This window comes from Streptococcus sp. CF8_Ac1-9, assembly GCF_024295565.1.
GTDB lineage: Bacteria > Bacillota > Bacilli > Lactobacillales > Streptococcaceae > Streptococcus > Streptococcus parasanguinis_X.
On the sequence record NZ_JANCOY010000007.1, the window covers coordinates 1 to 57,671 of the forward strand.

51 protein-coding genes and 1 other annotated feature (1 of these 52 running past the window's edge) are annotated in these 57,671 nt (G+C 43.4%); of the genes, 8 read left to right on the plus strand and 43 right to left on the minus strand.

What is annotated here, in order from left to right; genetic code table 11:
* A partial coding sequence (locus tag NML76_RS09300) for an LPXTG cell wall anchor domain-containing protein (protein WP_254733355.1) occupies positions 1-392 on the plus strand: 392 nt, incomplete at its 5' end.
* Positions 393-653: 261 nt separating this feature from the next.
* Here the strand turns inward: NML76_RS09300 and NML76_RS09305 are convergent.
* The 10 genes from NML76_RS09305 to miaA all read right to left on the minus strand — a co-directional run bounded on the left by NML76_RS09305 (position 654) and on the right by miaA (position 10,313).
* Positions 654-1,433, minus strand: coding sequence for a hypothetical protein (locus NML76_RS09305; RefSeq protein ID WP_254733357.1), 780 nt, complete (start codon positions 1,431-1,433; stop codon positions 654-656).
* Positions 1,434-1,467: 34 nt separating this feature from the next.
* Positions 1,468-2,859: a hypothetical protein gene (locus NML76_RS09310; RefSeq protein ID WP_118228013.1), complete on the minus strand. Its 1,392-nt coding sequence runs from the start codon at positions 2,857-2,859 to the stop codon at positions 1,468-1,470.
* A 189-nt stretch (positions 2,860-3,048) separates the two neighbouring features.
* Complete coding sequence (locus tag NML76_RS09315; RefSeq protein WP_223324893.1) at positions 3,049-4,515, minus strand: hypothetical protein; 1,467 nt, start codon at positions 4,513-4,515, stop codon at positions 3,049-3,051.
* Positions 4,516-4,755: 240 nt separating this feature from the next.
* On the minus strand, positions 4,756-5,160 hold the full coding sequence (locus NML76_RS09320) for a GNAT family N-acetyltransferase (protein WP_118228011.1): 405 nt from the start codon (positions 5,158-5,160) through the stop codon (positions 4,756-4,758).
* Position 5,161: 1 nt separating this feature from the next.
* Positions 5,162-5,872, minus strand: coding sequence for a class I SAM-dependent methyltransferase (locus NML76_RS09325; protein WP_118228010.1), 711 nt, complete (start codon positions 5,870-5,872; stop codon positions 5,162-5,164).
* Between the two features lie 10 nt (positions 5,873-5,882).
* On the minus strand, positions 5,883-6,638 hold the full coding sequence (locus NML76_RS09330) for an SDR family oxidoreductase (RefSeq protein WP_118228009.1): 756 nt from the start codon (positions 6,636-6,638) through the stop codon (positions 5,883-5,885).
* Between the two features lies 1 nt (position 6,639).
* The gene (rnz, locus tag NML76_RS09335) at positions 6,640-7,569 is read right to left on the minus strand and encodes a ribonuclease Z (RefSeq protein ID WP_003011107.1); all 930 of its coding nucleotides are present in this window, start codon (positions 7,567-7,569) and stop codon (positions 6,640-6,642) included.
* 3 nt (positions 7,570-7,572) lie between these two features.
* Complete coding sequence (locus tag NML76_RS09340; RefSeq protein WP_118228008.1) at positions 7,573-8,202, minus strand: cystathionine beta-lyase; 630 nt, start codon at positions 8,200-8,202, stop codon at positions 7,573-7,575.
* Positions 8,186-9,433, minus strand: a complete 1,248-nt coding sequence (hflX, locus tag NML76_RS09345) for a GTPase HflX (protein ID WP_031576943.1) — start codon at positions 9,431-9,433, stop codon at positions 8,186-8,188. The genes NML76_RS09340 and hflX overlap by 17 nt, the downstream gene beginning before the upstream one ends.
* Entirely contained in the window at positions 9,426-10,313 is an 888-nt protein-coding gene (gene miaA / locus NML76_RS09350) for a tRNA (adenosine(37)-N6)-dimethylallyltransferase MiaA (protein ID WP_254733359.1), read from the minus strand. The genes hflX and miaA overlap by 8 nt, the downstream gene beginning before the upstream one ends.
* Before the next feature lie 83 nt (positions 10,314-10,396).
* Between miaA and NML76_RS09355 the strand changes: the two genes are divergently transcribed.
* Positions 10,397-10,567, plus strand: coding sequence for a DUF3042 family protein (locus NML76_RS09355; RefSeq protein WP_003002781.1), 171 nt, complete (start codon positions 10,397-10,399; stop codon positions 10,565-10,567).
* Positions 10,568-10,855: 288 nt separating this feature from the next.
* Here the strand turns inward: NML76_RS09355 and NML76_RS09360 are convergent, their stop codons facing one another.
* From NML76_RS09360 to rexB, 3 genes are read right to left on the minus strand one after another with little or no spacing between them, the layout of a single operon-like run.
* Positions 10,856-11,173: a DUF4298 domain-containing protein gene (locus NML76_RS09360; protein WP_118228006.1), complete on the minus strand. Its 318-nt coding sequence runs from the start codon at positions 11,171-11,173 to the stop codon at positions 10,856-10,858.
* 3 nt (positions 11,174-11,176) lie between these two features.
* Positions 11,177-14,842, minus strand: coding sequence for a helicase-exonuclease AddAB subunit AddA (addA, locus tag NML76_RS09365; RefSeq protein WP_118228005.1), 3,666 nt, complete (start codon positions 14,840-14,842; stop codon positions 11,177-11,179).
* On the minus strand, positions 14,839-18,105 hold the full coding sequence (rexB, locus tag NML76_RS09370) for an ATP-dependent nuclease subunit B (protein ID WP_254733361.1): 3,267 nt from the start codon (positions 18,103-18,105) through the stop codon (positions 14,839-14,841). Before rexB ends, addA begins: the two co-directional genes overlap by 4 nt.
* A gap of 159 nt (positions 18,106-18,264) precedes the next feature.
* Here rexB and NML76_RS09375 point away from each other — a divergent pair, with 159 nt between their 5' ends.
* Positions 18,265-18,747, plus strand: coding sequence for a glutathione peroxidase (locus tag NML76_RS09375; RefSeq protein WP_003007921.1), 483 nt, complete (start codon positions 18,265-18,267; stop codon positions 18,745-18,747).
* Between the two features lie 38 nt (positions 18,748-18,785).
* On the opposite strand, the gene NML76_RS09380 is transcribed toward NML76_RS09375, so the two are convergent.
* The 16 genes from NML76_RS09380 to trpX all read right to left on the minus strand — a co-directional run bounded on the left by NML76_RS09380 (position 18,786) and on the right by trpX (position 35,940).
* Entirely contained in the window at positions 18,786-20,654 is a 1,869-nt protein-coding gene (locus NML76_RS09380) for an ABC transporter ATP-binding protein (protein WP_061590967.1), read from the minus strand.
* Positions 20,644-22,389, minus strand: coding sequence for an ABC transporter ATP-binding protein (locus tag NML76_RS09385; protein WP_254733362.1), 1,746 nt, complete (start codon positions 22,387-22,389; stop codon positions 20,644-20,646). The genes NML76_RS09380 and NML76_RS09385 overlap by 11 nt, the downstream gene beginning before the upstream one ends.
* Positions 22,390-22,774: 385 nt before the next feature.
* Positions 22,775-23,920, minus strand: a complete 1,146-nt coding sequence (locus NML76_RS09390; RefSeq protein ID WP_254733364.1) for an FtsX-like permease family protein — start codon at positions 23,918-23,920, stop codon at positions 22,775-22,777.
* Between the two features lie 3 nt (positions 23,921-23,923).
* Positions 23,924-24,604: an ABC transporter ATP-binding protein gene (locus NML76_RS09395; RefSeq protein ID WP_254733365.1), complete on the minus strand. Its 681-nt coding sequence runs from the start codon at positions 24,602-24,604 to the stop codon at positions 23,924-23,926.
* The gene (locus tag NML76_RS09400) at positions 24,601-25,176 is read right to left on the minus strand and encodes a TetR/AcrR family transcriptional regulator (protein WP_254733366.1); all 576 of its coding nucleotides are present in this window, start codon (positions 25,174-25,176) and stop codon (positions 24,601-24,603) included. Before NML76_RS09400 ends, NML76_RS09395 begins: the two co-directional genes overlap by 4 nt.
* Positions 25,177-25,324: 148 nt before the next feature.
* Positions 25,325-26,248 (minus strand): aldo/keto reductase family oxidoreductase, encoded by a 924-nt coding sequence (locus NML76_RS09405; RefSeq protein WP_254733367.1) that lies wholly within the window; start codon positions 26,246-26,248, stop codon positions 25,325-25,327.
* A 96-nt stretch (positions 26,249-26,344) separates the two neighbouring features.
* Positions 26,345-27,559 carry an ABC transporter permease gene (locus tag NML76_RS09410; protein ID WP_254733369.1) on the minus strand — a complete coding sequence of 405 codons (1,215 nt, stop codon included), beginning with the start codon at positions 27,557-27,559 and terminating at the stop codon, positions 26,345-26,347.
* Complete coding sequence (locus NML76_RS09415; RefSeq protein WP_129824085.1) at positions 27,556-28,449, minus strand: ABC transporter ATP-binding protein; 894 nt, start codon at positions 28,447-28,449, stop codon at positions 27,556-27,558. Before NML76_RS09415 ends, NML76_RS09410 begins: the two co-directional genes overlap by 4 nt.
* Positions 28,450-28,460: 11 nt before the next feature.
* Complete coding sequence (locus NML76_RS09420) at positions 28,461-29,258, minus strand: DUF3169 family protein (protein WP_129824084.1); 798 nt, start codon at positions 29,256-29,258, stop codon at positions 28,461-28,463.
* A gap of 2 nt (positions 29,259-29,260) precedes the next feature.
* A complete protein-coding gene (locus NML76_RS09425; protein ID WP_003002675.1) occupies positions 29,261-29,470 on the minus strand; it encodes a helix-turn-helix transcriptional regulator in 210 nt (69 codons plus the stop codon).
* Positions 29,471-29,483: 13 nt separating this feature from the next.
* Positions 29,484-29,792, minus strand: a complete 309-nt coding sequence (locus NML76_RS09430; protein WP_037607978.1) for a hypothetical protein — start codon at positions 29,790-29,792, stop codon at positions 29,484-29,486.
* A gap of 235 nt (positions 29,793-30,027) precedes the next feature.
* Entirely contained in the window at positions 30,028-32,433 is a 2,406-nt protein-coding gene (gene pheT, locus NML76_RS09435; protein WP_254733371.1) for a phenylalanine--tRNA ligase subunit beta, read from the minus strand.
* Between the two features lie 67 nt (positions 32,434-32,500).
* Positions 32,501-33,031 (minus strand): N-acetyltransferase, encoded by a 531-nt coding sequence (locus NML76_RS09440; protein WP_024055668.1) that lies wholly within the window; start codon positions 33,029-33,031, stop codon positions 32,501-32,503.
* 2 nt (positions 33,032-33,033) lie between these two features.
* Positions 33,034-34,080, minus strand: coding sequence for a phenylalanine--tRNA ligase subunit alpha (pheS, locus tag NML76_RS09445; RefSeq protein WP_155167551.1), 1,047 nt, complete (start codon positions 34,078-34,080; stop codon positions 33,034-33,036).
* A 315-nt stretch (positions 34,081-34,395) separates the two neighbouring features.
* A complete protein-coding gene (locus NML76_RS09450) occupies positions 34,396-34,815 on the minus strand; it encodes a chromosome partitioning protein ParB (RefSeq protein ID WP_049482289.1) in 420 nt (139 codons plus the stop codon).
* Between the two features lie 123 nt (positions 34,816-34,938).
* Positions 34,939-35,940 (minus strand): tryptophan ABC transporter substrate-binding protein, encoded by a 1,002-nt coding sequence (gene trpX / locus NML76_RS09455; protein ID WP_254733372.1) that lies wholly within the window; start codon positions 35,938-35,940, stop codon positions 34,939-34,941.
* A gap of 134 nt (positions 35,941-36,074) precedes the next feature.
* Positions 36,075-36,306 (minus strand) — a binding site (T-box leader).
* A 150-nt stretch (positions 36,307-36,456) separates the two neighbouring features.
* Here trpX and NML76_RS09460 point away from each other — a divergent pair.
* Positions 36,457-38,118 carry an NFACT family protein gene (locus tag NML76_RS09460; RefSeq protein WP_254733374.1) on the plus strand — a complete coding sequence of 554 codons (1,662 nt, stop codon included), beginning with the start codon at positions 36,457-36,459 and terminating at the stop codon, positions 38,116-38,118.
* A gap of 192 nt (positions 38,119-38,310) precedes the next feature.
* On the opposite strand, the gene budA is transcribed toward NML76_RS09460, so the two are convergent.
* The 3 genes from budA to NML76_RS09475 all read right to left on the minus strand — a co-directional run bounded on the left by budA (position 38,311) and on the right by NML76_RS09475 (position 41,494).
* A complete protein-coding gene (gene budA, locus NML76_RS09465) occupies positions 38,311-39,027 on the minus strand; it encodes an acetolactate decarboxylase (protein WP_003007973.1) in 717 nt (238 codons plus the stop codon).
* Between the two features lie 72 nt (positions 39,028-39,099).
* The gene (locus NML76_RS09470; RefSeq protein WP_049475339.1) at positions 39,100-40,329 is read right to left on the minus strand and encodes a tetratricopeptide repeat protein; all 1,230 of its coding nucleotides are present in this window, start codon (positions 40,327-40,329) and stop codon (positions 39,100-39,102) included.
* Positions 40,319-41,494 carry an AI-2E family transporter gene (locus NML76_RS09475; protein WP_049475340.1) on the minus strand — a complete coding sequence of 392 codons (1,176 nt, stop codon included), beginning with the start codon at positions 41,492-41,494 and terminating at the stop codon, positions 40,319-40,321. Before NML76_RS09475 ends, NML76_RS09470 begins: the two co-directional genes overlap by 11 nt.
* Before the next feature lie 168 nt (positions 41,495-41,662).
* Between NML76_RS09475 and NML76_RS09480 the strand changes: the two genes are divergently transcribed.
* Positions 41,663-42,673, plus strand: a complete 1,011-nt coding sequence (locus NML76_RS09480) for a lactonase family protein (protein ID WP_254733376.1) — start codon at positions 41,663-41,665, stop codon at positions 42,671-42,673.
* A 95-nt stretch (positions 42,674-42,768) separates the two neighbouring features.
* Positions 42,769-42,954 carry a hypothetical protein gene (locus NML76_RS09485; protein ID WP_003002861.1) on the plus strand — a complete coding sequence of 62 codons (186 nt, stop codon included), beginning with the start codon at positions 42,769-42,771 and terminating at the stop codon, positions 42,952-42,954.
* Between the two features lie 103 nt (positions 42,955-43,057).
* On the opposite strand, the gene eno is transcribed toward NML76_RS09485, so the two are convergent.
* Positions 43,058-44,362, minus strand: coding sequence for a surface-displayed alpha-enolase (gene eno, locus NML76_RS09490; protein WP_021153554.1), 1,305 nt, complete (start codon positions 44,360-44,362; stop codon positions 43,058-43,060).
* A 211-nt stretch (positions 44,363-44,573) separates the two neighbouring features.
* On the opposite strand from eno, the gene NML76_RS09495 reads away from it, so the two are divergent.
* Positions 44,574-45,026 carry a DUF1694 domain-containing protein gene (locus NML76_RS09495; protein ID WP_254733378.1) on the plus strand — a complete coding sequence of 151 codons (453 nt, stop codon included), beginning with the start codon at positions 44,574-44,576 and terminating at the stop codon, positions 45,024-45,026.
* A gap of 42 nt (positions 45,027-45,068) precedes the next feature.
* Here NML76_RS09495 and NML76_RS09500 read toward each other — a convergent pair whose 3' ends face one another.
* From NML76_RS09500 to NML76_RS09540, 9 genes are all read right to left on the minus strand, one after another.
* Positions 45,069-46,184 (minus strand): glycerate kinase, encoded by a 1,116-nt coding sequence (locus tag NML76_RS09500; RefSeq protein ID WP_254733380.1) that lies wholly within the window; start codon positions 46,182-46,184, stop codon positions 45,069-45,071.
* Positions 46,169-46,837 carry a phosphoserine phosphatase SerB gene (gene serB, locus NML76_RS09505; RefSeq protein ID WP_254733382.1) on the minus strand — a complete coding sequence of 223 codons (669 nt, stop codon included), beginning with the start codon at positions 46,835-46,837 and terminating at the stop codon, positions 46,169-46,171. The genes NML76_RS09500 and serB overlap by 16 nt, the downstream gene beginning before the upstream one ends.
* A gap of 112 nt (positions 46,838-46,949) precedes the next feature.
* Positions 46,950-48,674: a septation ring formation regulator EzrA gene (gene ezrA / locus NML76_RS09510; RefSeq protein WP_223141727.1), complete on the minus strand. Its 1,725-nt coding sequence runs from the start codon at positions 48,672-48,674 to the stop codon at positions 46,950-46,952.
* 86 nt (positions 48,675-48,760) lie between these two features.
* Positions 48,761-50,710 carry a DNA topoisomerase (ATP-hydrolyzing) subunit B gene (gene gyrB / locus NML76_RS09515; RefSeq protein WP_195189481.1) on the minus strand — a complete coding sequence of 650 codons (1,950 nt, stop codon included), beginning with the start codon at positions 50,708-50,710 and terminating at the stop codon, positions 48,761-48,763.
* 12 nt (positions 50,711-50,722) lie between these two features.
* Positions 50,723-51,286, minus strand: a complete 564-nt coding sequence (locus tag NML76_RS09520; protein WP_195189480.1) for an HAD-IA family hydrolase — start codon at positions 51,284-51,286, stop codon at positions 50,723-50,725.
* Positions 51,287-51,451: 165 nt separating this feature from the next.
* Entirely contained in the window at positions 51,452-52,003 is a 552-nt protein-coding gene (locus NML76_RS09525) for a DJ-1 family glyoxalase III (RefSeq protein ID WP_024055774.1), read from the minus strand.
* Between the two features lie 19 nt (positions 52,004-52,022).
* Complete coding sequence (locus NML76_RS09530; RefSeq protein ID WP_118396707.1) at positions 52,023-53,252, minus strand: FtsW/RodA/SpoVE family cell cycle protein; 1,230 nt, start codon at positions 53,250-53,252, stop codon at positions 52,023-52,025.
* A 33-nt stretch (positions 53,253-53,285) separates the two neighbouring features.
* On the minus strand, positions 53,286-54,266 hold the full coding sequence (locus NML76_RS09535) for a YeiH family protein (protein ID WP_254733384.1): 981 nt from the start codon (positions 54,264-54,266) through the stop codon (positions 53,286-53,288).
* A gap of 4 nt (positions 54,267-54,270) precedes the next feature.
* Positions 54,271-56,781, minus strand: coding sequence for a bifunctional DnaQ family exonuclease/ATP-dependent helicase (locus tag NML76_RS09540; RefSeq protein ID WP_302851200.1), 2,511 nt, complete (start codon positions 56,779-56,781; stop codon positions 54,271-54,273).
* A 61-nt stretch (positions 56,782-56,842) separates the two neighbouring features.
* On the opposite strand from NML76_RS09540, the gene NML76_RS09545 reads away from it, so the two are divergent.
* Positions 56,843-57,484, plus strand: a complete 642-nt coding sequence (locus NML76_RS09545; protein ID WP_129824063.1) for an MBL fold metallo-hydrolase — start codon at positions 56,843-56,845, stop codon at positions 57,482-57,484.
* 69 nt (positions 57,485-57,553) lie between these two features.
* Here NML76_RS09545 and ftsX read toward each other — a convergent pair whose 3' ends face one another.
* A protein-coding gene (gene ftsX / locus NML76_RS09550) for a permease-like cell division protein FtsX (RefSeq protein ID WP_042759907.1) crosses the window boundary here: on the minus strand, positions 57,554-57,671 show its 3' portion. 809 nt of this gene lie beyond the right edge of the window; the window shows 118 of its 927 coding nt (coding positions 810-927); its start codon lies beyond the right edge, outside the window; its stop codon occupies positions 57,554-57,556.

Here is a 57,671-nt window from a genome sequence, read left to right on the forward strand (position 1 = left end):
CTACAACTACGGTAACAACTACTGATGAACCTTCGACTACTTCAACTACAACTGATGAGCCTAAGACCACAGTAACGACTACCGATGAACCTAAGACTTCGGAAGCGACTACAACACCAGAAGAGCCAGAAAACCATAATAGTAGTGAAGAAGATACAACAACTACGACTACAACTGTAGAACCTAAGACTTCTTCAACTACAACAGAAAATCCAAATAAACCTAGTCATTCTGGTACCACAACGACACCAAATGCGCCAGGTTCAAATGGTGGACGTCGCAAACCGCTTCTTCCAAATACAGGGGAAGTTGTTGCATCTGGACTTGTCTTCTCTGGAATTCTTGTCTTAGCAGGTGCTGTTGGAATCAAACGGAAATTGACTGATAACTAATCGTATCATTAGGAACAGTCTTTACTTCTATCAACCCCCTAACGAAGGAACTTCTACTCTCATTCATAGAAGTTGAAACAAATAGAGAGAACCGAAAGGTTCTCTTTTTTTATCTGTTCTTCCTATAAATAGACTTCAGAGCTAATTTCCTTGTAAAATCTCAATCAAATATAAAGAAGCCAGACGTTAAGTCCTGGCTCCCTATAAAATACTGAATAATTAGATTGACCAACGTTCTAATCGGATACGTAGGATCTTTCTTTAGTTTTGGCCTTCTACTCTCTCTTTTTGATCTTCATAAAAAACAACTTTCCCATCTTTAACTTTAAATGAGTAACTGATAGAATCTGCGTAACTGCCTTTGGAATAGTAGAAATCATAGGCACCATCCGGTAGTTTGCTAGCATCTAATTTTTTGGCTGCTGCTTTTAAGTCTTTTTCCTTAACGGATACACCATCCTCTATATAAATAGTCATACGGATTAACTCTTGATCGATTAAGGTCTGAAAAGGGATTTGATAGTAACCAGCAAAGTCCTTTTTCCCTTCTTTGAGATTTTGACTTGCGATACTATCTAGAATTTGCTCCTTCTCATCACGGTTGGAGTTAGATAAAAAACCAAAGAAACTAATAGGAAGACCTAGAGATTGCTTCTTTATTTCAGTCTCTAGTTTTTCCTCGATATTTTTAATAGATTTCTGTTTTAAAAACGCTTCCTTGTATGATGGAAGAAAACTACTATATGACCCCGACCAGTCATCTTTAAAAGTTACGTCCTCATCTTCCAATTGTACCGTTTGATCATCGTAGGTCTTCTCAGAGTATGCGTAGCTCACATGATACTGTGGGTATTCTAGGGCAGTCCAGGATAACTTAGTGATGGTAACTTTGCCATGAAGATCATTTTCTTTAAAAACTTCTGTAACAACTTCCTTAGCCTTTTTATAATCACTCGGTTTCATGATCTTGCAACTGGAAAGAAACAGGCAACATAGAATAAGTGGGATTCCTGCGAATAATTTGAAAAAATTGGGCTTCATAGCCTGACCTCCTTGCGAAATTCAACCTAATCGATTAATTTTTTATATCGTATGAGAACATTTTTTTAATATCTTCTTTCATCTTTTTATTAGGAATTTTCTCTAAATCCATATATTTGAAGAATTCTTCATCATTTTGAACGACATGAACCTTCCCATCTTTAGTATACCCAGCTGGTATGGTCAGATCACCGAAGGACTGACCAAAATCTCTAGAGACCACGTAGTTCTGTACTTCATATAAGCGTCTCAGCAATGAGAACTCTGTAGTATCCTGACTTTGATTTAATTCCTTTTTAAAATATTGGAAAAATTCTTTTTTATTATTCGCAAGATGCTCTTGCCCATCTTTTGAAAATTCTGCTGGTATCTTATGATACCGTAGGACATCATACCAGCCACCTGAACGCTGCTCTGGAACTTTATAAAGCAGTTCCAAAAATGAAATATCAAAGTTGAGATCTTCTGGTCCGAGAAAGTATAGGTAGGCATTCTCCCCTTTTGTATATTCTTCACCCCATTTTACAGTAGTTGGATTATTCCCTTTGCTTAAAATCGAATATACTTTCGGATAGAGTGTTTTCAATGGGATGTCCTTAGCCTCATCACTACGATCTGTAAATAACAAACGTGAATGTTGGAGCTGCAATCGTCCTCCTTCAAAATTGTATTCAAATGGATGCGACTCTTTATAACTTTCTAGACTTTCTTTTTGAACTTGTTTATAATCTTTGCCTGATGAGGTTTTCCAAGCGATCTTTCCACTTTTAACATTCATCAAGCCAGTTTGCAAATTATAGTCTGTTTCAACATGGATATCTCCAGGACCTACAATGTATTTGTCTTTCTTATCGACAAGAATATCAATCGGAATGTATGTTTCTCCATCATCTGTATCCAACAACATAGAAGAAACTGTAACAGATAAAGGGATATAATTTTTATTCATGTCTCGTACCAACTTAAAAACATCATATGTCTTCTTCACTAAGCGCTTGTCCTTGGTATCATAGACATCAATGAGCCAGTACTCTCCCTTTTGTGCTTTATTTGTAGTGAGGTAAGGAACTTGATTACCACGAATATAATATTGAAAATAGAGACGTGGGTCAGATTTTAATTTGTAACTTTCTTGTGCAATGTACCGTTCACTATTTCCACCATTTATAAACCATTCTACTTTAACTTTTGAATTATACGAATATGCTTCCAGCGCCTCATCCACTTCCTCTTTATTATCCCATTGAATGGCTACTGCTTTCCCACCTGCAATAAATTGGGAGTCAACTATGTTTGGACGAGGTTTCCAAGTTACAAATTGTGATATATCACGCTTATGAATTTCATATTGGATAAACCATCCACCTGCTAGAGTAACAAGTAATACAAATATCCAAAACTTAATTGATTTAAAAACCTTCTTCATTCTCTCTTTTCTACTTCCTGTCCGCATTTTATTACCTTATTTGTTTGTCAGTTTTCTTTAAAAGTCTTCCGACTTTTCCAACCACATATGAATAAATTTCTTTAATAATTTATTGACCGCTGAAGTTTCTTAGAATTTCTTAAACTCACTAGCTTTTAAAATAAGCTGATTAAAGATTTGGATTTTTATCTATTTTTGAACGACCCATTTTGCATCACCATAAACGATCGTAAATGGTCCATCCCCATCTGTTAAATAATTAATTTTATATTTACCCGACTCTCCTGCCTCAAGGACTGTTGGCTGTTTGTAATTTAAAGTATTATTCAACATATAAGCAGATTTGCCATGGCCATCATAGAGATCTACATTTGAATAATTCGGGCTACTTTCAATACGGAGAGGTGTTGTATTCGATAGGGTGAATTCGACGATCAATCGATGTTGTTTTTTCCTTGTATCGATACGGTCTTGATCATCCTGAACATCCAAATTTGGATCGTCTGTTACACTATTCAGTGTAACTTCTAAGCCATTTGCAAATACAACTGGCTCTCCAATTGCATATTTTTTGACTGGATTTTGTGGGTTAAAATCTTTTAGTTTTTCACTTTTCTTTCCTTCATCAGTAGCACTATCAGTATTGATGGGCCAAAAGATACTATTATCATTTCCATCTCCAGATTGATTAGCTTTCTGCATTTGTTGAGGAATTTGTAACAAGAGTGCCAAATTTTTAGTATCAATTTGGACTTGACCTTGGTTGGTCACCTCCATTTCGATCGTCATTTCCGTACTACCAATCATATTACCTGTTGAAAAACTCGCATTAAAATTTTCCTTAACTAAATGTTGTAAGATGGTAGAAAGCATTATATAAGAAAGATGGTCTCCTCGGTTGTCTTTTTCAGCATAGTTCTCGTGTAGTTCATCTAACCAAGCATACATGGTCTCATTTGGATTATTGGGATCAACACTCAATCTGTACCCTTTTCCTCTTGGTAATTGATTTGGACTATAGGCTGGTGTTTGAATTTTAAGGATTACCTTATTCCCCTTAACTGCATATCCCTTTAATTCGTAACTCTTTTCAGTAGGGAGAGCATTGGTCATTAATTTTAAATACATGGGACCATAGATTTTGAGGGGATATTTTTCTCCTAGGTACTCAAAATAAGTATTTGAATCAAAGGTCCTATTACTTTCTTCTATTTTAGGAACAATATAGTCCTTCCAGATCCGGTTATACATTTCTTCCTGACTCATTACTCCACTAGCCTTGACTACTGTGTCCATTTCATCTTGGTCAATATAAATCGCTTCAACTACTTGCAAAGCCTTTTGGACTTTTCCCTCTTCATCGAGAGGAGTTTCATTCTGTTGCAGACTATATATAGAAATACCATCGCTATCATCTGGCTTCATATATTGTGGAAGTTTTTCAAACGTTATGTATTTACTACCACTCTTAGCATTCCAATCAAATGATGCAGCTGGTCCTGTCTTATCAAAATGAATGTTTTTTCGATCGATTTTCTTCTGTACTTCTTTATTCGAAGAACCTTGTTTTTCTACAGTTCCTTGTTTGCAGGCACTCAAACATACTGGTATAAGTACCGAACATAAGACAAGGCCCCATTTTATTTTCTTCTTCATCCCATCTCCTCCTAATCTCTTCCTCATTTTACCATCAATCCCCCCTTTTGTCAGTCAAATAGATAAGAGGCTGGGACAAAAGTCCTAGCCTCTCAATTATTTTTGGATTGTCGATCAAGACGCAGTGGTTGAGTGGGCTCTACTACGCTGATTTCATCAGCTTTTACAGCCTTACTCAACTGTGCGGAGGTGGGACGACGAAATCGAATTCTAACGAATTACCGATTTCTGTCCCACTCTCTATTTCATATAAATCATCCCTGTACAGGCTTGCTCTGAAAGTTCGACAAAGCCGAGAGACTGGTAAAAGGCTAGATTTTTCTCGCTACGTTCAGTGGCAAGGAGCCGTTGATAGACATTTGGGAAGGTCGCTAAAGCCTCTGTTAATAGTTTCCTTCCGATACCTTGACGCTGGTAATCTGGTCGCACCAAGAGGTCCTGTACCAAAAGGACAGAGTGGCCATCTCCTACCAAGCGAATGTAGGCGACGAGCTCGTCCTCATCATAGACGGCCAACTGCCAGAGACTGGCTTTGACAGCTTCTTCTAGCATAGCTGGGTTGTTGGTATAATTGGTCCATCCGACCGAGCTGTAGAGTGCGAGTAGGTCTGTCATCGCTGGAATTTCTTTTTTATAATCTAACATCTTAACTCCTTTTTAACCTATAGTGCTGGAAGAAGGCGATATCCCGGTAAGGGGACTCTTGGCAAACGGACAGCTCCATCTTGAGCATAGACTCTCGCCAGCCTTCTTGGCCCTTGAAGCGATTGTCCTGCAAGGCATAAAAGACTCGGATCCCTTGGTAATCCTGAACTTCAAGGGCTAAGTCTTCTACTGCTGCACCGAGATCATAGGCCTGGGCCAAACCCATGGAGTGGGTTTCCAGGTCTTGACCTGCTAGGAGATCAAGGGCCTTTTGAGTATCATTTTCAAAGACGACTGTCTGCAGGACGCGGCCAACCTCATTGTGCTTAACGATAGAGAGCAGGCCTCCTGGTTTCAAGAGACGGGTGAATTCCTTGAGAACATCCTTGCGATCCTCCACATACTCCAAGACATTGTGGCAGAGAATGACATCAAAACTGGCATCTTCAAAGCTCTCTATCTGGTCCAGACTTCCGACGAATTGCTGGTAGGGATGGTCCTGGGTCCGCAAGGCTACCATTTCCTCATTAGGCTCCACAGCTAGGACTTGATTTTCTTTCGCTAGGTGATTGGCTACCAGGCCAAAGCCACTGCCGAAATCAAGGACTCGCTTACCTTTGATGTCTTTTAATTGTTCAAAAAGGATATCATAATAGATTTGTCCCCATGGTTGCCGGAGGTTTTCTAAATAAGCTTGAATATTCGCGGCCATCTTGCTCCTCCTATTTGAAATTGAACATCTTGCTGGCTAGCTTGTCCGAGATTCGTGGGAAAAGGGTATAGAGCTTGTGGGTCAGGTTCAAAAGCCAAGGAAGATTGAGCTCACGTTTTGGTTTTCCAAAGTTCTTCACAATCTTCTTGGCTACAAAGTCCGGTTCCAAAATGTAGCGATCCACAGCTTTCACATAGCTTCTGTCTGGGTCTGCCTGGTCAAAGAAAGTAGTCCGGATGGGGCCTGGATTGACCGTCGTCACATGGACACCAAAGGGCATGAGTTCCAAACGCAGGGCATTGGAGAAGCCAATAGCCGCAAACTTGGTCGCCGAATAAAGGCTGGATTTGGCTGTTGCAACGAGACCCGCCATGCTGACGATGTTGACGATGTGCCCCTTGCCTGCTGCCTTCATGTGCGCACCCATCAAGCGTGAAAGCTGCATGAGGGCAAAGGTATTGACTTCAAACATGGCATGAATTTGCTCATTGGTAATCTGGTCAAACTCTTCAAAGATCCCATAGCCTGCGTTGTTGACCAAGATATCGATCTGTCCATAGCGCTGATAGAGATCTTCTACCAAATCTTGGACGGCTGAGGAATCAGTGATATCGATCCCGATGCATTCAGCTTGAGGATGACTGGCATAGAGCTTTTCCAGTTTTTCTTGATTTCTACCTAGGAGAATCAGCCGGTCCTCAGGAAGGAGCTTGACCATTTCTTGGGCCAAACCTCCACTTGCTCCTGTTATGAGAATGGTTCGCATCTTAGATCTCCACTTCTTCCAAATCTTTGACGACATAGACATTTTCAAAAATGCTGGACGCATCCTTGCGCAATTGGCTGATGTCTTTTGATAAGAAGCGAGCACTAATATGGTTCAAAAGAAGGCGCTTGGCTCCAGCTTCACGCGCCACTTCTGCTGCCTGCATATTGGTCGAGTGACCGTGTTTCTTAGCAATCTTCTCATCACCCTTGCCATAGGTGGACTCATGGACCAAGACATCCGCATTGACTCCAAGGCGGACGCTGGCATCAGTCTTTCTGGTATCTCCGAGGATCGTGATAATCTTACCAGGCCGAGGGGCTGAAATATAATCCGCTGCAATGATCTTAGTCCCATCTTCCAGGGTGACATCTTGGCCATTTTTGACCTGACCAAAGAGTGGACCAAAAGGAACCCCTGCCGCCTTGAGCTTGTCTGCGTCCAGCGTCCCTTCGAGGTCTTTTTGCATGATTCGGTAACCCACGCAGAAAATGGTGTGGTCCAAGGCTTCCGCATAAACCGTGAATTTATCGGTTTCTAAAATCTTACCTAGAGAATGTTCATCGAATTCATGAAAATGGATGCGGTAAGGCAGGCGAGAGCCTGATACACGAAGACTAGTCATCACAAAGGATTTGATCCCTACTGGTCCATAGATATCCAGATCCGTCTGCTCTTCATTGGCCTGAAAGGCCCGACTAGAGAGGAAACCTGGCAAACCAAAAATATGGTCTCCGTGTAGGTGAGTGATAAAGATCTTGCTAACCTTTCGCGGACGAATGGTCGTTTCTAAAATTTGATTCTGTGTCGCTTCGCCACAATCAAAGAGCCAGACTTCATTGATCTCGTCCAGCAATTTGAGCGCTAGGCTCGATACATTACGGGCTTTTGAGGGTTGCCCAGCTCCCGTTCCTAAAAATTGAATGTCCATTGTCTACTTTCTATCTATATAAATCATGGCCGTCCGGTTCTCTGAACGGAAAGAAAGGTTGCCTGGGTAGGCTTGCGCTAGCTCAAGGAGCTCCTCTTGGTTATATCCTGACAGTTTCAAGCGTCCATCTTCCAAGGTCATCAAGTCAGTCAGGGCTGAGAGGGCTTCTGTTTTAGTGACCCCTTCTGGTTCAGCCTCTTGCAAGCAGATCTTACCATCTTTTTCAAAGACCAAACAATGTGGAAAGATCTCTGCGACTTCAAATAATATGGCAGGAGTGATATCTTCTGCTGGATGTTCAGCAAAGACACAGGCTAGCTCTTCATTTACGTAAGCCAAGCCATAAGACTTCCCTGATAAGTTGAGGCGGATAAAGGGCTTTCGTTCATCAAAGCTTTGCTGAACTGTGAATAAGTCAAATGCCCGGCTCAGGTCCAAGAAATAATCCATGGCCTCCTTGGGGCTCTTCTTTTGATAGAGCTCAGCAAAATAGGCGTTGATCACACTTGGGGGAGGCGTAATCACACGGAGACGCAATTCCTCAGGGATCGTGCTTAAAAGATTGGTCAGATAGACCCGATCGAGGCTGGTATAGCCTCCATATTTTATTGCTAAATCAACGTAATCCGTCATAAAATTCTTCCAACTTCCACTTATTTTTCTCTGCGATATAGCCTTGAATGACCTCGACGTCTTCTTCAAATTCTCGCTGGTCAATGATCGCTACTGTTTCTAGATCATGAGTCCGATAAGATTTTGAAAAGGGAACGCGAATGGTAAAGGGAACAAAGAGCTCTCTCAGTTTTTCTAGAAGCAAAGCCTGGAGATCTTCACGGGCTGTCTCAGAGCGCGCTGAAATCAAGCTAAAAGGTGTCTGGGTTGGGGTAAAGTCTGCTACTTTATCTGCTTTGTTGTAAAGGGTCAAGCGAGGAATCTCCAGCATATCCAGGTCCTTCATGATCGAAAGCACGGTCTTTTCATGCTCTTCATGATTGGGGTCAGAAGCATCTATGACATGGACCAGGAGGTCTACATTCTTACTTTCTTCCAGGGTCGACTTAAAGCTCGAAACCAACTCTGTCGGCAAGTCCTGAATAAAGCCAACCGTATCGGTCAGGGTCACTTGCAGATTGCCTGTTAGGTGGATGCTCTTGGTTGTGGCATCCAAAGTCGCAAAGAGTTCATCGGCTTCATACTGGCTCTTACTGGTCAACTGATTCATAATAGTCGACTTTCCTGCATTGGTATAGCCGATCAGACCAATCTTAAAGACAGGTGATTCCAAACGTTTTTCACGAAGGGTTTCTCGGTTCTTTTCAACTGCCTTGAGCTGGCGCTCGATATCGGTGATTTGATTACGAACGCTCCGGCGGTTCAACTCCAACTGACTTTCCCCTGGTCCACGAGAACCAATTCCCCCAGCCTGACGGCTGAGCATGATTCCTTGACCAACAAGACGTGGCAAAAGGTATTTGAGCTGGGCCAAGTGCACCTGCAGCTTCCCTTCATGACTCCTAGCCCTCATGGCAAAGATATCTAAAATCAGCTGCATCCGGTCAATGACCTTGACCCCAAGGATTTCTTCTAAATTGACATTTTGACGGGGGGTTAGGCGGTTATTGACCACTACCGTCGTGATCTCATCTGCTTCGACCATTTGAGCGATTTCTTCGAGTTTTCCTGAGCCGACAAAGGTCTTAGTATCGTATTTCTCCCGCTTTTGTGTATAGGAGCCCCGGACATCCCCACCAGCTGTTTTAGCCAGGCTCGCCAACTCCTCCATAGACATGTCAAAATTGTCCATGCCTTGAAGTTCCACACCAACCAAAAGGATGCGTTCTTGTTTCTTTTCTGTTTCAATCATGCTGTAAAAACTCCTTTACATCTGCAAGAACCTGCTCCTTGAAGTGGGGGTCAGAAATGACGTAAAATTTTACTTCCATCCGATTTCGAAACCAGGTCAGTTGCCGTTTAGCAAAACGCCGCGTATTGCGCTTGAGGATCTCACTGGCTTCTTCAAGGCTCTGCTCTCCCTTAAAGTAAGGAAAGAGTTCCTTGTAACCAATCCCTTTAGCTGCCTGAACCTCCAGATGGTCATCATAGAGCCACCGAGCTTCATCCAGCAAGCCTTCCTCTAGCATGCGATCTACTCGGCGATTGATGCGCTCATAGATCAAGGATCGATCATCATCTAGACAGATGAGATAGGGTTCATAATCGGTCTCTTCGTTTGCGAGGTCCTGCCCAAAATGCCCAATTTCAAGAGCCCGCATGGCCCGACGGCGATTGATCTGAGGAATCACAAGTCCTTGCTCCGCTACCCTTTGGTACAAGTCTTCATCCGACAACAAATCCAATTGAGCGCGATAGGCCAGAATCTCTTCATGAGGAACTTCACCACCTAGATGATAACCTTCGAGCAAACTTTGGATGTAAAGGCCCGTCCCACCTGCAATGATAGGAAGCTTGCCTCGAGCTGTGATCTCTTCAATCGCAGTCTTAGCTTCTCTTACAAAATCAAAAGCTGAGTAAGACTCGGTCACCTCCCGCACATCGATCAAATGATGGGGAGCTGCAGCTTGCTCTTCTGGTGTCGCCTTAGCTGTTCCTATATCTAGCTTACGATAGACTTGTTGACTATCGCCACTGATAATTTCACCATTGAGGGCTTGCGCTAAATCGATCGCAAGAGCTGTTTTTCCAACAGCAGTCGGTCCCACAATCACAATTATCTTGGTTTTCATCGTTTTTCCTTGCAAAATTCACGTTTTTTCGTTACCATATATTATAACATAAATATTTAAAGTTCAGAAAAGGAGAAATTCTCATGGCTAAAGGATTTGGTAAAGGTTTTGTTACTGGTGTTGCTGGTACAGTTGCTGCTGTCGCAGGTGCAGTTTACACATTCAAGAAGAAAGTAATCGAACCAGAAGAACAAAAAGCAGCTTTCATCGAAGAAAACCGCAAAAAAGCAGCACGTCGCCGTGTCTCACACTAATCATTCAAAAAGCTCCGGGAAACCGGAGCTTTTTTTGTATCTGTTAGTTGCTTTTACATTTTAATAAGTCAGTTGAAATATCCAATGAATTAGTCAAGTAATCCCACAATTCACTATGTCATCATTTGTATATTTTTCTTTCCGCAGTGACAAAAGTACCTGAAACAGGAGCTGTTTCAGGTACTCGGAATTATTGAGACCCTAGGCTCAATAATTAGCTATGGAACTTCGTAGAAGTTCGCTAGCGTCCGCCGTCACCTAAGGAAAGATAAAATATAAATAATGATTTCACCGTTCTTTGATCATCTTTGTTGCGATCTCCAAGAGCTCCACTCCCATCTGAAAGTGCTCGTCTAACAAATCATAGACGGCATCTTCGGACAGGACACCACAAGGAAGATCTGCTGGAAAGTCAGCTTGATTGGACAAGTCCAAATCATCAAAATAGGCCTGACTACTATAATAATCGCGCAGTTGGATATAGTTTTCTTGATGCTCTCTTAGCTGATCCACTGCTTTTTTGGTTTCTTCCAAAGTTTTGGCATAGTCATTCAAATAATCTTCCATTCTTTGGATCCGTTCGATGTTTTTCTGTGCAATTGCCATGATTTACTCCACTTTCACCACTTCTAGATGGGGGCTACCTAGAAGCACGAGGTATTTTTCTACTTGCTCTTTGCCATAAGAACGACGAAGAGCTTCTGCATAGAGATCGAGCTGATCCCGGTAGCGTTCGACCAATTGGCTAGGAACCTTGTAGTGATCCGTCTTGTAATCAAAAAGTAGGATCCGGTCTTCTAGCACCAAGTAACCATCCAGGATCCCCCGCACGACAAAGTCCTCTCCACTAGCTGGATCTTTCTTCAGCATGGCAAAGGGAGCTTCGCGACGGACTCGAGAGGCTTCTTTTTGAAGCAAGGACCCCAAAGGTGTCTCATAAAAAGCAAGGATGGCCTCTAGCTTGATGCGGGCTTTGACCGTTGGCTCTGCTTGAACTTGCTCCAAGGCTTGATGCAGCGTATCCAGCGTGATTTCTTCTCCAAGAGGCACGCGCTGCATGAGTTCATGGACAGCACTACCGACCTGGGCTCCTGTCACGGCTTTTTCTTGACCAAAAGTTGGCAGCTCAAAGTCAGGCGCAACTAGCTTTGCATCCATGATTTGGACGCCATTGGCATCCATGACCGGCTCGTAGAATTTCTTGATCTGACTAGGAGTACGGACACTTGGCAAATGAATGGCTGGAGCATAGAGCTGATTGAGGCGATCAACATTTTCCAAGATATCCAAGGCCCGACGAATATCCTCTGACTGACGGATATCCTTGAGCTGATCGAAGCGGGAATCCTTCTCCTTCTCTAGTGGCTCCAGCTGGTCTGGTGTCAGGTCTTCGTCTGTCACAAAACGCGTGTCATAGGCCAGAGTATTCTTAGCAAACACATCTTGAATAGCAAAGAGCCAGTCCTGATAAGAGGTCCATGCTTTTCGTTTCTCCGGATCCAGCTTGCCATTGCGACTGGTCCCCCAATCGGTATCACGCAATTTGTCCTCACGGCCTTTTCCAACCAGATAGAGCTTGAGCTCGGCCCGTGTCATGGCGACATAAAGAAGACGCATCTGCTCTGAAATCGTGGCCAATTTTGTTTCTTCCACGTTCCGTTGGTAGCAAGGCGTTTCGATCTGCAGGCGAATGGTTTCTGGAGCAGCAGGATTCTCTGTCTCAACCGGCAGGTTCGCAAGATATTTAAAGCCAATCCCTTTTTGACGACTGAGAATGATTGGCCCCGATTGATCCTTACGGTTAAAAGCCTTGTCCATATTGAGGATAAAGACATACTTGAATTCCAGCCCCTTACTCTTATGGACGGTCATGAGCTGGACGGCATCTTTTGGTGCTGCAAGAGGGACGCTGGCCAAATCGTGTTCATTTTCGATCACCTTGTCGATCATGGCAATGAAGCGCGACAAGCCCTTAAAGCTGGCCTTCTCATAATCATTGGCCCGAAGCGTCAAGGCATAGAGATTGGCCTGGCGCTGGGCCCCATTTGGAAGGGCGCCGACATAGTCATAGTAATAGCGATCCTCATAGATTTTCCACAGCAAATCATAGAGCGAATGGGTCTTGGCAGCAGCTCTCCAAGTAGATAAAACCTTGAGGAAGTTCTCGATTTTAGCTGAGAGCTTGGCATCAATCAGATTTGCATGCTCTGCAGTCTTTTCAAGGGCTAACTGGACCTTGTGGTAGAAGGCCATTTGCTTTTGCTCTGGAAGCGTCTGTAAGGAAATCCGTGCCAACTCATCTTCATCAAAGTCAAACATGGGGGATTTCATGAGAGCAACCAAGGGATAATCATGCAAGGGATTGTTAATGGTCCGCAAGGTATCCAACATGACCATCACTTCCAGTGACTCAAGATAATGCGCCTGTCCGCTATCTGCCACAATCGGAATATGGTATTGGTCAAAAGCCTCCAGAATCGCATCATTTCGCGTTCGAGTCGCCGTTAAGAGGGTGATCTCTTTAAAGGGTACTTTTTCCACCCGATGGAGGCGTAAAATTTCTTTGATGACTAGGAGAATTTCTCCCTTGGAAATCGTCTCGACTCCAAGGGGAGCTTCCTCGTCTTCGGTCTTTTCTTCCTGGTCTTGGCTGCCATCATAGAGCAAAAATTCGGCCCGATGTTGTGGCAAGGCCATCCGCTGCTTGTCGCTTCCTGCGACCAGATAGTGGGTTTGATTGTAGTCAATCTCTCCTACCTCTTCGTCCATCAAATGGCGAAAGACATCATTGGTCGCGTCCAATACCTCCACATGACTACGGAAATTTTCCTTGAGGAGGATCAACCGCACTTTCGCCCCTTCTTCTTGGTAGGCTTTAAATTTATCATTGAAAATCTGTGGATCTGCCTGACGGAAGCGATAAATGGATTGCTTGATATCTCCCACCATGAAGCGATTGTGGCCATTTGACAGCAAGTCCAACATCCGCTCTTGGGTGTGGTTGGTATCCTGGTACTCATCGACCATGACCTCATGATAACGCTCTTGAAAGGCTTGTCTCACCTCTGGGAATTGCTCTAAAATTTGAATCGCAAAATGACTGATATCCCCAAATTCATAAGCTTTTTCTTGGATTTTTCGCTCCAAGTAAGCGCGAGCAAAGTCTCTGATAAAGTCCCGCAGCAAGGAGAGCATGGGGCCTTCTTCTTGGTGGAAGGTTTGTTGAAATTCCAGCTGATAGAGCTGATTTTCCAAGTCTCTGAGGCGATTGATATGTATGGTTTTATCCTGGTTATAAGCCGTAACTAGGTCTTTTAGCTCTTCCTTCCGGGCTCTATTGGTCAAGGCTCCCCCATTTGAAGCCCGGCTAATCGCCACGACTGCCTTTAGGACAGAGGTCACTTGCTCTTTATTAACGCGCCCCGTCAGGCTTCCAATCTGATCGAGCACCTCTTCTACAGCTTCCAAATATTTGGCCTTACCAAATGCTTGGCCTTCATTGGACAAATGAAAGGCAAAAAAGCTTTCTGCCTCATAAAGGGCCTGCTGGATGCTCTCCATCAGATCGCCTTCCACCTGTTCAAAATCGGTCTCTTCATAACCTTTTAGGAAATGCTCCTCCAGCCATTTCTCCGGATCACTGGTCGACTGAAGAAAGTCATAGATCTGGTAGACCTGTTCTTTAAACAAGGTTAAATTTTTGCGCTGCCCCGTGAAATTCTTGACCATCTGGACAAAGGCCTCTTGATTTTCCCCCTGGTAATAGCGGTCAAAAACGGTTTGAAAGACTTCATTTTGTAAAAGGCGTTGCTCACTAGCATTTTGTAAAATGCGAAACTGAGGTGCCAACCCAAGCAAATAGCCATAGCGCGTTAGGACCTTTTGGGTAAAAGAGTCCATGGTTCCGATATCGCTGGTGGCGACATCTGCGATTTGACGGGCCAGGTGTTGCTTGAGCTCTGGATCATCACTCGCTTGCAGGGCTTTCCCAAGTTCACTTTCCAAACGCTCCTTGAGCTCTCCTGCTGCCTTGACCGTAAAGGTCGAGATAAAGAGCTCCTTAATCGAAATGCCACGCTGCATCTGATCCAGTATCCGCTGCACCATGACAAAGGTCTTTCCTGATCCAGCAGAGGCCGACACCAGGATATTGGTACCCGAACTATAGATGGCATCGATCTGTTCTGGTGTCCGCTTTTGCTCTTTGGTAGAGGCTGCCTCTTGGGCCTGAAGGGCCTTGATTTCTTCTCTTGTCAAAAATGCTTGTTTGATCATTTGTTCAAGACCTCCTTCATCTTCTCGATCCAAGCGGCTTTCACCTTTTCACCGCGTATTCCTTTTTGGTCTAGTTTGGTCAAGAACCGTGCCTGACCTAGGTGACGATCGGCTTCAAATCCTGTAATGGATTTAAACTGCTCCACAAATGGTGCGATATTGCGCCCATTTTCACTATAGGGATTGATGGCAAATTGCCCCTTGAGGATCCCTTCTGCTGCTGTTTTATAGAGATAAGCGTTGTACAAGAGGAGCAGGTCCAGTTCTTCCTTACTCAGCATCATGGCCTTGTTCTTATCATAAGCCTCGCCCAGATAAGGCGCCTGATCTGCCATAAAGAGCCCCTTGTACTGTTGACTTTTCATGGTTTGATTGATGGCATCCTCTACTGTCTTGGTCTTTTTCAGATCCACTACGGGATCTCCCATTTCCAAATACATGGCTCCGAAAATTCCCTGCTCCTCTTGGTATTCCTTCAAATCCTGAATCGCAGAAAGATAGGTCGGCAATTGAGAATTTAGTCCATTAAAGAACTTGTCATAGTGGAACTGCGTCAGACTGGACTTGTAGTCCACGACTCCGAGGGCTCCCCGATCCCTCAATTGATCAATCCGGTCCACCTTGCCTCGTAGCTGCAGGAGACGGCCATCGGACAATGGATAAGAGGTATGGGCGCTTCCGCCAAAGAGGGTCTCCTCACCGATGGTCTCGATGCCATTTTGCTGGGCGAGGACCCGCCCTGTTGTTTTCGCGGTATCAAGAAGCAAGTTGCGAATAAACTCGGTCTCTCCATTTTCTCCATACAATTGCTGGAACTCTGCTTCTTGGCTGGTTTCTCGAATCGCCTCGTTTAAACGCCGATCAAACGCTTGATCGGAGCCATCTTTTAAGACTCGTTCAAAGATCCGGTGCAAGAAATTCCCATGACTGCGAGCGTCTGGCCGGATCGTTTCATCTTCTTGTAAGCCCAAGACATAGCGCAGATAAAAGGCATACTGGTGCTTGTAGTATTCATTCAAGGCAGAAGCGGATAAGGTCAAGGCTTTTCCCTCTGGATAGAGCGCTTGAAGCGTATCCGACTGAAGCTGACGGCTCTTTAATTCCGTTGAAATCTGAGGAATCTGGATGCCTTCAGCGGCTAATTTCTTGCGCAAGACCCGTACCGCCACACCCCAAAAGCTGGCTTCTTCAGGAGACAGCTCACTCGTAATTTCTTCTTGATGGAGTTCGATCACGCGCGCTAAAAGGGCTCGGTAGGTACCAATATCATCACTCGAGGCTTGGGCTTGTTTGGTCGTCCACTCGATGGCAATGGGCTCCTTGGCCAATTCTACAAGATAAGGAGAGACACTATCTTCCATTTCATTGACCAAGCTAGGGGCCGATAGGACCAGTTGGTTGGTGGCCGCATTGAGGAGAGAAACCGCCACAAAGCGATTCTTCTTGAGATTTTCGCTGGTCACCACCTGGAGCTCTGCTCCTTCTTGGGTGGCCTCATTCAGCTGCTGGCGCTCTTCTTCACTGAGTAGAGAGGTGTTCTGAGCAATCTTTGGAAAACGCTCCTGGGTCAGCCCGATCGCGTAGACATACGGCGCTGTCAAGGGTTCAATCAAGTCATAGGACTGAACCATCACCACATCGACCGTAGCAGGAATTGTCCGGTATTGAGACAATTGCATCCCCGATAAGAGGAGAGCTAGAAAGTCATCTACGGTCAGCTCTTGGTCCTCAAAGACCACATTCAACTCCTCTAAGACATGAAGGAAGGCCTTCCAGACCTGGTCATAGCGCTCCTGCTCCTCCAAGGCTAGATCCTTGATCAAAGCTTGGAGATTCTGAGAAAGTTGAGCCTCTTGCAGAAACTCTGTAAAGGCGGTTAAGAGATGGGTAACCTTTTGTTTGCGCTGTGAAAAGAAGAGGGCTAGAGGTTCGACGACGCGTTCCCGGAGAGTATTGAGCTTTTCCAAATTAAACTTGCCCTGACGATTGCTAGTAAAAGGCTTGTGAAATTTTGTAGCACCCTTTACTTCCGCAAAGCCAAGGTATTGCTCAAAAGCATCAACTTCTGCTTGCGTCAGATCACTATACAGACCCGTTTTTAACAAGTTGATGACATCTTCTGTCTGGTAATTGAACTGCTTGATCCGACCTAATGATTCAATGACCTGAATCAAGGGATGGTGGACCATAGCTTCACTTCGTCCCAAGTAAAAGGGAATCTGATACTGGTCAAAAATGGTCTTGAGTTGCAGTTGATAAGCTTCTACATCGCCTAACAAGACCCGAATATCCCGATAGCGTGCCCCATCATGAAGACGCTGACGGATCGATTTAGCGACAAATTCCAACTCTTCCTTTTGCGTATTGGTTTGCCAGAGTTGAACCGCTGTTCGGTCGTGCTCCTTGAGCTCATTTTCAACTTGTGAAAAATCGTAGCGCGCTTCTAGCATGCGGGTAATGCGACTAAAGGAGTCTTCAATCGCTTGCCCACAATACTGAGGCTGTACCTCAAAAGTCTTAGCCAGCTGAAGGAGAAAGTCAACACTAGCCTGGTAAAGATTGCCCTCTCTAAAGCTTGCTCGATAGGCTTTTTCACTGGCATAGACCCCGATGACAATCTCCACTCCTTTTCGATGAAGGAGACTAATCAAAGCCTCTTCTTCTGCAGAAAAACGCGTGAAGCCATCGACAACGATCGCCACATCCTGTAATTGCTCTTCCAGCTGCCCTTCTTCGACCTGATTGAGGAAAAAGGCCATCTTGGACTGGGATTCATACTGGTGCTGGACCAGCATCTCAGAGACCGCTTCAAAAATCGCCAAGAGGTCCTCTCTTTTTTCAGCTTCCTCGAGCAACTCCAAATCGGTAAAATCCATCTGGGCTGTCTGTAATTCATGATAGAGCTGGACCAGTTGCTGGATAAACTGAGGATCCTTACGCAGGGCCCCATAAACTTTGAGATCCTGCTCCTTCATCTGGGAAAGAGCTTTAAAAAATAGCATGCCGAGACCGATATCATCCAAGGGTTGCTCCTCAAAGACCTGGTTCAGGATGAAATAACGGGCCATTTGGGCAAAGCGCGTGACGGTAATGGCAAAAGAAGCCTGACCTTCTAAATAGGACAAAACCTTGGCTTCTTTTTCAAAGGAAAGAGAGTTGGGCGCAATGTAAAACACACGCTTGCCCTGTTCTACTAACCCTACGGCTTCTTGTGTCAGGACCTGGGTCAAGGGGGTCCGAACATCCGTATAGAGTAATTTCATCCGATCCGTTCTCCTTTTGGCATTTTCTTGAGAGCTTGTTATCTTCTTATTATATCATTTTCACAGGAGAGACTAAAGCAAGAAGTCATGCTCCTCTTGGCCCCATTTTAGGAGATTTGTGCTACAATAAAAGTTGAAGAGACAGAAAGGATACCACCTATGACCAGCATTTATGATTTTTCTTTAGAAAACCAACAAGGAGAGGAGATTCCCCTTTCTCACTACCAAGGTAAGGTCCTCATCGTGGTCAATACAGCAACAGGCTGTGGCTTGACCCCGCAATACCAAGGATTGCAAGATCTCTACCTGCGCTACCAGGAAAAGGGGCTGGAAATCCTAGACATTCCCTGCAACCAATTCATGGGGCAGGCACCAGGAACTGCAGATGAAATCAATAGCTTCTGTAGCCTCAACTACCAGACCACCTTCCCACGATTCGCTAAAGCCAAGGTTAATGGTAAAGAAGCCCTTCCTCTTTATGACTGGCTCAAAAACCAAGTAGCCGGGCCACTAGGCAAACGCATCGAATGGAACTTTGCAAAATTTGTCATCGACCGACAAGGCCAAGTCGCCCAACGCTTCTCCTCCAAAACAGAGCCAGCTGCCATGGAAGACTTGATCCAAGAATTACTTGAGAAATAAGCAAAAAGCCTGAGCCAACGCTCAAGCTTTTTTTATTATTAATCAATTTCAAGTCCACCGGTGTAGAGGCGGTAATAGGTGCCACGTTCTGCCATCAAGGAAGCATGGTTGCCTCGTTCGATGATACGTCCGTGGTCCATCACCATGATCACATCGGAATTGACAATTGTCGATAGACGGTGGGCAATGACAAAGACTGTCCGGCCTTCCATCAAGCGGTCCATCCCTTCTTGCACCATCTTCTCTGTCCGTGAGTCAATAGAAGACGTCGCTTCGTCCAGAATCAAAACAGGCGCATTGGCTAGGGCTGCACGGGCAATGGCGATCAATTGTCGTTGACCATTAGATAGGCCAGCCCCATCATCTGTCAAGACTGTCTCATAGCCCTGATCCAAGTGCTTGACAAAGGAATCCACATTAGCAATCCGAGCTGCTTCAAGGATTTCTTCCCGTGTTGCATCAGCACGGCCATAAGCGATGTTTTCCGCAATCGTACCAGTGAATAAGTGGGTATCTTGAAGAACGATTCCGAGGGAACGACGAAGAGAATCTTTCTCGATCAATTTAATATCGATCCCATCATAGGTGATCATTCCAGACTGAATATCATAGAAGCGGTTGATCAAGTTGGTGATGGTTGTTTTTCCTGCACCAGTCGCTCCGACAAAGGCCACTTTTTGCCCCTTATCCGCGTACAAGTTGATGCCATGAAGGATTTGTTTCTTCCCATCATAAGAGAAATCAACATCATCAAAGACCACATTTCCGACCATCTTCACAAGCTGGTAATCTCCATTTGGACGAGGGTGTTTCCAAGCCCATTTGTTGGTTTTCTGATCGGTTTCGACCATTTCTCCATCGACTAGTTCATAATTGACCAGCGTCACTTTTCCTTGGTCGACTTCTTCTTCTTCGTCCAAGAGATCAAAGACACGATCTCCACCAGCCAAGGCCATGAGGACAAAGTTCAATTGTTGAGAAACTTGGGCAATGGGACCTGTGAAGGAACGGTTCAATTGCAGAAAGGCCATGAGACCACCAATGGTTAAACCACCGACGCCGTTTAGCGCAAAGAGGCCCCCGATCAAGGCTGTCAGAACAAAGGAAACATTTCCCAAGTTCCCAAGAATCGGCATGAGGACATTGGCATAGCGGTTGGCTTGGTAAGAGGATTCAAAGAGTTGATCATTGATCCGATCAAAATCCTCAATGCTTTCTCTTTCATGCACAAAGGCCTTAACCACTTTTTGACCAGACATCATTTCTTCAATAAAGCCGTTCTCAATCCCCAAGTTCTTTTGTTGGGCCCCGAAGTAACGACCTGACTTGCCAGAAACATCCTTGATGATAAAGACCATGACGATGACCATGAAAAGAACAATCAAGAACAAGAGTGGACTAACCGTCAGCATAGTAATCGTTACCCCAAGGATGGTAATGGCTGAGGATAAGAGTTGCGGAATGGATTGTTCAATCGCTTGGCGAAGGGCATCAATATCATTGGTATAGATAGACATGATGTCCCCGTGTTGGTGGGTATCAAAGTAACGAACGGGCAGTTTTTGCATGCGAGCAAACAACTGATTTCGAAGACTTCTAAGTGAGTCTTGTGAAACAGTTGCCATAATCAAGGTAAAGCCATAGTTGGCAAGGACCCCGATCAAACAGATCAAACCAACCCGTGTCAAGAAGGACAAGAGCGGTCCAAAATCATGGCTATTGCTTGTCAGCATAGGCTCCACATAGACATCGACCAAGGACTGAATCGAAGCTGTCACATTAACCGTCGCAAGAGACGATAGAATGATTAAGATAAAGGAAACAATCAAGGATACCTTGTAGTTTTTCCAAAGGAAGTCGAGCAGGCGAAGGATAGAGCCTAGATTTGCTTTTTTCTTAGTTTTCATCTGCTTCTCCTTTCCCTTGTGTTTGCATTTCATATACTTCTTGGTAGATGGCATTGGTCGCAAGCAATTCCTCGTGACGACCGATGGCATCGATTTGGCCATCATTCATCACGATGATGCGATCTGCATCTTGAATAGAGGAAATCCGTTGACCAATGATGATTTTGGTAGTCTCTTTCAAGCTGGTTGCCAATCCTTGACGGATCAAACTATCTGTCTTGGTATCGACCGCCGAAGTCGAATCATCCAAGATCAAGATCTTCGGATTCATGAGAAGGGCACGCGCGATACAGAGACGCTGGCGTTGGCCACCTGAGACATTGGATCCCCCACGCTCAATCATAGTGTCATAGCCCTCTTTGAAATCTTGAATAAATTCATCGGCTTGCGCAATCTTACAAGCTGCGATGATCTCTTCATCCGTCGCATCCTTATTTCCCCAGCGCATATTTTCTTTAATCGTACCAGAGAAAAGGACATTGGTCTGAAGAACCATGGCCACTTGCTTACGAAGGGAATCCAGATCGTATTCTTTGACATCGTGGCCCGCTACTGTCACCCGACCAGACTCGACATCATAGAGACGAGGAATCAACTGAACCAAGCTTGATTTCCCTGATCCTGTTCCTCCCAAGATCCCAATCACTTCCCCTGAACGAATGGAAAGATTAATGCCTTGCAAGACATGGGTCTTATCCCCATTTTCATCGGTATAGGCAAAAGTCACATCCTCAAAGTTGATGGATCCATCTGCGACTTCTTTAATTCCATTTTCCGGAGAGACAATGGTCGCTTTGGTCGTCAAGACTTCATTGATCCGCTCGACTGAGGCCATGGAAATTGACAACATGACAAAAATCATCATAAACATCATCAGCGACATGAGAATGGTCATGGTGTAGCTAAACATGGAGGTCAAATTCCCAGTAGAGAGTTGACCACCAACGATCAGATGAGCCCCGATCCAAGAAATCAAAAGGAAAGAAGCATACATGGAAAGCATCATAGCTGGGCTACTCAAGACAACGACACGGATAGCCTTCATAAACATGTTATAAATCCGGCGTGAAGCTTTTTTGAATTTAACGGTTTCATCTGCTTCCTTAACGTAGGACTTCACCACTCGCATATTGGTGATGTTTTCTTGAATGCTGTTGTTGAGATTGTCATAAGCTTCAAATACTTCTGTGAAGAGCGGATACACAATCTTCATGATAATGCTTAAGACAGCTGCCAAAAAGATGGTCACATAGACAAAGATCATGGCCATTTCCGCATTGATCATGAAACAAGCCACGATGGCAAAGATCAAATTGAGCGGTGCCCGTACACAGATCCGGATCACCATTTGATAGGCATTTTGCACATTGGTCACGTCCGTCATCATCCGAGTGACTAACCCACCTGATGAGAACTGATCAATACTCTCAAATGAGAAGGTTTGAACCTTTTTGAAAATGGCCCGACGAAGGTTTTTGGCAAAACCAGCCGATGCATAGGCGCCATAACGGGCAGACTGCATCCCACAAAAGAGGGAGAGAAAGGCACAGACCAGCATGAGCCCACCGTAAAACAAAATATTGTTCATGTTTCTTTGTTGAACACCTTGGTCCAAAAGACTCGCCATGACAAAGGGAATCGAAATCTCAAACATGACTTCAAAGACCATGAACAAGGAAGCCAAAATCGAGGGCTTCTTGAATTCTTTGATCTCGGAAATTAAGGATCGAATCATTATTACCTCCAATGTTATTCATACTTTTTCCTGCGGTAGAAGCAAAGCTTCTTTCCATCGAAAATAGGTCAAAACACACAAAATTCCCTGAGGGAAAGACCCTAGGGATTACGCGTTTTTTATAGTTTTCATTGTAACCTAAATTGCAAAAAAATGCAAGATTTTCAGACAGCATCCGTTTTTCTGTTGATCTAGTACAAAAGAGGCTGGGACAAAAGTCCTAGCCTCTCAATTGTTTTTGGATTGTCGAGCAAGACGCAGTGGCTGAGTGGGCTATACTACGCTGATTTTATCAGCTTTTACAGCCCTACTCAACAGTGCGGAGGTGGGACGACGAAATCGAATTCTAACGAATTACCGATTTCTGTCCCACTCTCTCTTCTATTTATTCAGCTAAAAGCACTTCTTTGATGGTTTGCTTTTGGAGTTTTCTGTTGGATAGATAAAAGAGGCTTTCATAAACCACCGCAAAACCGATCAAAGTCCAGAAGCACACATTCCCATCAAAGTGATGCTCAATCTTTTCAGGAACCGTATCTTTGATCACACCGATCAAAATTTCCATGATACCGTATTGATAAGCCGTCCCAAGAACAAATCCTAGATAAGCCCAAAAACGATAGGGAGCGAGAATATGACTTTGGCATTCACGATCGGTGTAGCCAAAAGCCTTCATAAGAGCCAAGGTTTCGCGACTTTCAGAGACCACAATCCCCAATGACAAAAAGAGTATCGAGAAAGAAAGGATCAAGCCAATCATGATCATCATGGTTTGGATGATATCATCTGTGTAATCCCTGAGGCCAAAGGACAATTGAACCATGGCCGCAAAACACATAGAGCCAAAGACTACAAAAAACAGGATAGATTTTCTCCCCCAAATCAGTGACGAGGATAGCTCTTTTAGGAAGTCTTTCTCTTTCTTAGGAACCCTCTTTCTCCTTTGGACCTTGATTGGACTTGGGAACTTTTTCAATAAGCGAAGCGCTGGCGTTTGTAGTTGTCTTCTAGCATAACCAATCGCGAGAAGCATAAAGAAGGTCGTTGGCAGGATCACCAAAGCAAGCAAGAGTTGCCAGTGAAGGTGAATGGTAATTTCTGGCAAAATCCCCTTCTCATTACGGAAGTCGTAAAAATGTCCCATCATGAGAAATGAAGCGAAATAGCCAAGAAGCGCTCCAGCTCCAAAACTAAGTCCAAAGGCCCAAAATCGTTTCGCCAACTGGCCATTGCTGTAGCCCAAAGCCTTTAAAATTCCTAATTGTTCCTTGTGGTCATCGACAAATTGTTTGATATAAAAACACATGAGAAGGACCGATGTCAAGGACAAGACGACTCCACTGACCATGGCCACCATCCAGGAAAGCGAAACTTGGGCATTATAGTAGGTCTGAATCATCGGATTGGTTTTCGAAATCTCCAACTGCTCGATATCCAGGTAAAAATTCAAGAAGAGATTGGCCACAAAGACCGCACAGGCTCCAATAATACTGACGACAACTAATTTTCGAATATCTTTTACTGAAAACATGGCTTACCATCCAATCTCATAGGCAGTCTGAGGTTGATCATTGGTCACAACTTCGGTAATTTTGCCACTATTGACACGAATGATGGTTCTGGCCATATCCGCAATATTTTGGTTGTGCGTCACCATGATGAGGGTGAAGCCCAGCTTTTCCTTTAACTTCCAGATATAGTCCAGAATCTTGCGCCCTGTTTCTTCATCGAGAGCTCCCGTCGGCTCATCTAAGAAGAGAATCTCTGGCTTTTTGGCCAAGGCCCGAGCAATGGAGACTCTCTGCTGTTCCCCACCAGACAATTCACTCGGATACTTGTCTAGCTTATCGCCAAGCCCCAAATCCTCGATGATCTGTAAAAAACCATGATTGTTTGCTAGGTCAGCTCCCATTTTTACATTCTGTCTGACCGTCAGATTAGGCAATAAGTAATACTGCTGGAAAATAAAGGCTATCTTCTCACGTCTGAAGGCTGTCAATTGAGCATCCGTGAGTTGAGATAAGTCCCGTCCTTGAATGAGAATATGCCCCTCATCTACCTTTTCTAATCCGGATAATACGTTTAAGAGAGTGGACTTGCCCGATCCAGAAGGACCTAGAATCACCACATCATCCTGGTCTTGAATCTGCAAATCAATCCCTTTTAAAACCTTGGTTTGGCCATAGCTTTTGTGAACATTTTCTAGTTGAATCATTTCTTTCCTACCATTTCTTTGATGAGAGATTGACAAACTTCTGTCAATAATCCAATCACTTCTTCCATGCTGAACTGATAAATACCAGAAGCAACCATAGAGGCCATCCCGTGTGAGTAGATAAATAGATGCTGGTACAAGCGACTAGCCTCCTCTAACGTCAACGGATAGTCTGCAACAATCGAATCCAGAACCAATTGGTAACTATGATCCTTGATGGGAAGAAAATCTTGAAAGCGACGAATCGGATCTTTGCTAGGATTTTGGAAAAGCAATTGAAAGAGTTGTGGCTCTTTTGAGGCGAAAAGGATATAAGCAACCCCGACAGATCGAAAAGGTTTCTCATCTTCTAAGGCCTTGCGAATATACTCCACCACGACCATCTCCGCAGCACCAATAACCTCTGCTTGTAACTCAGCCATATTGGCAAATTGCCCAAAAATGACTCTCGGTGTGGCTCCCAGTTTCTCCGCTAATGCTCGAGCTGTCAAGCTAGCCATTCCCTCTTCTTTCACCAATTGTAAAGCTGTCCCAATCATAGTCTCTTTACTAAATTTAACCTTGGGTGGCATAAGACTCCTTTCGCGCAACGATTGTTACGCAACATATGTTGCATAAAGAATACCATAACAAAGTAAGACTTGTCAAGAAAAATTCGTAAAGTATAAAACAAAAGACCAGCCCACTAATACAAGTGAGGGCTGGTCTACTAATAAGATTCTAAGGCAAATCATTTCCCGCCGCCAGGTAGATTTGGTACCATTCCTTGCGGGTGAGGGTGACTGTTGCTGCTTTTCCTGCTTCAAGGACATGCTGGGGTTTGGTCGTTCCGATGACCGCCTGCATCTTACCTGGATAGCGGAGGACCCAGGCAAGGGCGATAGCTGTCGGTGTGACCTGGTATTTTTTCGCCAAGTCAGTAAGGACGTGATTGAGGGCTGCAAACTCTTCCTTGCCGACAAAATTCCCCTTGAAATAACCATGCTGGAGGACAGACCAGGCCTGAATCACCGTATCAGTCAAGCGACAATACTCAAAGACACTGCCATCTCGCACGGCTGCTTTTGGCCCTTCCATGTTGACATGAAAACCAGCTTCAAAGCTCGGTGTAAAGGCGGCACTCAACTGCAACTGGTTGACCTTGAGAGGTTGTTTGACAGCCGTTTTAAGCAATTCCATCATCATGGGATTTTGATTGGACACCCCAAAATGACGGACCTTGCCCGCTTGCTCCAACTGAACAAAAGCTGCCGCCACTTCTTCAGGCTCCATGAGGGCATCCGGTCGATGAAGGAGGAGGCTATCCAAGCGCTCGATCTGGAGACGCTCGAGGATGCCATCGACAGAGTCCAAAATATAGTCCTTAGAAAAGTCAAAATAAGTAAAGCCGTCTTTGCGAATGCCACACTTGGACTGAATCCACATCTGGTCCCGTAGATCCGGACGACGCTTGAGAACCTTACCCAGAAGAACTTCACACTGGCCATCGCCATAGATATCCGCTAAGTCAAAAGTGTTGATCCCAATCGACAAAGCTGCCTCTACCAAGGCCTCCACCTCGTCTTCACTCATCTGACTGATCCGCATCATCCCAAGGACAATCGTGGACAGACGCTCATTTTCAGCAAACTCAATATAGTTCATGTCCGCCTCCTTTCTGTAGTTCTATTGTATTGAAAAGGCTTGCAAAAGTCAATTTACAATCAAAAAGCCCCCAGCTGTAACTGAGAGCTTATCTAATTAGCGATAGCTAAGAGCACGTTTGATGGTCTTCCATGGTCCCAGGTCATCGGTCTGAAGGATCAGGCTCGCATAGATACGAGCGATGAGAACTGTTCCCACGATGGTAAAGAGAACCGCAATTCCTAAAGAACCCCAAGATTCAAGACCAGTCGCATAGCCATTGATGGTACGGAAAGGCATGAAGAAGGTTGAGAAGAAAGGAATGTAGGATCCAATCTTCAATAAGAAGACGTCACCGGCACTTCCCAAGGTGGTTACCCCAAGGAAGCTAAAGATAACTAACATCATCAGTGGCGAAATCGCTTTTCCTGAATCTTCAGGTCGTGCTACTGTGGAGCCTAAGAAAGCAGAGAGCACTACATACATAAAGATCCCAAGGATAATGAAGAAGACGGTGTTAAGCGAGATCGCTTCTGCTAGATGTTGGGTAATTGGAGAGTTTGGAGCGAGAAAATCCTTGACAACTGGGATATCTGCTCTAAAAATCCAAACGGCTACTAGACCAACTACATAGACAAAAATGTGGGTAAAGATCACTCCGAAGAGTCCGAGCATGCGTGCGAAGAAATAGTCGGTTGCTTTGATACTAGAGAAGACCACTTCCATGATCTTAGTTCCCTTTTCACTAGCCACTTCTTGGGCTGTGATACTCGAGTAGAAGATCAAAATCATATAAAGCAACATTCCTAGACCACCTGCAACCATGGTTTGCACCATTTTCAAGCCTTCTTTTTTCTCATCAATTTTTTCTTTGAGAGAAACCTGTTGAGACAAGGCTGTCAGCTGCTCTTTGCTTAGATTGGCACGCGCTAGATTGATCCCTTGTTGGACCTGGCTTAATTTCGCAGTGACAAGCGATTTTAAATCTGTTTTCATGGCTTGGTCAGCCACATAAGTCGCTTCTAGCTGGCCATCTTTTTCATCAACCATTAGGTAAGCAGCTGCTTTCTCATCCTTAATGGCTTTTTTAGCTGCAGCTTCATCCTTGTAGTCCAAGGTCAAGCCATCGGTTCCTTTGAGGCTTTCTTTGACAGCTGGCACTTCTGTCACCAAGGCCACTTGGTTTTTGGCATCTGTAGAAGAACCTGTCAGATAACCGATTCCAATGCTCAATCCTAAAAAGAGGAAGGGACCGAAGACCATGAAGAGGAAACTCCATGATTTCACTTGTCTGATATAGGTTTCTTTCATTACGACAAACATCTGTTTCATACTTCTACTCCTGATTCAAGTTTAAAGATCTCATCAATAGTTGGGGCTTGGTGGTCAAAGGTTGCTAGGTAGTGGCCCTTGGTCAAGCGATCAAATAATTCTGGACCAGCTGATGCATCATCCAAGATCAGCTTCCAAGTCCCTTGCTTGGTCATGCTGACCTTGGTCACGTGTGGCAGAGCTTCTAACTCTTCTTTGCTAAAGTCGTTTGAGACAAAGAGGCGAGTCTTGCCATAGCTATTCCGAACCTCTTGGACAGGCCCTGAAAGGACAACCGAACCATCACGGATCATTAGGATATCATCACACAACTCTTCAACATTGGTCATGACGTGGTCAGAAAAGATAATGGTGGCCCCACGCTCTTTTTCTTCAAAGATAACCTGCTTGAGCACTTCTGTATTGACCGGATCCAATCCGCTAAACGGTTCATCTAAAATGATCAATTTAGGCTCATGGATCAAGGTGATGATCAATTGCACCTTCTGTTGGTTCCCTTTTGAGAGGCTCTTGATTTTATCGGTTAATTTTCCTTTTACTTGGAGTTTTTCCATCCAGGTCGGTAATTTTTCCTTGACCTCGGCGGTACTCATCCCTTTTAAGGCAGCCAAATAACGGACCTGCTCAAAAATCGTGAGTTTTGGCATAAGACTGCGCTCTTCTGGCAAATAGCCAATTTCCTTGTAAGTCTCTTGGGTAATCGCTTTGCCATATAGGCAAATCTCACCGCTGTAGTCCAAAAAGCGCAGAATACTGTGGAAAATAGTTGTTTTCCCAGCCCCATTTTTCCCAACCAAACCAAGGATATGCCCTTGTTGAGCTGTCAAATCCACTCCAAAGAGGACCTGCTTATCCCCAAAACTCTTTTCTAAATGTCTAATTTCTAACATAGATGACTCCTTTACTCTTTATAATAACGTTTGGTAATCTTGTATTGTGAGACCAAGATATAGAGATAAATCAGTGATACCACTACTAATGCTAACAAGATATCTGTATGGAAAGCAATGCCAACTAAGAATATCGCAATTAAGGAAATCGGTAAGATATAATTGCTTAACTTAATGATAATTTCATAGTTTTCCTCGTAGCTAATCTGCTTTTCTGCTTCATCCATCATACTCATCATAAATTCACGCACTTCCTTGGCATTGGCATTGCGGGGAATCGGTTTTCCATAAATCAGATGGAAGGTCTTGCGAAAGAAGATATCCGATAGGAAAAATAGGGCAATCAAGACAAGAAAGAGATAGAGCATGGTAAAGTCTCCAAAGATAAAAGCCATGTCCCCAGCGCCAGGTCTATCTAAGTCGACCAATTGACTATAAAAAATGACGAATAAAAAGTAGGGCAAGATCATGATGCCTTTAAAAATGGTCGCTAAGCCATATAGTTTTTTCTTTTGAATGTCATAGTGATAGGCTTCATCATCGTCTTCTATTTGGAGCATCTTTTGATGGACTTTTCTCGCGCACATCAGTAAGGTTATCGTGAGTATAAATGCGACTAAGAATAAAACTGCTGAGCCCAAAAGGAGTACTTCTTTACTAAAGAAGGATTGGATTTCTAGGGGCTTTTCGTATCCAAACATTTCTGTCAAAAATCCGATAACTCCTCCGATCAAGCCGGAAACTGTAATGATACCTACATTTCTCCAAAAACGGTAACGAGCAGATTGTTCTTGTTGTTGCTTTTTCATTGTTATTCTTCTCCCTCTACTAGACTAAAAACATTCTCCACCGGTTCCTTGAAAATCTGGGCGATGGTGATCGCAATGATAACCGATGGGGTGTATTCCCCCCGCTCCAAGAGACTGATGGACTGGCGCGAGACCCCTGCTAGCTTGGCTAGTTCTGATTGGTTGAGTCCATCACGCGCCCTCAGCTCTTTCAGTCGATTTTTTAAGATCATGGCTTTCGCCCCCTTATAGTTGAATATCTTGAATATCTTCGATACGGACTAATTTGGTTTCTCTTTGTTGATTAATCGTATCACAACTCAATTTGACCCAATCTTCGTCGATATCCATAATTTCATATTTGGTTCCAAAACCATTTACTGTGACAGTGACCGTTTGGCCTTTCAATTCTTCTAAAAGTCTAGACATGTCTTGATTTCCTTTCACTTGTTTTTCTAATCTTTTAATACGTTTGTTCAACTTTTTTATCTTCTTTTCTGAGCTTGCATAAATGATAACCAGAAAAGGGATAAATAGAATCCATATGGCTCCCATAAGAAAACCTCTCCTTCTTTCAACTAAAATCATTGTAACACTTCTTTTCCTTTTTGACAAGCATATTTGTCAAAAAAATAAAAATATTTGTCAATAATAGCAGGATGGTTGACATGGATATTTTGAGTACTTAAAGGAATTTCTTTATTTTTATAGGGTTTTAAGGCCTATAACTTGCAAATCCTGGAAGAAAAAAACAGTTGAGAAATTCTCAACTGTTTCATCTTTTTACATCTTAACGCACTTCTGCATTGACTTTTTCTTCAAGTGAAGCTTGGATTTTTTCCATGTAGCGTGCGACTTCTTCATCTGTCAAGCTATCTTCTGGATTTTGGAAGGTCAAGCTGTAGGCCATAGACTTCATGCCAAGTCCTAGTTTTTCACCTGAGAAAACGTCAAAGAGTTTGATATCTGTTAAGCGTTTCACGCCAGCAGCTTGAATCGCATCAACCACTTCTTGGTGGGTCACTTCTGCTTTGAGGAGAAGGGCGATATCACGGCTCACAGCTGGGAATTTGGTGATTTCCACAAAGGCTGCGGCTGGTTGAAGAGCTGCTTCAATAGCAGATAAGTTCAATTCTGCCACATAGGTTTCTGGAATGTCATAAGCCTTAGCTGTTACAGGGTGGACTTGTCCCAAGACCCCAATCACCTGGTCACCAAGTGAGAGCAAGGCTGTACGTCCTGGGTGGAGACTCTTGATTTCCTGTGTTGCTGTATAAGTCACTTCAAGACCCAAGCGAGTAAAGAGGACTTCCAAGATTCCCTTGGCATAGAAGAAGTCAACTGGAACAGCTGGAGTTTGGAAGTCTTTTTCAGCAACTAAGCCAGTCAAAGCAAAGGCAAAGCTATTGATTTCGTTTGGCAAGTCTTCTTTTGGATTGCCTGTCTGTTCAAAGACTTTTCCGATCTCATAGAGGGCCAAATCTTTGTTCTTACGAGCGACATTATAAGCTACAGTATCCAAGATTCCTGAGATCATATTTTGACGGAGGACCGAACGATCCACAGTCATTGGCCACATGAGCTCCGTTAAGTTGCTTGGTGCAGTCGTGAACTCCACTGCTTTTTCAGGAGTTGTCAGTGCATAAGTAATGATTTCAGTCAATCCAGCCCCTTCAGCGATAGTCCGAACTTGGCGACGCAATTTTTGAGTCGCTGTCAATTCACCTGCTGTCCCGTCATCTTTTGGAAGGGTTGCTGGTAATTTGTCATAACCATAAATTCGAGCAATTTCTTCAAAGAGGTCCGCTTCGATAGTGATGTCCCAACGGCGACGAGGAACGCTGACTGTGTAGCTTTCTGCATTTCCAGAAAGGCCAAAACCAAGACGACGGAAGACATCTTCGACATCCGCGTAGGAAAGTTCTGTTCCAAGGACACGGTTCACGTCTGCAAGAGTAGAAGAAACTTCTACATCAGAAGTGTCTAACTGGCCTGCTGAAACTATGCCCTTACGTACGGTTGCACCAGCCAATTCAGCAATCATACTTGCTGCGGCATCAAGGGCTTCATTAACAGTTGCCACATTGATGCCTTTTTCAAAGCGAGAAGATGATTCAGAGCGTAGGTTGAGGCGACCACTAGTCTTACGGATCGATTTGCCATTGAAAACAGCCGCTTCAAGAACTACACGAGTAGACTTTTCAGAGATTTCTGTAGCCTCTCCCCCCATGACACCTGCAAGGGCAACAGGTTTGTCAGCAACCGTAATCACGAGGTCACTTGTTTCCAACTCACGCTCTTCCCCATCCAAGGTCACTAATTTCTCACCTGCACGCGCTTCACGTACACGGATGTCATTTCCTTCAAAGGTATCCAAGTCAAAGGCATGCATGGGCTGACCAAAGTAAAGCAAGATATAGTTGGTCACGTCAACCACATTATTTATGGGACGGATGCCTTCATTCATGAGGAGGTTTTGCAACCATTGTGGACTTGGTGCGATGGTTACATTGTCCAAGATACGAGCTGCATAATAAGGAGCCTTATCTGTGTCGATGCTGACAGAAAGAGCATCCGCTGCAACTTGGTCTGTTTCTGTTAAAGTAAATTCTTTAAAGTTGACTGCCTTGTCATAGATGGCTGCTACTTCATGTGCTACCCCACGCATCGAAAGAGCATCTGCACGGTTTGGAGTGATAGAAAGCTCGATGATTTCATCATCCAAGTCTAGGTAAGAGAAGACTTCTTCTCCTGGAACAGCATCCTCTGGCAAGATTTGGATGCCATCCGCAAATTCTTTCGGTACAACTGAGTCAGAAATGCCTAACTCACCAAGTGAACAGATCATCCCAAGGGATTCCAAACCACGGATTTTCCCTTTTTTAATCTTGTAGTTATCTGCGATGCGAGCACCTGGAAGAGCCACCATCACCTTGATGCCTGCTCGCACATTTGGTGCTCCACAGACGATTTGACGCGCTTCTTCTTCCCCCACATTAACTTGGCAGACATGAAGGTGTGTCTCTGGCACATCTTCACAAGACAAGACTTCTCCGACGACAATTTTTGAGAGACCAGCAGCAGGAGATTCTACACCTTCTACTTCGATCCCTGTAGTTGACATTTTTTCAGCCAACTCTTCTGATGGCACATCCACGTCCACCAATTGTTTTAACCATTTATATGATACTAACATTATTCTGATCGTAAGATCCCACTTGGTGAGATCTTCTCAATTCCTTTCTCTCAATTTGGACCCACAATTAAGCTTGCGGATTCTCCTTCAAATGCTTGCGCAGCAACCAGTCGATATCCACAGCTTCCCCTGTGATAAAGTGGTGCTCGCTAAATCGTTCAAATCCGAATTGTTTGTAAAAGTTTTGGGCCTTAAAATTCCGTTCCCAGACACCCAGCCAGACCCAGTCAAATCCACGTTTTTGAGCCTCTTTTAAGGCAAAGGTAAACATTTCCTTGCCATAGCCCTTGCCATGATGTTCTTTTTTGACATAGATGCGCTGAATTTCAAAAGCATTGTCCATCTCTACTGGCTCCGTTTGTGCCTTGCCCCAGTTAAACTTGAGGAAACCACAAATTTCCTGATGGTGATCAAGGACAAAATAGGTCTCTGATTCCGGGTCTGCTAGGTCCTTTTGGATTTGCTCTAGCGATAAAACCATCTGGTAGTAATCTTCCATATCGGCATCAGAGTTGTAGGGACCAAAGGTATCCCCATAGGTTTCCACCTCTAATTCCCTTAAAATATGAAAATCTTTCGCCTTAACTTTTACTAACATAATTATTTAAATTGTTCTGAAAAACGGATATCCCCTTGATAGAAGCCACGGATATCATTGATTCCGTAACGAAGCATGGCCACACGCTCTTGACCAAGTCCAAAGGCAAATCCTGAATAGATTGTTGGATCAATCCCACTCATCTCAAGGACGCGTGGGTGAACCATACCGGCTCCCATGATTTCAATCCAACCAGTTTTCTTACATACGTTACATCCAGCACCACCACATTTGAAGCAAGAAACGTCCACCTCAACCGATGGCTCAGTGAATGGGAAGTAAGAAGGACGCAAACGGATTTGGCGTTCTGCACCAAACATCTTTTGCACGATCAATTGAAGCGTTCCTTGAAGATCGGCCATAGAAATGCTTTTCCCAACAACCAAACCTTCGATTTGATGGAATTGGTGGCTGTGGGTCGCATCATCCGTATCCCGACGGAAAACCCGCCCTGGAGAGATCATCTTCAATGGTCCTTTGCTAAAGTCATGCGCATCCATAGCCCGCGCCTGTACAGGTGAGGTATGGGTCCGAAGCAAGATTTCTTCTGTGATATAGAAGGTATCCTGCATATCCCGCGCTGGGTGATCTTTAGGCAGATTCATCCGTTCAAAGTTATAATAGTCTTGCTCCACTTCAAAGCCGTCTACGACTTGATAGCCCATCCCGATAAAGATATCTTCGATTTCTTCACTGGTTTGGGTCAAAATATGACGGTAACCACTAGCAACTGGACGACCTGGTAGGGTCACGTCGATACTTTCACTAGCCAATTTGGCTTGGACTTTCTTTTCTTCCAAAAGTTTGGCCGTTTCTTCAAAGGCAGCCGTCAAGACATCACGCGCTTCATTGACGTGTTTCCCGATAACCGGACGCATCTCAGCAGAGACATCCTTCATCCCTTTAAGAATTTCCGTCAGAGATCCTTTTTTTCCAAGAACAGAGACCCGTAGTTCTTGCATCTCTTTTTTATTTTCAGCAGAAATCTGCTTCAAAGCTGCCAGCGTTTCTTCACGAAGCGCTTTTAATTGTTCTTCAATCGTTGACATATTTCCTCCATCATGGTCCCTCTACAGACATAGAAAAAACCACGCGCCAACACCCTCATTCGGAGCGTTGACACGCGGTACCATCCGTTTTTTATCCGTAAACCAGACCTTAATTTCTAAATCCTTTACGCAAGTGAATTCACTCAGCTTTCATGCAAAGAGCTTTCAGTCACGGCTCTTCTCCCTGTCGCACTTCCCTTGAGATACTAGTCTTGCAGATTTCTATTCGATTACTATCTAGTTTAGCAGATTTTTTGTTAAAAAACAAGTTAGATGAGACTAATTTCAATATACAAAGGAACAAGAGGCCGTGCATTATCTATTTGCCTTGTCTGTTTCATCTGATTGCCTTTTCAATAGAAGAGTTGCTGCTTGGTTAAAACCATCACACCAGTTATACCATTTTGCTTCATACTCATCTTGAGGTAAGATACGATGTTTTAAATCCAAAACAGAGGATATCTTTCTTTCCTCGCAAGCTTGCGCATAGAGAGCATACAATTCATCGCCACCATCTCTATCAAACTCAGCAGAAATCGTATCCCGACCTGCCAATAAAGCCTGATAAGCCCTGTGATGCCCGTCTGTAATCAAGAAGCGATTTCCAAATGCAAGAACACTAATTGGATCCACATTGATGATGTCTGCCGACTGATCCAGCATCTGGATAGCTTGTAACTTCTTTTCTGATAAATAAAGTTGGGTCGGATGAAGATCTGTTATCTTGACTTCCATTTCTTTCTCCTCTACCAAGAGTATAAAAGTTGGTTCTGGGCACTGGTAGACATTTTCAAAGGTCACGATTTAAAGACCTGCCAAAGCCAAATTCCCCCGCCATTCTTGTGATTCGTTTTCTTTTTATTTAATGACTTGTCCAGCATCTTTCAAGACAGATTCTGGAATAGTAATACCCAATTCATCTGCGACTTTTTTATTGATGACAGATTTTCCTTGGCTAAAGATTTCAACAGGTGTATCCGCAGGTTTTTGACCTTTCAAGATCTTCGCAGCCATTTTACCAGTTGCTACTCCAAGATCGTGTTGGTCGACAACGACTGAACCAAGACCACCAGCTTCTACCATAGCTGTCGCACTTGGGAAGATTGGTTTTTTAGCTGTTTTGTTGGCTTCGACAACTGTTGAGAAGGCTGAAGCGATGGTATTGTCGATTGGAACCCAGATGGCATCGACTTTGCCTGACATTACAGACACAGTGGAAGCAATTTCGTTTGTAGAAGGAACAGAATAAGGAACGACCTTGTAGCCTGCTTTTTCAGCCAATTTTGTAAATTCTTCTACTTGAGATTTTGAGTTATCTTCACTGGTTGAGTACAGGATCCCAATTGTTTTCACGTTCGGAGTCAATTCTTTGATTAATTTCAACTGTTGCACAGTTGGATTGTGGTCAGATACCCCAGTGATATTGCCACCTGGTTTTTTCAAATCTTTGACCAAGTTTGCGCCGACCGGATCAGTGACAGCTCCCATAACGATGGGTTTGTCTTTTGTTGCACTAGCCAATCCTTGAGCAGATGGAGTTGCAATTCCAATAAAGACTTGGTTATCCTTGTCTACCAATTGTTTACTCATGGTAGCCACCTTATTTTGGTCGCCTTCTGCATTGAGGAAATCAATGTCCACTTTGTCCTTGTCATAACCTTCTTCAGCTAAACCATCTTGAATCCCTTTGTAGATCAAATCAAGCGAAGGGTGGCTGACCAACTGCAAGACACCCACCTTGGCCTTTTCATTGCTGCTTGCTGCCTTGTTATCCTTGCCTGCTGTAGCTGAATAGATCGCTGTCCCAATGACTGCTGCTGCAATCAAACCAATAATTCCCATTAAACGTTTATTTTTCATTTTTAATACCTCTTCTATTTTTTCATTTTCTTCTTTTTTTCCATCATCTAAAGACTGCGACGCCATCGTTTCTTCATATCTTTTCTCCCTTCTCATCTAAAACAAAAAAACACGCCTACACATAGCAAAAGCTATGTGAGGACGTGTCATCGCGGTGCCACCTCACTTATGGGAAAAGGATAGTCTCCCCCATATCTCTGTCTTGTCTAGCAACAAGTTGCACGATAAGGTGTGCCAACCGAATTTTTATTGTTTCAAATTCATCTCATCATTAGTCCAATTTCATAAACTGCCGCTACCCACTCTCAGCAACCGTGGGCTCTCTTGAAACTTTCATTTACTACTTTTCTAATTTCTTACATTTTAAAGTTTTCTTTCAAAAATGTCAATACTTTTTCAGTATTTTTTTGGAAACGTTCGCATTTTCTATTGAACAGCCCCTAGCTTCTTTCTGGGATTTCCTCTCTAATTTTGATATAATTTACTAGAATAAACGCTAGAATGATGAGGAATCCCATGTCTTTTGATGGATTTTTTTTACACCATATGGTGCAAGAATTGAAGGCCGAACTCTTGAGTGGTCGCATTCAAAAAATTAACCAACCTTTCGAGCAAGAATTGGTGCTCCAAATCCGAGGCAATCGAAAAAACCAAAAGCTCTTGCTCTCTGCCCATTCTGTCTTTGGACGGGTTCAACGGACCCAGACCAACTTTGAAAATCCTGCCTTTCCCAATACCTTTATTATGGTTATGCGCAAATATCTTCAGGGCGCTGTCATTGAAGGAATTGAGCAAATGGAAAACGACCGGATTCTTGAAATCCGTGTCTCCAATAAAAACGAAATTGGGGATGCTATTTCTGTCAGCCTCATGATCGAAATCATGGGCAAGCACAGTAATATTATTCTCCTGGACCGCACCAGTAATAAAATCATCGAAGCTATCAAACATGTCGGCTTCTCACAAAATAGCTACCGAACCATTCTCCCTGGATCAACCTATGTAGCTCCTCCGAAAACCAACGCGGTCAATCCTTTTACAATTGGAGATGAAGCCCTCTTTGCCCTTCTTCACAAGGAAGAGGTAAGTCCAAAGAACCTTCAAAAATGTTTCCAAGGTTTGGGGCGAGATACGGCTCAAGAATTAGCCAAGCGACTTGAGACGGATGGAAAATTAAAGACCTTCCGTGCCTTTTTCCAAGCTCCAACTGAGCCACGCCTAACAACCAAATCCTTCTCGGCTATCCCCTTTGCAGATGCGACTAGTCAAACGTTTGAGACACTTTCCGATCTGCTGGATGACTATTACCGAGACAAGGCTGAGCGCGATCGGGTGCAACAACAGGCCAGTGAGTTGATCCGCAAGGTCGAAAACGATCTTGAAAAGAACCGGAAAAAATTAGCCAAACAAGAGGCGGAGTTAGCGGCGACCGACAATGCGGAAGAATTCCGCCAAAAAGGAGAATTGCTGACAACCTTCCTCCATCAGGTACCAAACGACCAAGACCAAGTTGTCCTGGACAATTACTATACCAACGAGCCCATTACCATCCAACTCAACAAGGCCCTGACCCCCAATCAAAATGCCCAACGCTACTTTAAACGCTACCAGAAGTTAAAAGAAGCCGTCAAACATTTGACCATCCTCATTCAAGAAACCAAGGAAACCATTTCTTATCTTGAAACGGTTGAAACAGCCCTTTCTCAAGCGAGCCTAGCTGAGGTGGCAGAAATTCGAGAAGAGCTAATCCAGACCGGCTTTATCAAACGGCGCAATCGCGAAAAAATTCATAAACGGAAAAAACCTGAGAAATACCTAGCTAGTGATGGAAAAACCATCATTTTAGTGGGTCGCAATAATTTGCAAAACGATGAACTGACCTTTAAGATCGCTAAGAAAGATGAGCTCTGGTTCCATGCCAAAGATATCCCGGGAAGCCACGTCGTCATTACAGGAAATCTAAATCCATCGGATGAAGTGAAGACCGATGCTGCAGAGTTGGCCGCCTACTATTCCAAGGCCCGTCTCTCAAACCTGGTCCAAGTAGATATGATCGAAGTCAAGAAACTCAATAAACCAACTGGTGGAATGCCCGGTTTTGTCACCTACACCGGCCAAAAGACTCTGCGGGTCACCCCAGAAGAAGAAAAAATCAAAGCCATGAAACTAACAGACTGATTTCAAAAATAAAAGAGAGTGGGACAGAAATCGGTAATTCGTTAGAATTCGATTTCGTCGTCCCACCTCCGCACAGTTGAGTAGGGCTGTAAAAGCTGATGAAATCAGCGTAGTAGAGCCCACTCAACCACTGCGTCTTGCTCGACAATCCAAAAATAATTGAGAGGCTAGGACTTTTGTCCCAGCCTCTTTTTATTCTGCTTTATTAATGTCTTCTTTGACCTCATCAACATTGAATTTGGCAAAGAGGTACTGACGGTCTTGAACTGGGAAACGTTGATCCAGCTGATCGATGGCCCCCACCTCTACAATCCCTTCTGTGATGACAAAATCCATGACATGGCCACCAAAGGTGTGGTCATCTGAAATAAAGTGCAAATGATAACCAGCCACGCTCACGCCATGGAAAATTTCTGGTGTCCAAAAACCGACGATGGTTCCAGTAACATTTTCTCGTGTATACTCTGGCTGATGGGTGGCAACCTCTGCAAACTTCATCTCAGGTGTTGATTTTGGAATCATACGGACATGCATCTTGGCAAAGTCACCATGAATCTTAATGGAGCGGAAAAGATTTTCCCCATCATAATAAGACTCAATACGGGCTTCCAATTCCTCGTCTGTCATTTCAAAACGTTGGCGGAAAATCACTTCTGCTTGGTGAGGGACGACTGCTGCATAAGGAACCTTGGCATCCGGAGAAACTTCGACTATTTCAGGATGGTCCCCTGATCCCTTGGCCTGATATGCCTTACCATCTAAAACGATCAACTCTCCATCAATAGAATCAAGCGTCCCAACTCCGAGATCTCCGTGTTCCAAGAGTTCTCCAATCGTAAATGAACCCCCGTACAGACCCGCCATTAGGGCACCTAAGGTATTGTATTGAAAAAGTTTCACTGGTTCCATGTTTTTCTCTCCTCATTCTATCTTCTACCAGTATACCACAAACTATTCCGAATCTTCACGATATGGTTTTGATTAGAGGCTATCATAGAGGGTTTGCATCTGCACATCGTCTGGTACGATGGCCAAATACTGGTTAGCCACTTCACGCGCCTTCGTCACATCTCCAGCCTCACGCAACAAATAAACATAGGCTTCGAGGAATTCTGGGTTGTCCTTTAAATCCTCATAGAGCTCTTGGTAGGCTGAGACGGCCTCTTCTGTTTTCTCCAAGGCAGCCAAGGCACGGGCAATGTTCCACCGAGTGACAACTGTTTCGACTTCTTCATTTTGCCAAGCCAAGACTTGGTCAAAGCGTTCCTGTTCCAAATAAAGAGTGGTCAGGCGAAGAGCAATCTCTTCGAGATCATCTGCCACTTCTTTAGCCTCTAATAGATAAGCTTCTGCTTGCTCAGGCTGGTGGAGTTCATAGGAAAGCTGAGAAGCAAGGAGCTTCAATTGGGCATCAAATGGATTCTTCTGGATCCCTTGTTTAGCAATCTCAAGCGCTTTTTCACGGTCATTTTCAGCCTGTAAAGCCAAGGCATAACCGTACTCATAGCCCTCAAAATCAGGCGACAAGGTATCAATTTGTTTGTAGTAGATCAGGGCTTTTTGGAATTCTTCTTGGTCAGACAATAAGGTCGCTAATTCGTAAGCAATCTGGTCATCAAATTCAATCTCCAGAGCTTTCTCTAAGAAAGGAACAGCTGCTTCAAACTTACCAAGATTGGCATAGGCAAACCCAATTCGTTGATAGGTGGAAATTCCTGTTGCTTCTAAAATCTCCCGATTGTCTAACTGGGCATACTCTTGGATAGCCTCTTGGTAGCGTTCCAATTCCAGATCAATTTCAGCTAGCCCTAATTGAATGATCGGATCATCAGACAAATGAGCAGCTTCAACTAATTTTTCACGCGCCACATCTGCTAAGCTTTCCATCTGATAGAGATCCGCCTTAACCAAGAGACTGGCCACATACCAGTTTGATTCAGGTCCAATTTCTTCTAAATAAGCAAAGGCCTCTTCCGTTTGGCCTTCCTCTGCAAGGATGGTTGCCAAACTCAGATACACTTCTGGGTAGGTTTCTGCAATCTGTTCATAGATTTCTTTTGCCTGAGGGTAAAAACCGATACTTTCAAGATATTGACCTAAATCCAATAATTGTGCTTCACTATCTTCTAACAAAGCCTGTTGAAATTGAACTTCTGCCTCTTCTAGCTCTTGCCGATCGAGAGCCTCTACCATTTGTTGACTATGACTCACTGTGTGTTTCCTCTTCTATTTCATTGTGTTCTTCATACAAGCCACTGACGACCTTATACCATTCAAAGATAGCTCCGATCACCACCTTAGCAGATGCATAGACTGGAATTCCAAGGAAAACTCCCCAGATTCCAAACATAGATCCTGACGTCAAGAGCACAAATAAAATGGTAATCGGATGGATATTTAACTGGCTTCCCAAAACCAACGGTGATACAAAACGTCCTTCAATGGTTTGCTCCATTGCAAATACAATCAAGACCTTGATAAACATCTCTGGCCCTGCTACCAAGCCCAATACTAAGGCAGGTAACATGGCTAAGAAACTACCCAAGTATGGGATCAAATTCAAGATTCCCGCAGAGATCCCCAGTGTCACCGCATAGCGCAAGCCAATGATCTTAAAGAAGATGATGAACATAATGGCGACGACAATGGCTACCGTAATTTGCCCTCGAACGTAGTTGGAGAGTTGGGTATTGACATCTGAGAGAACTTGCTCAGCCGATTTACGAATCTTAGTTGGTAAGAAGCGAACAATGTGGCCCTTTAAATTTTTTCCATCTCGAAGAAGATAAAAGACAATAAAAGGCATAATGATCAAGGCAACAATAACTTGCGAAGCCACTCCGATCAAGTTGCTGACCCAATTGACAGCCCGCCCAGAAATCGAACTCGCCCAAGAAGTAATATTTGCAGACAATTCCTTGGTGATCTCGTCTAGCTGAGGTTTGATATCAGAGGAGACGCGATTATCTAGAAAATCATCGATGGTTGCATTGGCCTTTTCCAAATAAGTTGGCAGGTTATGAAAGAAACTCACCACCTGTCGTTGGACGGATGGAATCACTACAGCTAGACCCCAGATTAAAAGCACTGCAATCAAGAAAAAGACTAAGGAAATCGCAAAAATCCGCTTAAGTCCTTTTCTTTCAAGAAAGTCAACAATAGGGTTGAGCAGGTAATAGAGCAAACCAGAGATAATAACAGGCAGCATGACTGCTCCTGCAAACTCAAAAATAGGAATAAAAATAAAGGTGATTTTACTCAAAACCAAAAGGTTCAAGCCCAACAGCAAGGTAACTAAAAATACGGTAATGGCCTTGTTGTCTAAAAACCATCTAAAAAACCAGGACAAACTAAACTGTTTTTCTTTATTATCCACAGAGAACTCCTTTTCATTTCAATCTGTTTCTATTTTAGCATTTTTTGAGCTTGAAGTTACGAAAAAACTAGCAAAATAAGAAAGAAAGGCCCTCCCCTTTTCAACTAGCAATTGCCTTCCAATAGGACCTTTGATATAATAAACCTAACAAATCATACGAGGTGACCTATGTCTCAAACCATTTATTTCGGTACCTATACCAAAAAAGAATCCAAAGGAATTTACAAGGCACAATTTGACCCTGAAACAGGGGCATTGAGCCAACTTGAACTAGTGGCAGCCGAGCCCAATCCAACCTATATCGCTTTTTCTGAAAAAGGAAACCTCTACAGTGTCGGAGCTGAAGAGGGAAAAGGAGGAATCGCAAGCTTTACAGCTGATTTTCAGCAACTCAATCACGTTGTTGAAGAGGGCGCTCCACTCTGCTATGTCTCTGTCGATGACAAGCGTCAACTGGTCTATGGAGCCAACTATCACAAAGGCCAAGTTCTCGTATATAAGCTAGAGGCAGATGGGCGTTTGTCCTTTGTCGATCAAGATACCCACCAAGGAAGTGGTCCTCATGCCAATCAAGCAAGTCCACATACCCACTATGCAGACCTTACACCAGATCAGTACCTGATCACGTGTGACCTAGGAACCGACAGTTTGCATGTCTATGATGTCAGTGAGGAAGGAAACCTAACCCTGATCAATCAGTATCAAACAGCTCCAGGGGCAGGACCTCGTCACCTGGTCTTTCATCCTCACTATAAGACTGCTTATCTCATCAATGAATTAAATGCTACGATCGATGTACTCTTTTATGACGGTATGGGTGAATTCGAACACTTCCAAACTGTTTCTACACTTCCATCAGACTACGATGGTCAAAAATGGGCTTCTGCGATCAAGCTCTCAGCTGATGGAAAATTCCTCTATGCATCTAACCGTGCTCACAATTCCATCGCTGTCTTCAAAGTTGTGGCTGATGGTAGCCTAGAACTGATTGAAATTGTTCCAACTCAAGGGCTCAATCCACGTGATTTCACACTTAGTCCTGATCAAAACTATTTGATCGCAGCCCATCAAGATTCACCTAATGCCACCGTCTTCAAACGAGATTCTGCTAGCGGAAAATTGACCCTTCTATCCGACGACTTCTATGTTCCAGAGGCCGTTTGTACGGTTTTTCATTAAGTCGTTTTAGTTGTCAAACCTCTAAAAAAATGATTAAATAGATGAGAAAAAGGCGTGAGCCTGACTTCACAACTTATATTTTAGGAGACCCTAACATGAATCCATTGGACTTATTTAACCAAGTGAAAGAAATGATCGAAAAGAAAGATTTCGACGCTGCAAAGAAATTTGTTGATGACAACAAAGACAACCTCGGTGACTACCTTGAACAAGCCAAAGGGCTTGTATCTGGAAATGAAATGGTCAGCGGTGCCTTGGACAAAATCAAAGGCTTGTTCTAATAGAACTACTCCTCAACGCTTTAGTTGAGGAGTTTTTGTTTATACCAATCGCAAAAAAGATCCTTGAGAAGACTCAAGGATCTTTTTAGTCTAGTAAACTAGATTATTTCTTAAGGTTGTAGAATGATTTCAATCCACGGTATTCAGCTACTTCACCAAGTTGATCTTCGATGCGAAGCAATTGGTTGTATTTAGCGATACGGTCTGTACGTGAAAGTGAACCAGTCTTGATTTGTCCTGCGTTTGTTGCAACTGCGATGTCAGCGATTGTTGAATCTTCAGTTTCACCTGAACGGTGTGATACAACGGCAGTGTAACCAGCTTCTTTCGCCATTTCGATAGCATCGAATGTTTCAGTAAGAGTACCAATTTGGTTAACTTTGATAAGGATAGAGTTAGCACATTTTTCTTCGATACCACGTGAAAGGTAGTCAGTGTTTGTTACGAAGAAGTCGTCACCAACCAATTGAACTTTACCACCAAGACGTTCAGTAAGAGCTTTCCAACCGTCCCAGTCGTTTTCGTCCATACCATCTTCGATAGTGATGATTGGGTATTTGTTTACCAATTCTTCAAGGTAGTCGATTTGTTCAGCAGCAGTGCGGACAGCAGCTCCTTCACCTTCGAATTTAGTGTAATCGTAAACTTTGCGTTCTTTATCGTAGAATTCTGATGATGCACAGTCAAATCCGATAAATACGTCTTTACCTGGAACATAACCAGCAGCTTCGATAGCAGCGATGATAGTTTCTACACCATCTTCAGTTCCGTCAAAACGAGGAGCAAATCCACCTTCGTCACCAACGGCTGTTTCAAGACCACGACCTTTAAGGATTTTCTTAAGTGCGTGGAAGATTTCAGCACCCCAACGAAGAGCTTCTTTGAATGTAGGTGCACCAGCAGGTACGATCATGAATTCTTGGAAAGCGATTGGAGCATCTGAGTGAGATCCACCATTGATGATGTTCATCATTGGAGTTGGAAGAACTTTAGTGTTGAATCCACCAAGGTAGCTGTAAAGTGGGATTTCAAGGTAGTCAGCAGCAGCACGAGCTACAGCGATAGACACACCAAGGATTGCGTTTGCTCCCAATTTACCTTTGTTAGGAGTACCGTCAAGAGCGATCATAGCACGGTCGATAGCTTGTTGATCACGTACATCATAGCCGATGATTGCTTCAGCAATAATGTTGTTTACGTTGTCAACAGCTTTTTGAGTACCAAGACCACCGTAACGAGATTTGTCACCGTCACGAAGTTCAACTGCTTCGTGTTCACCAGTAGAAGCTCCTGATGGAACCATACCACGTCCATGAGCACCTGATTCAGTATATACTTCTACTTCAAGTGTTGGGTTACCGCGTGAGTCTAGGACTTCGCGAGCGTAAACATCAGTAATAATTGACATTTCTTACTCTCCTTATTGAGTTATATTTTTTACTCCTCTATCATATCGTAATTAGGCTATTTTTTCAAGAAAAAACAAGGAAATCTACGAAAATTGAGAAGTTTTTAACAAGAAAACGGTTCCACTATCTTATTTTCTGCCATTTCCCCTCCTTATTTAATTTTTTAGCATTCCTCTACTCTTCTGCTACGCTTTATGCTATACTTAACTTATGACAGATATTAATAAAACGATTTTAGAAAAAGCTGCTGGTCCTACTCGGTTCAATCCTGATGAACAGCGTCGATTTTTGGAGACTTATGAGGAGCGTGTGATTGCATCATGTACCTTGGAGGAGGCAAGGGACAATCTCTATTTGGAGCACTATTCTTCAATTCTTACGAACATTTCAGAACGCTTTGAACCTGTATTGGTCAAGATTTCGCCTGCCTTGGATGAAAGCAGCCAACTTCAATATTTGAAAAAGACAAAGGATCTTGGTCTTGTGGCAAGCATTGTTTCAGATGACTGTCGCCACTCTCCCTTTGGTCTCATCATCCATACTGATCATCCATCTGGAATTTCACCAACAGACATGAGTCTCCAGTATCCAAATTTATTTGAAAAGAAAGAAGAGACTGCTAGTCCAGAAAAGAAACTATTTTGGAAACGTCTCTTTAGCTAAAGAAAAACCAATGGAAGGGAACATCTCCTTTTCATTGGTTTTTTAGTTTGCTTTCATTTTCAAAAGGTTCCCAATATTTCGAGCGCAGGAAATCAGATTCCTTTCAGCATGAGCGAGTGCATCTGCTACCTCACAAGGACCAGGTACGATAGAGAAGGCAGCTTCAATGTGATGACTAGGTAAAGCAGGCAAATCCTCCGCTAAGCTACCACAAATAGCAAGCACTGGGATCTTCTCTGGTGTTCGTTTGGCTACCCCGACAGGTGCCTTACCAGAAAGAGATTGGAGATCCATCCTACCTTCCCCGACCACGACCAGATCAGCTTTTTGTACTTTGTGATCAAAGTCAATCAAATCAAGGCTTTTTTCAATTCCTGAGGAGATCTGACCACCGGCAAAAGCGACCAAGCCAGCAGCCATGCCACCTCCAGCTCCGGCACCAGGCATGGACAATATTCGTGCATCTACTAATTGGTAAAAACCCTGCATAGCCTGATCAACAGCTGGAAACAGAAGGGGATTCAATCCCTTTTGCCCACCAAAGATATAGGTCGCTCCTTGACTGCCACAGAGAGGATTGGTTACATCCGTTAAGACTTGGAGCTCGATGTCTTCTAAAGCTTTTGGAACCGCACTGGTATCTATTCTAGCCACACGACCGAGCGAAGCCCCTACAGGACGAAGCAGATGGCCTTGATCATCATAGAAGGCTACCCCTAATCCAGCTGCCATCCCAATCCCACCATCATTCGTTGCAGAACCGCCAATTCCCACACAGATCGTTTTAACCCCTTGGTCAACCAATTGCAAAATAAGTTCACCAATTCCTCGTGTTTCCAGTTCAAGAGGATTTCGTTTTTCAGCTGGAATGGTGCCTAAACCGACAAGTGAAGCCATCTCAAAAAAAGCCATCTCATCTTTTTGGTAGTAAGACATTGAAACAGGCTGTCCAAATGGTCCGGTTACTTGAGTTTGGTACTCCGTTACATCCAGAACTCCAGCTAGGGTTTCCATGGTGCCTTCGCCTCCATCCCCAATAGGAAGGAGGTCAAAAGTTGCATCTGGTAGAGCCTCTTGAAATCCTTTTTTCAAGGCTTCTGCTACTTGTTTGGCAGATAAGGATTCTTTAAATGAATCCGGGGCTAGTAGGATATGCATGCTGTTTCCTTTCTATGCTGGTCTAGAATTTCAAGAACAAGGCTTAAATCCCTCTTCTCGATACGATATGGGGCTCGCTCAGCGACGATTGGCTTGGCCATAAAGGCAATCCCGATACCTGCTGTTTCAATCATCAGAAGATCATTGGCACCATCACCCATCGCAATCGTCTGACTTCGTGGGACATGATTTTCTTTCGCCCACGTCAGGAGAGACTCCTTTTTCCTTTCAGGAGTTAGAATTTCACCAAGGACTTTCCCTGTCAAACGGCCATTAGAAACCTCTAAACGATTGGCTCGGACTAGATCAATTCCTAAAGACATCGCGATGGGATCAATGACTTCATGAAATCCCCCGGAAACAAGGCCAACCTTGTAACCTCTTTGATGCAGTTCCGTGATCAATGTTTCAGCACCCGGTGTGACTTCCATCTGCTCCAAAATTTTCGGAAAGATAGAGGTCTCTAATCCCTTCAATAAAGCAACACGCGCCTCTAAAGATGTTGCAAAATCCAGCTCCCCATTCATTGCTTGGGCTGTAATCTCTGCCACTTTTTCTCCCACGCCAGCTTCTTGAGCTAGTAGATCAATCCCTTCCTGTCTTATCAAGGTTCCATCTACATCCATAACGAGAAGACCTGTTACTTCTTTCATCGCTTTCCTTTCTTATTTCTCCCTTACTATACAAAAATAGGGTTTAAATTTCAAGTTTCAATTATGATTTGAAGATAAAAAAATGACCTCCTAAAAGGTCATTTTTCTGTTATTAAAAGCGAATTTGCTCGCGGGTTTTTTCATAGGAAGTAACAAAGCGATCAGTTACGCCTGCTTCTACCATTTCCAAAGCATCTGAGATGACTTTGAAGGAAGCCGCATAGTCATATTCTCTTTCGAAAATATAAAGGGACTCATCAAAGGCTGCCTGTACATGATCATCAAATGAACGGTAACGGTTCGAGTATTGCAACAATTGTTCTGTCAATGTCGCATTTTGAACAATTCGATACGCCGCTTCTTCCAATTCATTCATATCATTGGTCAAGATTTCCAACAAACGATTGGTTGATTCGATGTTGATTTTATCCCCTTCTAACTCATCCATCAAAGCTTCTGTATTGTTACTTGCAGTGAAGAAAATTTCTAAGAATTCTTGAGGAATTCCTGGCAAGTTCCGTTTGTCCATATAGCGTTTAATGGCATGCAAACGGTTGGCATAGATGTTGACTTTTTGGCGAGCATTGGCATCGTCTTTTTCAATTTTTGAAAGGGAATCACTTAAGCCAATTTGCTCATCTTCGATTTCTTTCAAGCGAGCTTCAATAGCTTCTAACTCTTCTTCTACGATAGAATAGGCCTTTTGTGTTTCAGATGAATCTTTCAAGGCATCTTCTACCACATTTTCTTGTGAAGATAGCTCAGCTTCCAACTCTTTTAACTGTTGGCTGAAGCTTTCATTCAAGACAAATGTTTTACCGAGACGTTCCACTTCTGCCGCAAGCTTGCTATTGTTATCTTTAGCATGTTTCAAATAGCCAGGCAGTTGTTTCACTAACTTCTTCACAACTTTTTGTGATTCAATTTCACGAGTAAAGATGTGATACAATGCATCGATTTCTTCTTGAATTTGTTCATTTTCGTAAATGGCATTGTCCAATTCAAGGGCAGATACATTTGCCATATTGTTCTTCAAAGAAGCATGCAACTGTTGGAAACGAGATTCAATATCTGTTTCAGTGAAGTGGTATCCAGATTCCAAAAGCTTGCGGTAGCCACTTTCCAAATCCTCTAATTGATCAGGAAGTTTTGTTTGAAGAGCAGTGACAATTTCTGGCACTCGCTCAACAATTTGTTTTAAGGCTACAATATGATTTTCAGCTGTATCAAGGATTTCAGCCGCTTCAACAGGGTCACCTGAAGAATTCAAGGTTACAAATTGTGAAAACTCAGATTGAATATTTCCAATTTGTTTTTCAATTTCAGGAAGTGCACTGCCATAACGATCTGGGTCTGAAGTGACTTCTTTTTGAAGTTCCTCAAACATATCCAAGGCATGAACCACACGTCCGCTATTCTTTTGTTCCTGCTCTTCCAGATCAGAAAGGGCTTTGCGAATCGCCTTGATATCTTCGTCGATCAATTGGATCTGACTTTCGATATTATCAATGGCTTGTTTAGCCTTCATGAAACGGAAAGAATTGTTATAGCCTTCCGCTTCAAACAGATTGTTTTCAATATCAGCAAATGAATTTAAGGATAAATCTACCCATTTTTGATTCCATTCACGAAATGCAATTTGACTTTGACCAATCAAATGCATGTTTTTTACGGCCTCTACTTCATCGTTGACCGGAAGGTTATATAACTTTTCTTTTCGTTCTTCCAGTGCTGCCAGTAAGGCTTCATTTCGTTTTCTCAAAATGACTGCAACCACATATCCTACAATCAAGATAAGGGCGACAATAAAGATGAGAACAATTAGTCCACTAGACATATAAAAACTCCTTCATCGTATTACTTGAACGTAATCCTAGTAATTATACCATAAAATATCCATTAATGGGAAGCGTTCGGTGAATTTTATACATCGAGTGTACTATATTCAGCGTTTTCTTCGATAAATTCACGACGTGGTTCCACGCGGTCCCCCATCAACATATCAAAGATCTTATCTGCTTCCGCAGCATCGTCTACTGATACTCGTGCCATCAAGCGGTGTTCTGGATTCATGGTTGTTTCCCATAATTGGTGATCATCCATTTCTCCAAGACCTTTATAGCGTTGGATGGTTGGTTTTGAGCGACCTTCTGAATAACGTTCCAAAGCTGCAGCTAATTCGGCTTCTTGGTTGGCACCAGGTTGGATATATTCTTTGATTTCACTACCGACTTTGACCCCATAGATTGGTGGTTGCGCAATGTAAACATATCCCGCTTCCAAGACTGGTTTCATATAGCGATAGATCAAGGTCAACAGAAGGGTTCGGATATGAGCGCCATCGACATCGGCATCGGTCATGATGACTAATTTTTGATAACGCGCTTTTGTAACATCAAATTCTGCACCAAATCCAGTTCCCATAGCAGTAAATAAACTACGGATCTCTTCATTGGCTAGAATTTTGTCCATACTTGCTTTTTCAACGTTCAAGATCTTACCGCGGATTGGTAAAATCGCTTGGAATTCCCGATTTCGACCAGATTTTGCAGATCCTCCGGCTGAATCCCCTTCGACGATAAAGAGTTCTGTTTCTTGTGGATTATTTGAAGAACAATCTGCCAATTTACCAGGTAGGTTGGAAATCTCAAGCCCTGATTTCTTACGGGTCACCTCACGCGCTCGCTTAGCAGCTACGCGAGCTTTCGCTGCTAAAATCCCTTTTTCGACGATTTTCTTAGCAATTTGCGGATTTTCCAAAAGGAAATCAGAAAAGGCATCACTAAAGAGTCGATTGGTAATCTTAACAACTTCTGAATTTCCAAGTTTGGTCTTGGTTTGTCCTTCAAACTGTGGATTTGGATGTTTAACAGAGATCACTGCTGTTAGGCCCTCTCGAACATCTTCCCCAGTTAGATTGTCTTCGTTTTCTTTTAAGAGTTTATTTTTCTTAGCGTAATCATTGATCACACGAGTGAGAGCTGTACGGAAGCCCTGTTCATGCGTTCCACCTTCATGGGTATGAATGTTATTCGCAAAACTCATGACCGTCTCATGGTAGCCTGTGGTATATTGCATAGCTACTTCAACTGTAATATCATCCATTTCACCATCTGTGTAGATTGGTTTTTCAAAGATGACATCTTTGTTTTCATTGATGTATTCGACGTAACTAGAGATCCCACCTTCGTAGTGGTAATGCTTTTCTTGCTCTATGCCTTCTCGCTTATCCGTCAAAGAAATACGCAAGCCACGATTCAAAAAGGCTAATTCTTGAATCCGTTTATTTAATTTTTCAAAATCATACTCGGTGGTTTCCGTGAAGATTTCTGGGTCTGGAATAAAGTGGACGGTTGTCCCTGTCCGATCTGTCTCCCCGATGACTTTCAAATCATCCACAACGTGTCCACGTCGATACTCTTGGTAATGGATACTGCCATTTTTATAGACGCGAACATCGAGGGATGTGGAGAGGGCGTTGACGACGGATGACCCTACCCCGTGAAGACCACCAGAAACCTTGTAGCCGCCTCCGCCAAATTTTCCTCCCGCGTGAAGCACAGTAAAGACAGTTTCAACGGCAGGTCGACCTGTCTTTTCTTGGATATCCACTGGGATTCCACGACCATCATCGACAACCGTGATCGAATTATCTGCTTCAATGAAAACTTCAATATGGCTAGCAAAACCAGCTAAGGCTTCGTCGATCGAGTTATCCACGATTTCCCAGACCAGATGATGAAGACCTTCTTTTGAGGTCGATCCAATATACATCCCCGGACGCATCCGAACGGCTTCTAGTCCTTCCAAGACCTGAATCTGACTGGCATCATATTCTTGTGCTTGATTTTCTTGCTGTTTATCCTCTGTCATAATTTCCCTTTTCTATTCAAATATAAACTGGTGTAAGTGTGGCATGGAATCAAATAAATAGGGTGAAAGTCCTGCAGCCTTCCCAGCTTCTATATCGATCGGACGATCTCCGATGACCAGACCGTCTTGAATGCCATATTTTTCCTTCAAATAAAGCATAGAGGCTGGGTCTGGTTTTCGAGGAAAGCCCTCGTCTGCTGTTACAATCTCCGTAAAGTAGGGTGCAATGCCTGTCTGTTCAATAAGGGTTAAAACTTGGCGATCCCGATGAGATACCAAAAAATGGCGTCCTCCATGTGCTTGGATCTCTTCTAGTAACTCTTTTGCCCCCTCAAATAAGACCGGCTCTTGCAAGCCCAAGGCTTCTTTTTTCTTGTATTCCGTACGAAAATTTGAAATATGTGGTGCAAAGGTTTGAATTGCATCCTGTGTTGAGATTTTTAATGCTGCATAAACAGAATCATGATCGGCTTGGATGTGAAAGTCCTTCAATGTCGCTACAAAGGCATTTGTGGACGTTTCGTAATTATCCAATAGCGTCCCACCAAGATCCCATATAAAATCATGATAATTCATAGTCAATATTATACCACAAATGGACAAAAAAAATAAGCTAAAACCCTCATTTAGGGGGGATTTTAGCCATTTTTTACGGTCATTTCATTTTAAATCATAGAGAAGTCATTTTCCGTCATAGAATGTGAACTTTTACCAGAAAATATGGTGTCCAAAAGAGCTTTTTTAAGCATCTCCAAAGACATCTTGATAGAGCATTCCTTGACGAAGGCTTTGGGCATCTCCTCCAAATTGCTCTACCAAGGCATAGGCTAAGGCAAGCGCAGTTGAAGGACCACGACTGGTCAAGAGATTCCCGTCTTTCACCACTGTTTCTTTCTGATAGTGCCCATCTTGAATCTCTTCTTCAAAACCATCGTAACACGTATAGTGTTTATCTTTTAAGAGGCCGGCACGCGCCAAGACAATTGGTGCTGCGCAAATCGCAGAAATGATTTTTCCTTTCCTACTTTCTTCTTGGAGAGCTGCAATCAATTCCGGATTATCCCGCAAATTCGCAGCTCCTGGCATCCCACCTGGTAAGAAGATTCCATCATAATCTGACAGGTCCCCATTCCAGAGGCGGTCGACTTCCACTGTGATCTGGTGAGAACCTGTGACCGTTTCTTCCATGCCAATAAGGTCACAGTCGATCCCAGCCCGTCTCAAAACATCGACAATGGTCAAGGCTTCAATTTCTTCAAAACCGTTTGCTAAAATCGTTGCTACTTTTTTCATTTTCATTCCTTCTTTCTATCTATTGCGCCTTTTTAAGAACTACTTTTTTACGGATTGGAGGCCCTTCTTCTGGCTCTTTCTTTTTGCTACTATGATTATATATTGAGAGGACCAGACCAATACCAATCAGATTACTAATAATAGAGGATCCACCTTGTGAGATAAAGGGGAGGGGAATCCCCGTCAAGGGGAGAAGACCCGTTACTGCTCCAACATTTTCAAAAATATGAAAGACCAGCATCATAATAAATCCAATGGAAATATAGGTATAAAATTGGTTATTGGACTGGAGGGTAATTTTTAAAATGCGGTAAATCAGGGTCACATATAAAATCAACAGCACCAGAGCTCCAACAAAACCAAAGTCCTCTGCTACGACCGTAAAAATCATATCACTCTCCCGTACGGGAACCAATAAATTGGAGACATTAAAGCCTTGCCCAAAGAGACCACCACTTGCAATGGCTAGCTGTCCCTGCGCCTGCTGGTAGGTGGTGGTTTGTGCATAGTCAAAAGGATTTAACCAGGCTAAAATACGGTTCATCTGATAGGTTGGCATCCCTACTTGCTGGTGCAGAAAAGCCCGACCCCCTTCTGATAGAAAGAGGAAGAGAAAGCCTGCTAGCCCACCTGCTAGAAGCAAGATGACCGGCAAGATAATTTTCCAGGAAACTCCTGAAACGAGCACTAAGCCCGCAAAGATGGCCAAGAATACTAAGGCCGTTCCCAAGTCCTGCTGGAGAGCCAATAAGGCAAATACCGGAATCGTATAGATGGTCAACTCTAGAATCAAAAACCAATCTTGTCGTAATAATCGCTCACGCCCCTTATTTCTTTGCAAAAATCGGACAATAGAGCGTGACAGCATCAGGATGAAGGGGATCTTCATAAATTCTGAAGGCTGAAATAAGGTGATATTTCCATAAGCCACCCAGTTTTTAGCTCCAGTCGAAGCTACCAAGTTGGGATTATAAAAAACAAGGGGAAGAACCATCAAGGCCAGGCCAAGCAGGTAAAGAAAGGGAGTGATTTTCCAAAGAAATTTCGTGCTAAAAATCGTCACAATCAGGCAAATGACACATCCCACACCAATCCAGGCCAATTGCTGCCCTAAAAAAGGCCACACCATTTGGGGATAGTCATGAGAAACTGCTACATAAACAGATAAAATCCCAATCATGAGAAGGGCGAAGACAATCCCAATGATCGAATAATCCAGGTGAATCGTCAAAAAATGATGTTTCTTCATTCACGTTCCTTTCTGTGAGAATCATCAAATCAATTAATAGAACAACAATTGTAGAATCAAGCTAGATCCTGCTACACAAAACCAAGCAATCAACCCTACTAGAAGGGGGGCTGCTCCTGCTGCACGGAACTGTTTCCAAGAAACCTTGCTTCCGATTCCGACCAAAGCCATGGCCATAAAGAGGTGAGAAAGGTCCTTTAGGTAAGGTAGAACCACTTTAGGTACCAGGCCAATAGAAGAAAGAATAGAAGCCACAATAAACCAGATGATGAACCAAGGAATAATTTTCTTTAACATTCCTTTGTTTCTTCCTTGTTGCTTGCTCCGATACCATTTTAGACCGATCAAGCCCAAACAAACTGGTACAATCATCAGGGCGCGTGTCAACTTAACAATGGTCGCCATTTCACCCGCCGCCTTACTATAAGAAAACGCTGCTGCTACAACTGATGACGTATCGTTAATAGCTGTTCCTGACCAGAGGCCAAATTGAAAATTAGACATATGCCATACATGCCCTAATACTGGAAAGATAAAGACAGCCAAAATGTTGAAGAAGAAGATAGTTGACATAGATAAGGCAATTTCCTCTTCGTCTGCTTCAATGATCGGCGCAGCTGCTGCGATAGCAGATCCACCACAAATAGCCGTTCCAAATCCAATTAAGGTCCGTAAGTGAGATTTCAGATGGAAGACTTTCCCAAAGATCATCGCTGCAAGAAAAGCAACTGTTATCGTTGGCAGACTAATCTTCAAAGAAGACAAGCCTGTAGAGGCAACCGTCGCAATCGGCAAGCTAAATCCCATGAAGATAATCGAATACTGCAATAATTTCTTACCGGACCAGTTCAGTCCTGGTCGTGAATTCTCCGGCAAATCTACTAATTCATTGAGGACAATTCCTAAAATCAAAGCAAAGACACTGGAGCCAATGATGGGAAAGAAAGTTCCCAAAAACATGGCGCAAAGAGCCAGTACAAATGCAATTGCAAGTCCAAATCCTTTATTTTTCATTCTCTCAATTCCTTTCAAAAAAGGCAGCTGCTTGCTCAACAAGCCGCTCTCTCACTGTCGTATGAAGGGGCAACACTTGCTGCAAACCATCTAAAATTTGTTTTCCATATCGTTTGGTCACCACTCGCTGATCCAATAAGAGGACCAACGATTCCTGGTCTTGAAAACGGCTGGTTCTCCCAATAGCCTGTTTGAGCCTTAAAATCGCGACCGGAAGGCTATAGTCATAAAAGGGATTTTTCCCCTGTTCTCTGAGTTGGGTATTCAGCTTTTGAACCATATAATCTTTGGGGTTGTCAAAAGGAAGGCGCGTGATGATTTGAATCACTTCTTTTTGTTGGGAAAAATCGACACCCTCCCAGAAGCTTCCTGTTCCCAATAAAATAGAGCTTTCTCCTCGGTCAAATCGTCGCTTAATATTAGCTGCATCGCCATTTCGATACTGGGCCAAATGAGGAAACTTCAATGCGTTTGACGTCTCCAGTAACAATTCTTTTGAGGTAAACAAAAGAAAAATTGGTTTTCTTAGAGGAAGGAGTTCATCGATGAGCTGACAAATCTCTCCTGCATACTCCACGGAAGATAAAGAAACGACATCTGGAAAATCTATCGGCACCAACAATTCCTGGTGTTGTTTGACTGTTATTGGCACCCGGTAGATTTGCTGCTCTTGGTATCCCAAAAGGGCAGGTAAATGCACCTTTTTACTGATCGCGATCGTCGCTGATACAAAGAGCACGGGAACTTCTTCAGGCACAAACTCCTTAAAGGATAGCAAGTCCTCAACTCCTCCATGGAGACGAAGAATCTGGTGGCTTTCGACCACTTCCTTGTCCATCCAAAAAATCTGGTAGCGCTCATCAAACAATTCTCTTAGATTCTCTAGAGATTCGTTTTTTAATTCCGATACATCCTGTCGAATTTTTGCCACTGTTTGATCTGATAAGATCGCTGTTTTTCCTTGTACAACTTCCTTAGAGCAGGCATTTAACTCAAATTGAATACTTTCCAGCAAACGCCGTTGCAGCAGATCTTTTTCCTCTTCAATAGCGTGTTGCAAGCTTAGAAGAAGAGATTGCAAGGTTTCTTCTCTCTGTGAAAACTGCTCCAAAGCAAAGAAGAGTTTTTGCGCTTCATCCACTACCAGAACAGATTCTTGAAGTAGACTCTTATCATCTTCTAGACGGGTTAACAGATAGACATGATTGGTCAGAATTACTCGGCTGGTTTTCACTTTTTCCTGGCCGAGACGCCAAAAATCTTCCTGATAAAAAAGCGAACGTTTCGACAATTGGCCATCGTGGCAAATGTCAGCTACAAAATGAAGATGACGATAGAGTTGACCAATTTCACTGAGCTCTCCCGTTTCCGTCATGGTCAGCCAAACCAACAGTTGCATTTTAAAGCGTCGGATCATCCCATTATCTGACTCACTCTGTAAGGCCTGATAAAATTTATCGAGTTGGATGTAATCCTTGGGACTTTTTAGGCTATGAAAGGGAATTTGGAAAAGATCTTGGATAGTCTTTCCTTCCTTCTTCATAATTTGATCCTGAAGAATTTTAGTTGGAACACTGACAAGAATGCGCTTGGAGGTTTTCGCTAAAAGCGTTAATAGATAGGCATAGGTCTTCCCGATACCCGTTGGCGCTTCAATAAAACTCGGAAGTGGCTGTTGCAAACTATCCTCGATATAGGCAACAAATTCTCTCTGCTCCGGATAAGCCTCCATTCCCAACAGCTGCATATTGAGTTCAAACTGTTCAGACAAATGACGACTTTCTAAAAACTGCTGTGGCTTGCGCAGATAGAGACCATGAACTTCTACTAAATGAGCTGGTAAAAAAAGGCTACTGTCTTCAAGCGCATCTTCTATTAAGAGTCGTGATTCATAAATCAAACAATCTGCCATCGAAAGAAGTTTTTCGATCAATCCTCTCGGTAAGCTCGCAATTTTCTCTCTCAATTTCAACAGTAGCTGGGCTGTTGCCATAGCATCCGCTAAAGCGGAGTGAGCATGGTGCAACTCAATTTCCAGTTCAGCTGCAAGCGCTCCTAAATTGTAGCGTTCTAAAGTCGGATAGAAAATTTGAGACAATTCAACCGTATCAATCCGAGGAGTCGTTAGCTCAAATCCTTCCCAAAAGAGGGCTTCTGCTAATAAATTCGCATCAAATTTGACATTATGGGCCACAAAGACGGCATCTTCTATTAATTCAAAAATTTCTTTTGCCACTTGTGCAAACTCTGGTGCTTTTTTCAAGCGAGCATCTGTCAGGCCAGTCAATTGTTTGATATGCTCATCCAATCGTTCATGGGGATTCACATCCGTCTCATAGGATTGCGTAATCCTCCCATCTTCGATGATGACAATCCCAACCTGAATGATCTTAGCATTGCTTCCAGCACTGGTCGCTTCCAGATCCACAATGGCATATTTCCGTTTCTGTCTTGTCATAATACTTAAAATTATATCACGTTTGAGCAAGCTCTGCAGATTTTTTTCTCCTTTCATGTTGACTTCAATCCTGTTATTTTCCTTGCAATTTGATACACTATTCTAGAAAGGAGTCCTTATGAAAATCTATCGTACTGTTAATCCTGTAGCTTATGAAAACACCTACTACCTTGAAAATGACCACTCCCTCATTCTTGTCGATCCAGGTAGCGACTGGGCGACTATTCAAAAACAAATAGATCGCATCGGAAAACCAATCGTAGCGATTCTTTTAACCCATACGCATTACGATCACATTATGAGTCTTGAAAAGGTTCGTCAGACCTATCATTTCCCACCTGTTTATGTCCATTCAGCAGAAGCCAGTTGGTTGTCTTCTCCTGTCGATAATTTATCTGGTTTGGATCGTCATGCGGATTTAGAAGATGTGGTATGCAAGGAGGCCGACTTCCTTTATGACATTCGCTCCGATTACCAAATAGCCGATTTCCACTTTTATGTTCTGGAGACACCAGGCCACTCTGCAGGAGGAGTCTCTATCGTCTTTCCTGAGGATCACCTGGTTCTATCCGGTGACGCCCTTTTTCGCGAAACCATTGGACGGACCGATCTTCCGACAGGGAACGCGGCACAGATACTTAGCAGTATCAGAGAAGAACTCTTTACCCTTCCATCTTCCTACACTGTCTATCCCGGGCATGGCCCTGAGACTTCTATTGGTCACGAGAAGATGTTCAATCCCTTCTTTAGACAATCCTAAAGAGTCCTTATCATCCTTCCTGTCCTCATAGAAGTAGACAAAAAAAGCAAGTGCGAACTTGCTTTTTTATTATATCTTAAGAAAACGTCTCATGGAGATTGAAGAACCAATCGCCCCAATCAAAATTCCTAATCCAAAGAGGCCACCGACCATGATCGGTACCAAGAGATGAGGACTATAGAGATAC

Bases quoted from the DNA above. Each gene is read 5' to 3' on its own strand.
- NML76_RS09320 (WP_118228011.1), bottom strand. From the start codon at position 5,160: ATGTTAGATTATAAAAAAGAAATTCCAGCGATGACAGACCTACTCGCA.
- NML76_RS09315 (WP_223324893.1), bottom strand. From the start codon at position 4,515: ATGAAGAAGAAAATAAAATGGGGCCTTGTCTTATGTTCGGTACTTATA.
- NML76_RS09535 (WP_254733384.1), bottom strand. From the start codon at position 54,266: ATGAAAAATAAAGGATTTGGACTTGCAATTGCATTTGTACTGGCTCTT.
- NML76_RS09480 (WP_254733376.1), top strand. From the start codon at position 41,663: ATGTCTCAAACCATTTATTTCGGTACCTATACCAAAAAAGAATCCAAA.
- NML76_RS09420 (WP_129824084.1), bottom strand. From the start codon at position 29,258: ATGAAAAAGCAACAACAAGAACAATCTGCTCGTTACCGTTTTTGGAGA.
- rexB (WP_254733361.1), bottom strand. From the start codon at position 18,105: ATGAAATTACTCTATACGGATGTTCGGACCCCCTTGACCCAGGTCCTG.
- hflX (WP_031576943.1), bottom strand. From the start codon at position 9,433: ATGATTGAAACAGAAAAGAAACAAGAACGCATCCTTTTGGTTGGTGTG.
- NML76_RS09395 (WP_254733365.1), bottom strand. From the start codon at position 24,604: ATGATTCAACTAGAAAATGTTCACAAAAGCTATGGCCAAACCAAGGTT.
- NML76_RS09415 (WP_129824085.1), bottom strand. From the start codon at position 28,449: ATGTTAGAAATTAGACATTTAGAAAAGAGTTTTGGGGATAAGCAGGTC.
- NML76_RS09545 (WP_129824063.1), top strand. From the start codon at position 56,843: ATGAAAATCTATCGTACTGTTAATCCTGTAGCTTATGAAAACACCTAC.
- NML76_RS09400 (WP_254733366.1), bottom strand. From the start codon at position 25,176: ATGCCACCCAAGGTTAAATTTAGTAAAGAGACTATGATTGGGACAGCT.
- NML76_RS09500 (WP_254733380.1), bottom strand. From the start codon at position 46,184: ATGCATATCCTACTAGCCCCGGATTCATTTAAAGAATCCTTATCTGCC.
- NML76_RS09495 (WP_254733378.1), top strand. From the start codon at position 44,574: ATGACAGATATTAATAAAACGATTTTAGAAAAAGCTGCTGGTCCTACT.
- gyrB (WP_195189481.1), bottom strand. From the start codon at position 50,710: ATGACAGAGGATAAACAGCAAGAAAATCAAGCACAAGAATATGATGCC.
- NML76_RS09425 (WP_003002675.1), bottom strand. From the start codon at position 29,470: ATGATCTTAAAAAATCGACTGAAAGAGCTGAGGGCGCGTGATGGACTC.
- rnz (WP_003011107.1), bottom strand. From the start codon at position 7,569: ATGGACATTCAATTTTTAGGAACGGGAGCTGGGCAACCCTCAAAAGCC.
- NML76_RS09405 (WP_254733367.1), bottom strand. From the start codon at position 26,248: ATGAACTATATTGAGTTTGCTGAAAATGAGCGTCTGTCCACGATTGTC.
- NML76_RS09330 (WP_118228009.1), bottom strand. From the start codon at position 6,638: ATGCGAACCATTCTCATAACAGGAGCAAGTGGAGGTTTGGCCCAAGAA.
- NML76_RS09325 (WP_118228010.1), bottom strand. From the start codon at position 5,872: ATGGCCGCGAATATTCAAGCTTATTTAGAAAACCTCCGGCAACCATGG.
- NML76_RS09305 (WP_254733357.1), bottom strand. From the start codon at position 1,433: ATGAAGCCCAATTTTTTCAAATTATTCGCAGGAATCCCACTTATTCTA.
- ezrA (WP_223141727.1), bottom strand. From the start codon at position 48,674: ATGTCTAGTGGACTAATTGTTCTCATCTTTATTGTCGCCCTTATCTTG.
- NML76_RS09540 (WP_302851200.1), bottom strand. From the start codon at position 56,781: ATGAAAGGAGAAAAAAATCTGCAGAGCTTGCTCAAACGTGATATAATT.
- eno (WP_021153554.1), bottom strand. From the start codon at position 44,362: ATGTCAATTATTACTGATGTTTACGCTCGCGAAGTCCTAGACTCACGC.
- NML76_RS09520 (WP_195189480.1), bottom strand. From the start codon at position 51,286: ATGAATTATCATGATTTTATATGGGATCTTGGTGGGACGCTATTGGAT.
- NML76_RS09530 (WP_118396707.1), bottom strand. From the start codon at position 53,252: ATGAAGAAACATCATTTTTTGACGATTCACCTGGATTATTCGATCATT.
- serB (WP_254733382.1), bottom strand. From the start codon at position 46,837: ATGAAAGAAGTAACAGGTCTTCTCGTTATGGATGTAGATGGAACCTTG.
- NML76_RS09460 (WP_254733374.1), top strand. From the start codon at position 36,457: ATGTCTTTTGATGGATTTTTTTTACACCATATGGTGCAAGAATTGAAG.
- NML76_RS09525 (WP_024055774.1), bottom strand. From the start codon at position 52,003: ATGAAAAAAGTAGCAACGATTTTAGCAAACGGTTTTGAAGAAATTGAA.
- budA (WP_003007973.1), bottom strand. From the start codon at position 39,027: ATGGAACCAGTGAAACTTTTTCAATACAATACCTTAGGTGCCCTAATG.
- NML76_RS09430 (WP_037607978.1), bottom strand. From the start codon at position 29,792: ATGGGAGCCATATGGATTCTATTTATCCCTTTTCTGGTTATCATTTAT.
- pheT (WP_254733371.1), bottom strand. From the start codon at position 32,433: ATGTTAGTATCATATAAATGGTTAAAACAATTGGTGGACGTGGATGTG.
- NML76_RS09450 (WP_049482289.1), bottom strand. From the start codon at position 34,815: ATGGAAGTCAAGATAACAGATCTTCATCCGACCCAACTTTATTTATCA.
- miaA (WP_254733359.1), bottom strand. From the start codon at position 10,313: ATGAAAACCAAGATAATTGTGATTGTGGGACCGACTGCTGTTGGAAAA.
- addA (WP_118228005.1), bottom strand. From the start codon at position 14,842: ATGATCAAACAAGCATTTTTGACAAGAGAAGAAATCAAGGCCCTTCAG.
- trpX (WP_254733372.1), bottom strand. From the start codon at position 35,940: ATGAAAAATAAACGTTTAATGGGAATTATTGGTTTGATTGCAGCAGCA.
- NML76_RS09385 (WP_254733362.1), bottom strand. From the start codon at position 22,389: ATGATTCGATCCTTAATTTCCGAGATCAAAGAATTCAAGAAGCCCTCG.
- NML76_RS09360 (WP_118228006.1), bottom strand. From the start codon at position 11,173: ATGGCAATTGCACAGAAAAACATCGAACGGATCCAAAGAATGGAAGAT.
- NML76_RS09310 (WP_118228013.1), bottom strand. From the start codon at position 2,859: ATGAAGAAGGTTTTTAAATCAATTAAGTTTTGGATATTTGTATTACTT.
- NML76_RS09485 (WP_003002861.1), top strand. From the start codon at position 42,769: ATGAATCCATTGGACTTATTTAACCAAGTGAAAGAAATGATCGAAAAG.
- pheS (WP_155167551.1), bottom strand. From the start codon at position 34,080: ATGTCAACGATTGAAGAACAATTAAAAGCGCTTCGTGAAGAAACGCTG.
- NML76_RS09380 (WP_061590967.1), bottom strand. From the start codon at position 20,654: ATGAAAACTAAGAAAAAAGCAAATCTAGGCTCTATCCTTCGCCTGCTC.
- NML76_RS09375 (WP_003007921.1), top strand. From the start codon at position 18,265: ATGACCAGCATTTATGATTTTTCTTTAGAAAACCAACAAGGAGAGGAG.
- NML76_RS09390 (WP_254733364.1), bottom strand. From the start codon at position 23,920: ATGTTTTCAGTAAAAGATATTCGAAAATTAGTTGTCGTCAGTATTATT.
- NML76_RS09440 (WP_024055668.1), bottom strand. From the start codon at position 33,031: ATGTTAGTAAAAGTTAAGGCGAAAGATTTTCATATTTTAAGGGAATTA.
- NML76_RS09355 (WP_003002781.1), top strand. From the start codon at position 10,397: ATGGCTAAAGGATTTGGTAAAGGTTTTGTTACTGGTGTTGCTGGTACA.
- NML76_RS09410 (WP_254733369.1), bottom strand. From the start codon at position 27,559: ATGAAACAGATGTTTGTCGTAATGAAAGAAACCTATATCAGACAAGTG.
- NML76_RS09340 (WP_118228008.1), bottom strand. From the start codon at position 8,202: ATGACGGATTACGTTGATTTAGCAATAAAATATGGAGGCTATACCAGC.